The organism is Pacificibacter marinus, assembly GCF_900109555.1.
GTDB classification, from domain to species: domain Bacteria; phylum Pseudomonadota; class Alphaproteobacteria; order Rhodobacterales; family Rhodobacteraceae; genus Celeribacter; species Celeribacter marinus_C.
This window is the reverse complement of sequence record NZ_FNZV01000004.1, coordinates 169,779-227,449: the sequence shown is the minus strand read 5'-3', so window position 1 is coordinate 227,449 and position 57,671 is coordinate 169,779. Positions and strand designations below refer to the sequence as shown.

At 53.3% G+C, this 57,671-nt stretch carries 50 protein-coding genes (1 of these 50 only partly in view); 17 read left to right on the top strand and 33 right to left on the bottom strand.

What is annotated here, in order from left to right:
- The first annotated feature begins 147 nt into the window (after nucleotides 1-147).
- The gene (locus BM025_RS07620) at nucleotides 148-684 is read left to right on the top strand and encodes a DUF2244 domain-containing protein (RefSeq protein WP_085849002.1); all 537 of its coding nucleotides are present in this window, start codon (nucleotides 148-150) and stop codon (nucleotides 682-684) included.
- Nucleotides 685-703: 19 nt separating this feature from the next.
- Here BM025_RS07620 and BM025_RS07615 read toward each other — a convergent pair whose 3' ends face one another.
- The gene (locus BM025_RS07615) at nucleotides 704-925 is read right to left on the bottom strand and encodes a hypothetical protein (protein WP_085849003.1); all 222 of its coding nucleotides are present in this window, start codon (nucleotides 923-925) and stop codon (nucleotides 704-706) included.
- A gap of 190 nt (nucleotides 926-1,115) precedes the next feature.
- Nucleotides 1,116-1,574: a GatB/YqeY domain-containing protein gene (locus BM025_RS07610; RefSeq protein WP_085849004.1), complete on the bottom strand. Its 459-nt coding sequence runs from the start codon at nucleotides 1,572-1,574 to the stop codon at nucleotides 1,116-1,118.
- Between the two features lie 200 nt (nucleotides 1,575-1,774).
- Between BM025_RS07610 and carA the strand changes: the two genes are divergently transcribed.
- Both carA and BM025_RS07600 read left to right on the top strand, forming a co-directional pair.
- On the top strand, nucleotides 1,775-2,938 hold the full coding sequence (gene carA, locus BM025_RS07605) for a glutamine-hydrolyzing carbamoyl-phosphate synthase small subunit (RefSeq protein ID WP_085849005.1): 1,164 nt from the start codon (nucleotides 1,775-1,777) through the stop codon (nucleotides 2,936-2,938).
- Nucleotides 2,939-3,282: 344 nt separating this feature from the next.
- Entirely contained in the window at nucleotides 3,283-5,775 is a 2,493-nt protein-coding gene (locus tag BM025_RS07600; RefSeq protein ID WP_244515540.1) for a glycosyltransferase, read from the top strand.
- Here the strand turns inward: BM025_RS07600 and BM025_RS07595 are convergent.
- Nucleotides 5,772-6,452, bottom strand: a complete 681-nt coding sequence (locus BM025_RS07595) for a GntR family transcriptional regulator (RefSeq protein WP_085849006.1) — start codon at nucleotides 6,450-6,452, stop codon at nucleotides 5,772-5,774. The genes BM025_RS07600 and BM025_RS07595 overlap by 4 nt on opposite strands.
- 114 nt (nucleotides 6,453-6,566) lie before the next feature.
- Between BM025_RS07595 and BM025_RS07590 the strand changes: the two genes are divergently transcribed.
- The 5 genes from BM025_RS07590 (at nucleotide 6,567) to BM025_RS07570 (ending at nucleotide 11,181) form a co-directional block, all read left to right on the top strand.
- Complete coding sequence (locus BM025_RS07590) at nucleotides 6,567-7,220, top strand: pyrimidine 5'-nucleotidase (protein WP_085849205.1); 654 nt, start codon at nucleotides 6,567-6,569, stop codon at nucleotides 7,218-7,220.
- Between the two features lie 204 nt (nucleotides 7,221-7,424).
- Nucleotides 7,425-7,655, top strand: coding sequence for a hypothetical protein (locus BM025_RS07585; RefSeq protein ID WP_085849007.1), 231 nt, complete (start codon nucleotides 7,425-7,427; stop codon nucleotides 7,653-7,655).
- Nucleotides 7,656-7,769: 114 nt separating this feature from the next.
- Nucleotides 7,770-8,996, top strand: a complete 1,227-nt coding sequence (locus BM025_RS07580) for an FAD-dependent monooxygenase (RefSeq protein ID WP_280139342.1) — start codon at nucleotides 7,770-7,772, stop codon at nucleotides 8,994-8,996.
- 118 nt (nucleotides 8,997-9,114) lie between these two features.
- Nucleotides 9,115-10,629 (top strand): Asp-tRNA(Asn)/Glu-tRNA(Gln) amidotransferase subunit GatB, encoded by a 1,515-nt coding sequence (gene gatB, locus BM025_RS07575; protein ID WP_085849008.1) that lies wholly within the window; start codon nucleotides 9,115-9,117, stop codon nucleotides 10,627-10,629.
- A 174-nt stretch (nucleotides 10,630-10,803) separates the two neighbouring features.
- A complete protein-coding gene (locus tag BM025_RS07570; protein ID WP_085849009.1) occupies nucleotides 10,804-11,181 on the top strand; it encodes a DUF4177 domain-containing protein in 378 nt (125 codons plus the stop codon).
- A 15-nt stretch (nucleotides 11,182-11,196) separates the two neighbouring features.
- Here BM025_RS07570 and BM025_RS07565 read toward each other — a convergent pair whose 3' ends face one another.
- Complete coding sequence (locus BM025_RS07565; RefSeq protein ID WP_085849010.1) at nucleotides 11,197-11,454, bottom strand: BolA family protein; 258 nt, start codon at nucleotides 11,452-11,454, stop codon at nucleotides 11,197-11,199.
- 73 nt (nucleotides 11,455-11,527) lie between these two features.
- Between BM025_RS07565 and BM025_RS07560 the strand changes: the two genes are divergently transcribed.
- On the top strand, nucleotides 11,528-12,163 hold the full coding sequence (locus BM025_RS07560; protein ID WP_085849011.1) for a J domain-containing protein: 636 nt from the start codon (nucleotides 11,528-11,530) through the stop codon (nucleotides 12,161-12,163).
- A gap of 100 nt (nucleotides 12,164-12,263) precedes the next feature.
- Here BM025_RS07560 and BM025_RS07555 read toward each other — a convergent pair whose 3' ends face one another.
- Entirely contained in the window at nucleotides 12,264-13,241 is a 978-nt protein-coding gene (locus BM025_RS07555; protein ID WP_085849012.1) for a DUF808 domain-containing protein, read from the bottom strand.
- Between the two features lie 134 nt (nucleotides 13,242-13,375).
- Nucleotides 13,376-13,936 (bottom strand): fasciclin domain-containing protein, encoded by a 561-nt coding sequence (locus BM025_RS07550; protein WP_085849013.1) that lies wholly within the window; start codon nucleotides 13,934-13,936, stop codon nucleotides 13,376-13,378.
- A gap of 242 nt (nucleotides 13,937-14,178) precedes the next feature.
- Between BM025_RS07550 and cobS the strand changes: the two genes are divergently transcribed.
- The 4 genes from cobS to BM025_RS07520 all read left to right on the top strand — a co-directional run bounded on the left by cobS (nucleotide 14,179) and on the right by BM025_RS07520 (nucleotide 19,491).
- Complete coding sequence (cobS, locus tag BM025_RS07540; protein ID WP_085849015.1) at nucleotides 14,179-15,168, top strand: cobaltochelatase subunit CobS; 990 nt, start codon at nucleotides 14,179-14,181, stop codon at nucleotides 15,166-15,168.
- Between the two features lie 197 nt (nucleotides 15,169-15,365).
- Complete coding sequence (gene cobT, locus BM025_RS07530) at nucleotides 15,366-17,240, top strand: cobaltochelatase subunit CobT (protein WP_085849017.1); 1,875 nt, start codon at nucleotides 15,366-15,368, stop codon at nucleotides 17,238-17,240.
- Between the two features lie 64 nt (nucleotides 17,241-17,304).
- The gene (locus tag BM025_RS07525) at nucleotides 17,305-19,092 is read left to right on the top strand and encodes an aminopeptidase P family protein (protein WP_085849018.1); all 1,788 of its coding nucleotides are present in this window, start codon (nucleotides 17,305-17,307) and stop codon (nucleotides 19,090-19,092) included.
- A gap of 57 nt (nucleotides 19,093-19,149) precedes the next feature.
- Nucleotides 19,150-19,491 carry a DUF427 domain-containing protein gene (locus BM025_RS07520; protein WP_085849019.1) on the top strand — a complete coding sequence of 114 codons (342 nt, stop codon included), beginning with the start codon at nucleotides 19,150-19,152 and terminating at the stop codon, nucleotides 19,489-19,491.
- Nucleotides 19,492-19,588: 97 nt separating this feature from the next.
- Here the strand turns inward: BM025_RS07520 and BM025_RS07515 are convergent, their stop codons facing one another.
- Entirely contained in the window at nucleotides 19,589-21,274 is a 1,686-nt protein-coding gene (locus BM025_RS07515) for a chloride channel protein (protein WP_085849020.1), read from the bottom strand.
- A 99-nt stretch (nucleotides 21,275-21,373) separates the two neighbouring features.
- Here BM025_RS07515 and BM025_RS07510 point away from each other — a divergent pair, with 99 nt between their 5' ends.
- A complete protein-coding gene (locus BM025_RS07510; RefSeq protein WP_085849021.1) occupies nucleotides 21,374-22,744 on the top strand; it encodes an FAD-binding oxidoreductase in 1,371 nt (456 codons plus the stop codon).
- 70 nt (nucleotides 22,745-22,814) lie between these two features.
- Here the strand turns inward: BM025_RS07510 and recN are convergent, their stop codons facing one another.
- The 24 genes from recN to BM025_RS07390 all read right to left on the bottom strand — a co-directional run bounded on the left by recN (nucleotide 22,815) and on the right by BM025_RS07390 (nucleotide 50,125).
- Nucleotides 22,815-24,467 (bottom strand): DNA repair protein RecN, encoded by a 1,653-nt coding sequence (recN, locus tag BM025_RS07505; protein ID WP_085849022.1) that lies wholly within the window; start codon nucleotides 24,465-24,467, stop codon nucleotides 22,815-22,817.
- Between the two features lie 19 nt (nucleotides 24,468-24,486).
- The gene (locus BM025_RS07500) at nucleotides 24,487-25,323 is read right to left on the bottom strand and encodes an outer membrane protein assembly factor BamD (protein ID WP_085849207.1); all 837 of its coding nucleotides are present in this window, start codon (nucleotides 25,321-25,323) and stop codon (nucleotides 24,487-24,489) included.
- Nucleotides 25,324-25,461: 138 nt separating this feature from the next.
- Nucleotides 25,462-26,397, bottom strand: a complete 936-nt coding sequence (gene lpxC / locus BM025_RS07495; RefSeq protein ID WP_085849023.1) for a UDP-3-O-acyl-N-acetylglucosamine deacetylase — start codon at nucleotides 26,395-26,397, stop codon at nucleotides 25,462-25,464.
- Nucleotides 26,398-26,692: 295 nt separating this feature from the next.
- Nucleotides 26,693-28,345: a cell division protein FtsZ gene (gene ftsZ, locus BM025_RS07490; protein WP_085849024.1), complete on the bottom strand. Its 1,653-nt coding sequence runs from the start codon at nucleotides 28,343-28,345 to the stop codon at nucleotides 26,693-26,695.
- 470 nt (nucleotides 28,346-28,815) lie between these two features.
- A complete protein-coding gene (ftsA, locus tag BM025_RS07485) occupies nucleotides 28,816-30,147 on the bottom strand; it encodes a cell division protein FtsA (protein WP_085849025.1) in 1,332 nt (443 codons plus the stop codon).
- A gap of 16 nt (nucleotides 30,148-30,163) precedes the next feature.
- On the bottom strand, nucleotides 30,164-31,126 hold the full coding sequence (locus BM025_RS07480) for a cell division protein FtsQ/DivIB (protein ID WP_085849026.1): 963 nt from the start codon (nucleotides 31,124-31,126) through the stop codon (nucleotides 30,164-30,166).
- Nucleotides 31,114-32,025 (bottom strand): D-alanine--D-alanine ligase, encoded by a 912-nt coding sequence (locus tag BM025_RS07475; RefSeq protein ID WP_170842146.1) that lies wholly within the window; start codon nucleotides 32,023-32,025, stop codon nucleotides 31,114-31,116. Before BM025_RS07475 ends, BM025_RS07480 begins: the two co-directional genes overlap by 13 nt.
- 134 nt (nucleotides 32,026-32,159) lie before the next feature.
- A complete protein-coding gene (gene murB, locus BM025_RS07470) occupies nucleotides 32,160-33,110 on the bottom strand; it encodes a UDP-N-acetylmuramate dehydrogenase (RefSeq protein WP_085849028.1) in 951 nt (316 codons plus the stop codon).
- Nucleotides 33,111-33,161: 51 nt separating this feature from the next.
- The gene (locus BM025_RS07465) at nucleotides 33,162-33,419 is read right to left on the bottom strand and encodes a DUF2484 family protein (protein ID WP_085849029.1); all 258 of its coding nucleotides are present in this window, start codon (nucleotides 33,417-33,419) and stop codon (nucleotides 33,162-33,164) included.
- Between the two features lie 12 nt (nucleotides 33,420-33,431).
- Nucleotides 33,432-33,677, bottom strand: coding sequence for a DUF2484 family protein (locus BM025_RS07460; RefSeq protein ID WP_085849030.1), 246 nt, complete (start codon nucleotides 33,675-33,677; stop codon nucleotides 33,432-33,434).
- 45 nt (nucleotides 33,678-33,722) lie between these two features.
- Nucleotides 33,723-35,126 (bottom strand): UDP-N-acetylmuramate--L-alanine ligase, encoded by a 1,404-nt coding sequence (murC, locus tag BM025_RS07455; RefSeq protein WP_085849031.1) that lies wholly within the window; start codon nucleotides 35,124-35,126, stop codon nucleotides 33,723-33,725.
- A 46-nt stretch (nucleotides 35,127-35,172) separates the two neighbouring features.
- Nucleotides 35,173-36,267 carry an undecaprenyldiphospho-muramoylpentapeptide beta-N-acetylglucosaminyltransferase gene (gene murG, locus BM025_RS07450; RefSeq protein ID WP_085849208.1) on the bottom strand — a complete coding sequence of 365 codons (1,095 nt, stop codon included), beginning with the start codon at nucleotides 36,265-36,267 and terminating at the stop codon, nucleotides 35,173-35,175.
- A 26-nt stretch (nucleotides 36,268-36,293) separates the two neighbouring features.
- Nucleotides 36,294-37,460 carry a peptidoglycan glycosyltransferase FtsW gene (locus BM025_RS07445; protein ID WP_085849032.1) on the bottom strand — a complete coding sequence of 389 codons (1,167 nt, stop codon included), beginning with the start codon at nucleotides 37,458-37,460 and terminating at the stop codon, nucleotides 36,294-36,296.
- A gap of 189 nt (nucleotides 37,461-37,649) precedes the next feature.
- On the bottom strand, nucleotides 37,650-39,047 hold the full coding sequence (murD, locus tag BM025_RS07440; RefSeq protein WP_085849033.1) for a UDP-N-acetylmuramoyl-L-alanine--D-glutamate ligase: 1,398 nt from the start codon (nucleotides 39,045-39,047) through the stop codon (nucleotides 37,650-37,652).
- A 60-nt stretch (nucleotides 39,048-39,107) separates the two neighbouring features.
- Nucleotides 39,108-40,316, bottom strand: a complete 1,209-nt coding sequence (locus tag BM025_RS07435) for a tetratricopeptide repeat protein (RefSeq protein WP_085849034.1) — start codon at nucleotides 40,314-40,316, stop codon at nucleotides 39,108-39,110.
- Complete coding sequence (locus tag BM025_RS07430) at nucleotides 40,317-40,514, bottom strand: hypothetical protein (protein ID WP_085849035.1); 198 nt, start codon at nucleotides 40,512-40,514, stop codon at nucleotides 40,317-40,319.
- A gap of 101 nt (nucleotides 40,515-40,615) precedes the next feature.
- Nucleotides 40,616-41,698: a phospho-N-acetylmuramoyl-pentapeptide-transferase gene (mraY, locus tag BM025_RS07425; protein WP_085849036.1), complete on the bottom strand. Its 1,083-nt coding sequence runs from the start codon at nucleotides 41,696-41,698 to the stop codon at nucleotides 40,616-40,618.
- 50 nt (nucleotides 41,699-41,748) lie between these two features.
- Nucleotides 41,749-43,170, bottom strand: coding sequence for a UDP-N-acetylmuramoyl-tripeptide--D-alanyl-D-alanine ligase (locus BM025_RS07420; RefSeq protein ID WP_085849037.1), 1,422 nt, complete (start codon nucleotides 43,168-43,170; stop codon nucleotides 41,749-41,751).
- Complete coding sequence (locus BM025_RS07415) at nucleotides 43,167-44,639, bottom strand: UDP-N-acetylmuramoyl-L-alanyl-D-glutamate--2,6-diaminopimelate ligase (protein WP_085849038.1); 1,473 nt, start codon at nucleotides 44,637-44,639, stop codon at nucleotides 43,167-43,169. Before BM025_RS07415 ends, BM025_RS07420 begins: the two co-directional genes overlap by 4 nt.
- Before the next feature lie 42 nt (nucleotides 44,640-44,681).
- On the bottom strand, nucleotides 44,682-46,457 hold the full coding sequence (locus BM025_RS07410) for a peptidoglycan D,D-transpeptidase FtsI family protein (RefSeq protein ID WP_085849039.1): 1,776 nt from the start codon (nucleotides 46,455-46,457) through the stop codon (nucleotides 44,682-44,684).
- The gene (gene ftsL / locus BM025_RS07405) at nucleotides 46,454-46,810 is read right to left on the bottom strand and encodes a cell division protein FtsL (protein ID WP_085849040.1); all 357 of its coding nucleotides are present in this window, start codon (nucleotides 46,808-46,810) and stop codon (nucleotides 46,454-46,456) included. Before ftsL ends, BM025_RS07410 begins: the two co-directional genes overlap by 4 nt.
- Nucleotides 46,810-47,814: a 16S rRNA (cytosine(1402)-N(4))-methyltransferase RsmH gene (gene rsmH / locus BM025_RS07400; protein WP_085849041.1), complete on the bottom strand. Its 1,005-nt coding sequence runs from the start codon at nucleotides 47,812-47,814 to the stop codon at nucleotides 46,810-46,812. The genes ftsL and rsmH overlap by 1 nt, the downstream gene beginning before the upstream one ends.
- A gap of 3 nt (nucleotides 47,815-47,817) precedes the next feature.
- Nucleotides 47,818-48,309, bottom strand: coding sequence for a division/cell wall cluster transcriptional repressor MraZ (gene mraZ / locus BM025_RS07395; protein WP_244515549.1), 492 nt, complete (start codon nucleotides 48,307-48,309; stop codon nucleotides 47,818-47,820).
- 718 nt (nucleotides 48,310-49,027) lie between these two features.
- Nucleotides 49,028-50,125 carry an Mrp/NBP35 family ATP-binding protein gene (locus BM025_RS07390; protein WP_085849043.1) on the bottom strand — a complete coding sequence of 366 codons (1,098 nt, stop codon included), beginning with the start codon at nucleotides 50,123-50,125 and terminating at the stop codon, nucleotides 49,028-49,030.
- A gap of 284 nt (nucleotides 50,126-50,409) precedes the next feature.
- On the opposite strand from BM025_RS07390, the gene BM025_RS07385 reads away from it, so the two are divergent.
- Nucleotides 50,410-50,625, top strand: a complete 216-nt coding sequence (locus BM025_RS07385) for a DUF1127 domain-containing protein (RefSeq protein ID WP_085849044.1) — start codon at nucleotides 50,410-50,412, stop codon at nucleotides 50,623-50,625.
- A gap of 772 nt (nucleotides 50,626-51,397) precedes the next feature.
- Here BM025_RS07385 and BM025_RS07380 read toward each other — a convergent pair.
- Together BM025_RS07380 and BM025_RS07375 are read right to left on the bottom strand one after the other, a co-directional pair.
- Nucleotides 51,398-54,055, bottom strand: coding sequence for an ATP-dependent helicase (locus BM025_RS07380; protein WP_085849045.1), 2,658 nt, complete (start codon nucleotides 54,053-54,055; stop codon nucleotides 51,398-51,400).
- Between the two features lie 117 nt (nucleotides 54,056-54,172).
- Nucleotides 54,173-54,772 (bottom strand): MarR family winged helix-turn-helix transcriptional regulator, encoded by a 600-nt coding sequence (locus BM025_RS07375; protein ID WP_170842145.1) that lies wholly within the window; start codon nucleotides 54,770-54,772, stop codon nucleotides 54,173-54,175.
- 136 nt (nucleotides 54,773-54,908) lie between these two features.
- Here BM025_RS07375 and BM025_RS07370 point away from each other — a divergent pair, with 136 nt between their 5' ends.
- Together BM025_RS07370 and BM025_RS07365 are read left to right on the top strand one after the other, a co-directional pair.
- Nucleotides 54,909-56,447, top strand: a complete 1,539-nt coding sequence (locus BM025_RS07370; RefSeq protein WP_085849047.1) for an MDR family MFS transporter — start codon at nucleotides 54,909-54,911, stop codon at nucleotides 56,445-56,447.
- 194 nt (nucleotides 56,448-56,641) lie between these two features.
- On the top strand, nucleotides 56,642-57,671 hold the start of the coding sequence (locus tag BM025_RS07365) for a pyruvate carboxylase (RefSeq protein ID WP_085849048.1). Its footprint extends 2,411 nt past the window's final position; 1,030 of the gene's 3,441 nt are visible here — the first part of the coding sequence; the start codon lies at nucleotides 56,642-56,644; its stop codon lies off the right edge, out of view.

The window sequence follows — 57,671 nt, the reverse complement described above, 5'->3', positions numbered from 1 at the left end:
ATGACACAACTTCCAGCCAAGATCCCTGAACTTGCCATCTCAAATTGGCACACGCAAAATTGCCTGCGACCCTAAGCCTCTTTGACCAAAGCTCTGTGCAAGCTAGGCTCACTGAAACACCACTTCAAACGATTAAGCCCGCACCATATGCCTTATCAATGGTCCCCTGATCACCGCACACTTACGCGCCCTGTGTCACAAACCTCGGCTGAGCCAATCTTGCGCCTGGATGTTTGGCCGCACAGATCCATGCCCAACACAGGTTTTAAAACTGCAATCTGGGTGATGTTCATCGCAGGGTGTCTGCCCGTGGTTGCCTTTATCGGAACCGCTGCATTTTGGGTGCTCTTGGCGTGTCTCTTGCTTACACTGGCCGCTCTTTGGACCGCCCTGCGCCGCTCAGATCGGCCACATCTACGAGAACAAATCTTGATTTGGCCAAATCAAATGGCATTGTCCCACTGGACAGCCAAAGGAGAACTGAAAACATGGGAGGCCAACCCCTATTGGGTTAAAATCCACATGCGCGCAGGCGGCGGACCTGTGGAGCACTATTTGACACTGCAAAGCAGCGCCACGGACACCGGGCGTGCGGTGGAGCTTGGGCGTTTTTTATCTCCAGAGGAACGCCAAGCCTTGCGCAACGATCTTGCATTTGTATTGAGCCAGCTCAGAGCAGGGTGATTAACAGCCCGCCACCAAGCTAAGCCGCGTCAGATCGTAACGATGGTATCGATGGCATCAAAGCCATTTCTTGTAATTCTGCCTCGGTCAAATATTCAAACAATTGCTGTGAAAAGCTATCCAACCCATGCATATTTGCAGCGTTTTGTTTTGCCCAATAGGCCCGCTCAGCGGCACTGCGTCGTTCACCACTTTGCGGTGTGGCGCGTGATGTCGTGAAATGTGTCACGTGTTTTGTCATATAATCCTCCCTTTAAACAGCAGGCAGTTGTTTTGACCGCCTGCTGCGCAAGAGAGTGGCTCAGATGCCTTAACAAAACGCAAACTCCGCTTTTGGGCAACCTAGAAAGCCGGCAAACGAAAAGGCCACCGATTTCTCGGCAGCCTTTATAATTTGCGAAAAACCGCTAAAACGTCTGAAAATCGGTCAATTAAGCCAATTTTTCTTTCACGCGTGGACCAACAGCACCGAAATCAATCTGGCCTGTGTATTTGCTTTTCAACGCGCCCATAACTTTGCCCATATCGCGAATTGATTCTGCCCCAGAGGCCGAAATCGCATCATCGATGGCTTTGGAAACTTCATCGTCGTTCAATTGGCGCGGCAAAAAATCACCGATAACGATGATTTCAGCGCGTTCTTTTTCAGCCATTTCAAGGCGGCCACCTTCGTCAAAAGCACGGGCGCTTTCTTTGCGCTGCTTTACCATTTTTTCAAGAATACCAAGGACATCGGCGTCAGAAACCCCAGCATCATCGCCTTCACCACGCAGGGCAATATCGCGATCTTTAATCGCAGCGCTGATCAATCGAAGTGTCGACAAGCGCGGTGCATCTTTGTCTTTCATTGCCGCTTTCAACGCAGCACTGATACGTGTTCGAATATCCATTCGTGTCTCATCCCCTGAGCCATTGCAAGCCCCGACCCTACCCAAAAACACGGCATTTAACAACATCTTAACCCACCCGCTAACCTATTGAAAAACATACAAAACAGAAACTTATGCGAAAAACACAACACGCGCTTGACGCCCCTGCCCGCTTTCCCTAGTTTCCCGACAATTTTGGGCCTTTTATAGGGAGTCGAGTCATGTCCACTACTCAATCGACTGCGAAACCGACAGCTTGCCTTGTGCTTGCGGACGGCACAGTTTTCTACGGCAATGGTTTCGGGGCCACAGGCACCACCACCGCCGAACTGTGCTTCAACACGGCGATGACAGGCTACCAAGAAATTATGACTGACCCGTCCTACGCAGGTCAGGTTGTCACGTTCACCTTCCCTCATATCGGCAACACCGGTGTGAACGCAGAAGATGACGAAACAGCCGATCCCGTTGCGGCAGGTATGATCGTCAAATGGGACCCTACAGATCCCTCCAACTGGCGCACACAAGAAGAGCTAGGACCGTGGCTTGCCAAACGCGGACGCATTGGCATGGGGGGTATCGACACACGCCGCTTGACCCGCGCAATCCGCCAACAAGGCGCGCCGCATGTGGCCATTTCACATGACCCAGAAGGCAACTTTGACATCGAAGCTCTGGTCAAAATGGCTCGTGAGTTCCCCGGTCTTGAAGGCACAGATTTGGCCAAAGATGTTACCTGCGCGCAATCTTATGTTTGGAACGAAATGCGGTGGGCGTGGCCAGACGGTTACCCCAAACGCGACACCAAAGGTTTTAAAGTCGTTGCCATCGATTTCGGTGCGAAACGCAATATCTTGCGCTGCTTGGCCTCGGCTGGCTGCGACGTGACGGTTTTGCCCGCGTCAGCAACGGCAGAAGACGTGCTTGCACACAGCCCAGATGGCGTCTTTTTGTCAAACGGCCCCGGTGATCCTGCGGCAACAGGCGTATACGCCGTGCCGATGATCAAGGGCGTTTTGGCCGCTGATCTGCCTGTATTTGGTATCTGCCTTGGGCACCAAATGCTCGCCTTGGCGCTTGGCGCAAAAACGATCAAAATGAACCACGGGCACCACGGCGCCAACCACCCTGTGAAAGACAAAGACACGGGCAAAGTTGAAATTACGTCAATGAACCACGGGTTTGCTGTCGATGCGCAATCTTTGCCAGCAGGTGTTGTTGAAACGCATGTATCGCTATTTGACGGGTCAAACTGTGGGATCAAAGTGACTGGGAAACCAGTATTTTCAGTGCAATACCACCCAGAGGCCTCGCCTGGTCCGATGGACAGCTATTACCTGTTTGAACGCTTTGCCGAGGCCATGACCGCGCGCACCCCAGCCTAAGATTTCAAGACATTACAAAAAGCCGGCCGTGAATGGGTCGGCTTTTTTGTTAGAACTTTATCGATCCCCATAAATACCACGGCTTATTGCCACCAGCCCTCCCCAATTCTAGGGAGCAATTAACGCGCCATTAACCAACTCAGGTCATCATACTTTAGGGCAAAATCTGCCCCAAATGGGATCACGAGTGAACATGGCGCAGTTGCGGCACGGCATTTTTAAAACACCCGCGCTGGGACAGTTGAGCACCGTGGTGACTGAACCATCCAAGGCTGTCTATAAGCTGCGATCGTCAGAACAAATTCACAGCCCCCCCCCCATCCGATCTCAAAAAACTGCGCCATGTGCAAAGGCACAGAACGCCGATCGGCCAAATATTGGTCGACATCGGCGCGCTCGCGCCACAAGATTTGGTGCGCGCCACGGCAATGCGCCAGCGCCAAGACGCGCGAATTGGTGACATTTTACTGGCACATGGGATGGTTGAAGAAACCACCTTGTATGCTGCCTTGGCCAAGCAATACGAGGCCGAGGTTGCAGATTTCACGGCCCACCGTGCAGATGTACGTTTGATTGATGCTTTGGGGGCGGATGAATGTTTGCGCAAGGGGCTTTTGCCTTGGCGACGCGTGGGATCGACCGTGCTGATCGCATCATGTCGCCCCGAACAATTCGAAGAGTTGCGCCCGCATCTGACTGCGCTTTTTGGCCCTGTGCGCATGGCTGTGGTTTCTGAAACCACGCTCCATGATGCGTTATTGCGGTCACGCCAACGCAAGCTTGCACAGGCGGCAGAAACCCGTGTCGCAGCCCATGAAAGTTGCCGCGAACTTGATATCACACGTTTGATGCGCATCCTGTCTGCGATCGGATTCACAGCCATAGCTGCAACACTTGCTTTTCCGCGAGTGATGTTTTTGATCTTGGTGTGCTGGGCCATTATGATTTTAGTCGTCACATCGGCCCTAAAACTGGCTGCGGCTTTTGCCCAAGCCCGCGTGTCACAGCGCAGACAGTCAACATTTAGCACGGGGCGCAGTGCCCAAAGGTTGCCAACGGTGTCTGTCATGGTGCCGCTGTTTCATGAGCGTGAAATCGCGGGGCGTTTGGTCAAACGCTTGTCAAAACTTACCTATCCGCGTGAGCTTTTGGACATCTGTTTGGTCGTGGAAGAAGACGACACAATCACCCAAGAGGCAGTCACCCAAACGGATCTGCCGCGTTGGATGCGGATGATTGTGGTGCCGCGAGGCGGTGTGACAACAAAGCCGCGCGCGTTGAACTTTGCGCTCGATTTTTGTCGTGGCTCGATCATCGGCATCTATGACGCCGAAGATGCGCCGGAACCGCAACAAATTCATAAAGTCGCACACCATTTTGCTCAAGCCGCCCCAGATGTGGCCTGTGTGCAGGGCATTTTGGACTTTTACAACGCCCGCACCAATTGGTTGGCGCGGTGCTTTACTGTTGAATATGCGTCATGGTTTCGCATCATTTTACCGGGGTATGAACGCCTGGGTTTGGTGGTGCCTTTGGGTGGGACAACATTGTTCTTTCGCCGGCAAGCCATCGAAAAATTGGGTGGCTGGGATGCGCATAATGTCACTGAGGACGCGGATTTGGGCATCCGTCTGGCTCGCCACGGATACCGCACAGAATTGATCCGCACGGTGACAGACGAAGAGGCCAATTGTCGGTTTTGGCCATGGGTCAAACAGCGGTCTCGCTGGCTCAAAGGCTATGCAATGACGTGGGCCATGCACATGCGCAATCCACGCAAACTTTTGGCTGATCTGGGTTGGTGGAAGTTTTTTGGCGTGCAGGTTTTATTCTTTGGCACCCTATCAAATTTTGTCTTGGCCCCGCTTTTGTGGTCGTTTTGGGCCATGCCACTTGGCTTTCACCACCCGTTGCAAGATATTGTTCCCAATGGGACATTCATAGCATTGGGCAGCCTGTTTTTGATGTCCGAAGTGATCACAGTGGCCATCGGTATGTTGGCTACATCGACTCCAAAGCACAAAGGTATGTGGAAGTGGGTGCCAACGTTGCACTTTTACTACCCACTGGGCACGCTTGCTGCGATCAAAGGCCTGTGGGAAGTCGTGACGCGGCCCAATTATTGGGACAAAACTGCACATGGGTTGCATGATTTCGAGGCCGACACCGACACGCCGGTACAAATTGCCCTCGAAACCAAATCGTTGGATGATCTGTTAAATCCAAACGCAATAAAAAAAGCGCCCGCGCATGAGGTTAAGAATGCACCAACCGAAACATCACAGTCATTTTTCTCACCCAAAACGCCCAGCGCAAATGTGACAAACTTGGAGGATGCGATCCCCAAGATACCTTTATCTTTTGGAAAAAGTACGCGCGTGGCACGCCCTTATCAGTTAAGCGCAAACGACTGCGTACATGTGCCCGAATGCAAGCAAGCTGTGGGATTTGCAGAATCTCCAACGGTCTTTGAACACGCGCCCAATACACATGCCTTAATCGTCCAGCGTATAGGAAAGAGACGGGTGACGTTCGGATTGAATTTACCGGATCATGTCATAGAAAAAGAGCCGAAACCACGACTTTGTACCAATGCAAAACAGGACACATATCTCGACACGTCACGATTACAGCCCGCGCCAAAACCCGATGTAGATGCTGTCAAAGATGCGGGTATCGACATCAACGCGCACAGGTCCCAGATATCACCAGACATGACATTGACCGCAGCCTTTTCGACAGTCCCTGACTGGTTACCGCGTTCGTCACGTCACAAACACAGGCGCATCAAAAGTGTCGATACTTATGTGGCGCACCGCAGTGAGAACAAACCTTAACGGTCTGTTTCTGCGTCAATTTTAAGTCGTGTCACAAACGCTTTTGAGATATGGTTACTCAAGGCTTTATGCGCTGCATTCCCATCACCCGCTTCAATCGCAGTCACGATTTGATTGTGTTCATCGATGGCTTCTTCGCCACGCCCCTCTGCGGCCAAAGATGTTGTTGCCAACAGCGCCATAGAGCGATGAACCAAATCCAACTGCTTGACCAGATAGCGATTGTGCGATGCCAAATGAATTTGCTTGTGAAACCGTCTGTTAGCCCGCGACAAAGCATCTGGATCATCAATCAATGCGCGATCTTCGGTGACCATATCACGCAGCACACGGATTTCTTCGGGCGTGGCATGACGCGCTGCAAGACGCGCGGCAAGACCTTCGAGTTCGGTGCGCACCACATACAGATCGGCCATTTGGTTGTGATCCAAAGACGCGACAATCAAGGACCGCCCATCACGCGTCAGCATCGATTGAGTTTCCAACCGTTGAAGCGCTTCGCGAATGGGAGTGCGCGAAACACCGAACCGTTCGGCCAGCTCACTTTCAACCAAGCGATCACCCGGACGATAGATGCCTGTGTCGATGGCTTCCAAAATCAGGCTATAGGCATCTTTTTGTCCAGAGGTCTGCCCAGACAAGGGATTGCTGGTATGACTTATGCGTGCGTCTTTCATCGGTATCCCTCTTTCGTGCTGAGCGACCATAAACGGGCCTTTCCCCAACGTTCAAGCGTTAACACGCCCCGCACAAGGCTTGCACGTCGCAAAAGCGCGCCGTATCAAGACCTCATGGTGCAAAAACAGTTTTCTCACGTCAAATCGTGGATCTTTGATCTCGACAATACGCTTTATCCACCCGAAACCTCGCTGTTCCCTCAAATCGAGGTGCGGATGACGGATTGGGTTGCGGATGAATTGGGCGTTTCCAAAGATGATGCAAGCGCATTGCGCAACAAATATTGGCTTGAACATGGCACCACTTTGTCGGGCATGATGCGGCTGCATGGCACCGATCCTTTGCCATATTTGACCTATGTCCACGACATCGATTTTTCCGTGTTGGCCCCTGATCCTGCGCTGCGCGATGCGATTGGGGCGTTGGATGGACGCAAAATTGTCTTCACCAACGGCTCGGCCCCCTATGCGCAGCAAGTACTGATCGCGCGCGGACTCTCAGGTTTGTTTGATGCAGTCTACGGTATTGAACACGCTGGGTTTCACCCAAAACCAAGCGCGCAAGCCTATGCTGAAATTCTAACGCAAGACAACATGCACGCCCGTGAGGCTGCGATGTTTGAAGATGACCCACGCAACTTGGAAGTCCCGCATCAATTGGGAATGAAAACCGTCCATGTCGCCCCGCAAAAGGATGCCCACACCGCGCCCTATGTGCAGCATCATACAGACGACTTAACCGGATTTTTGCAAAAGCTGTCTAGGTAACGGCATAAGTTTGGCGTGCACTAATGCCCTTGCGCACATTAAATGCTACGTTTCATCTGCGCACGTATGACGCAATTCTTGCCTGCGTGCGTATGACGCAACTCTTGCCTGCGCGCGTATGACGCGCGACACCCCGTCATCCTGACCCACCCCCGTGCCAAGGCCTAGACAAATGCCAAAAGCACACCTCGTAAGGAACCGCACATGCACACTCCGACCCTCCAAGACAATACACATCTGCCTGACACCGATCATGACGAGACTGGCATCGCCACACCGCGGCAAGTTTTGATAACTCTTGTGGTCATCGTACTGTTTGCCGTGATCGTTGGTACAGGCGTGGCGTTTTTTGGATTAAAGGTGCTGGGCCTCACAGCGCTCGCGACCGTGCCCCTTGTGTATGTGATTTTGGTACTGCTCACTGTTGGTAAATAAACGCAGATTGTCCGCACCCTGAGACAGGCTGACGCTTGGACAAACTTGGGTTTTGCGCCTATCACTGCGGGAAATACACCGCGCTCTCAATCGCGGTAACAAAGGAGCTGCCACGTGACCCAACATGCCCCCACATCAGGCCGCACACACGTCGATATTCTCATCGTTGGTGGCGGCATTGCAGGTATGATTGCTGCGGCGGCCTTTGGGGCGTCTGGGTTTAAAACGCTGATGGTCGACCCCTATACGCCCGTGATTGAAGGCGACCAACTGGGGGCTGATTTGCGCTCCACCGCCTTTTTGCGCCCTGCCCGTGATTTGTTTCAAAAAATCGGTATTTGGGATGCTTTGGCCCCGCACGCAACACCACTTGATGGGCTGCGTATCGTCGATACTGTGGCAAGAAATGATGCACCGACTGTGCGCACGGAACGACAATTTGAAGGCCGAGAGACGGCGGATGAACCCTTTGGCTGGAATTTTCTCAACTGGCATATGCGTCGCGAATTGATGCGAATTTTGCCAAATGTTGCGCAAACAGAGACACGCTATGGCGTGGGATTTAAATCCATGCTGACCCGCACAAACTCTGCGATTGTCACACTGACGGATGGCACACAAGTTGAAGCCAAACTGGTGATCGGCGCAGATGGGCGCGCCTCAGCCGTGCGAGATGCGGCTGGGATCGGCACCTCGGTCACGCGCTATGGGCAAAAATCTTTGGCGTTCACAGCCAAGCACAGCCTGCCCCATGCCAATATTTCAACCGAAGTGTACCGCGAAGGCGGCCCTTTCACCATGGTGCCGCTGGCTGACATTGAGGGCCAACCGGCCTCTGCGATTGTTTGGATGAACAAAGGCCCCAAAGCGCTTGACCTTTTGCACATGGACACTGACGCCTTTAACGCAGAAATGACCGAACGCTCGGCGGGCCTATTGGGCAACATGCAACTGGCGTCTCAGCGTGGAATTTTCCCGATCATCACCCAAGTAGCAGACTGCCTAAGTGCCCAGCGCGTCGCATTGATTGCAGAAGCCGCCCATGTTTTGCCCCCCATCGGCGCACAGGGCCTGAATACATCGCTCAATGATTTGGCCGCACTTTTGGATCTGTGCGATGCCAATCCCGACGATCTGGGCAACACGCAAATGCTTGATGCCTATAGCCGTGCCCGCCACCGCGACATCACTGCACGCGCCAAAGTGGTCGATCTGTTCAACCGTGTTGTGCGCTCTGAAGATCATATTTTGCAATCCGTGCGTTTGCTGGGGCTGAAAGCAGTGCACGACATCAAACCAGTGCGCATGGGCGTGATGCGTGCTGGGCTAGGCCCGCTTTAGCGCGCGCCCAGACAGCAGATCGCCGGCGCTCAGAGCCAGTTAAGACCACGCATAGCCCTTGCCCCGCGCGCCATGCTATCTTAGAACGCGGATAAACCAGTTTTACCGGAGCCGCGTCATGCTTGATACCATCCAATACAAAAGCCCCAAGCCCAAAGTCATCGCAGGCGCGAAAGAAGACTGGGAATTGGTGATCGGACTTGAAATTCACGCCCAAGTGCAAAGCAACGCCAAGCTTTTCTCTGGCGCATCGACCAAGTTCGGCAACGAGCCAAATTCAAACGTAGCGTTCGTTGATGCCGCCATGCCCGGCATGCTACCAGTGATCAACGAATATTGCATTGAACAAGCCGTTCGTACGGGGCTTGGTCTGAAAGCTGAGATCAATCTGTTTTCCGCGTTTGACCGCAAGAACTATTTCTACCCAGATTTGCCACAAGGCTACCAAATTTCCCAGCTTTACCACCCCATCGTGGGCAACGGCGAAGTCTTGGTCGATATGGAACCGGGTGTGGCGCGCAATGTACGGATCGAGCGCATTCACTTAGAACAAGACGCAGGCAAATCCATTCACGATATGGACCCAACGATGTCTTTCGTTGACCTAAACCGCACTGGTGTGGCGCTGATGGAAATCGTGTCTTTCCCAGACATTCGTGGCCCTGAAGAAGCGGCAGCCTATGTGCTGAAACTGCGCCAAATCTTGCGCTACTTGGGCACCTGTGATGGCAACATGCAAAACGGTTCTATGCGGGCAGATGTGAACGTATCTGTCTGTCGCCCCGGTCAGTATGAGAAATTCCAAGCGACTGGTGATTTCGGCCACCTTGGCACGCGCTGCGAATTGAAAAACATGAACTCGACACGGTTTATCCAAATGGCGATTGACGTGGAAGCACGCCGTCAGATTGCGATCATCGAGGACGGTGGCGAAATCAAACAAGAGACACGCTTGTATGATGCGGATAAAAACGAAACCCGCTCTATGCGCTCAAAAGAAGAAGCCCACGATTACCGCTACTTCCCTGACCCTGATCTGTTGCCTTTGGAAATCGAACAAGCTTGGGTTGACGACATCGCAGCATCCCTGCCTGAACTTCCAGACGAGAAAAAAGCCCGCTTTGTGACCGAGTTTGGCCTGTCTGAATATGACGCCAATGTTTTGACCGCAGACACCGCCAACGCCGCTTATTTTGAGCGCGTGGCAGAGGGCACAGACGGCAAGCTCGCAGCAAACTGGGTGATCAACGAATTGTTTGGTCGCTTGAAAAAAGACGACAAAGACATCGTGGACAGTCCTGTGTCAGCCGAACAACTTGGCGGCGTGGTCAAGCTGATCAAATCAGGCGACATCTCTGGCAAGATCGCCAAAGACCTGTTCGAAATCGTCTACACCGAGGGTGGCGATCCTGCGACGATCGTGGAAGACCGAGGCATGAAACAAGTCACCGACATGGGCGCCATCGAGGCTGCCGTGGACGACGTGATTGCAGCCAATCCTGCGCAAGTTGAAAAAGCCAAACAGAACCCCAAACTCGTTGGGTTCTTTGTCGGCCAAGTGATGAAAGCCTCAGGCGGTAAAGCCAACCCTGCTGCGGTCAACGAATTGGTCGTGAAAAAGCTCGGCCTTTAAGACGACGACACTGACGTGTTGGAACTGGCGTATTTTCAAACGGGGCGGCGTAAAGCTGTCCCGTTTTTCATTTAAACCGCCTGCTCAGACAGTCATTAGCAAAAACGCAAACCTTTTCATCTACATTGGCCTTGCATAAAGTCGACCTAATGCCAGCCAAAATTGGAGCTACCCATGTCAGCCTATGAGTACCGCGTCATCCCCGCCCCGCGCAAAGGCGAAAAAGCCAAAGGGATTAAAACCCCTGACGCACGCATGGCACAGGCCATGGAAACCCGTTTGAATGCCTTTGCTGAAGAAGGTTGGGAATATGTCCGCTCGGATGTTGTACCTATGGAAGAACGCGCAGGATTGACGTCGAAAACCGTCAGCTACCATACAGTTTTGATTTTCCGCCGCGAAGCTGATTTTGGCATGTTCACGGATGAAAAAGTGGGCTTTGGCACCTTTGCTCAAGAAGATGCTGATGCGGCCATCGCCGCCGAAGCGGCAAAGGCCAAAAGCGATGCTGATGCCGCCAATACGACGAGTGCGCCAGACAAGCCCGCATAGTACGACAAGACGGGGTCAAACATCCAAATCAAGTGCCAGCGCATGAATGCGCGGCACGATATCTCCAAGCGCTTTGTGCACAGCACGATGACGCGCCACACGCGACATGCCTTCAAACAGTGGCGAGCGGATCATAACGTTAAAATGGGTTTCACCATCACCGCCAGGATTGCCCGAATGCCCCGCGTGAGAGGCCGAGTCATCGACCACTTCCAGCTGCTTTGGCGAAAAAGCGTCGTTCAAGCGTGATTTCATCTCATCTGTGATCGACATTTAGGCTTTATCCTCTTTCCAAATTCTCCATATCGTCTAGAGTATTTTGCCTGAGTCTAAAAGGTTAAGCCACATGCAAAAAGACGATCCCTTTGGTTTCGATATGTCCGCAGCAAAGGACAAACAGAAACGCCGCGGCGGCCGCCGCGGTATGTCTGGTGCGTTTGAAACGTCTCAGAGAGAATGCGAACACGACGGGTGCGTCGAGGCGGGCCAGTACCGCGCGCCCCGTTCCCCCGATCATTTGGACGAGTTCAAATGGTTCTGTAAGGACCATGTTCGCGCCTATAATTTAAAATGGAATTTCTTCGACAACGCGACGCCCGAAGAAATGGAAGAACAGATGAAAGCCGCCGAAACAGGCGAGCGCCCAACAAAGCCGTTTGGTAAGAAAACCAGCGAAGAACGGGCTTGGGCGCGTCTTGGTGTGGATGATCCGCATCAAGTGTTAGGGGAAAACGCCACACAAAATCCGGGCAAAAGCGATCCGGGTGCGTCTACGCGCAAATTGCCTGCTCCTGAACGTCAGGCGATTGAAATTTTGGAAGCCAAAGATCATTGGACCAAAGCCGAGATCAAAAAGCAGTACCGCAGCTTGATCAAAGTCTTGCACCCAGATGTGAATGGTGGCGATCGGTCACAAGAAGAACAATTGCAACAAGTTGTTTGGGCTTGGGACCAAGTGAAAGACAGCCGTTTTTTCCGCTAGTCTCTCGTGAACATCAAGCCATAAAACGCAAAAAGGCCGCCTCAACATAGGCGGCCTTTTTTATCACATATCGACTGAAAGCGCTCAGACGTTTCAACGCTTAATGCGCAGCATCGCCTTTTTTGCCTTTGACCGCGTGGATCAAAGGATCAATCACTTTACTAACCACCGGAATAAGAAACAGTCCCAAAACCAGCCCTAGAATGCCATCACACAGCGCCGTCATAAACCAAGTGACAAAACCAGCGGCTTTGGGCGCAGCCAGCGCGGCAACTTCGGCCAAGTGGTGAATTTCAACATAAGGATGGTGCAATCCAAGTTCGTGCATCCCATGAATAACAATTGATCCGCCCACCCAAATCATCGCGGCGGTGCCAATAATCATCAGCGCTTTCATCAAAAATGGCATAAATTTCACAATGCCACGCCCCAATGCACGCGTCACAGACCAGCGCCCGACCCGTGCCAACCACAGCCCGACATCATCCGCTTTCACGATCAACGCCACAGCGCCGTACACTGCAACAGTGATGAAAATACCAGCCAACGCTAAAGCGCCCGCTTTGAATAGGATCGACCCAGTAGGATCAATACCTGACAGAATGATGGTCATGATTTCAGCAGATAGAATGAAATCCGTTTTCACCGCCCCCGCGATTTTAGCCTCTTCAAGGCGCATGGGGTCGCCTTCGCTCGGGTCTTGACCATCCGCGTAAGGCGCGTGCGGCTTAAACAGGTGATAGACCTTTTCCGCCCCCTCAAAACACAAATAGCACCCGCCAATCATCAACAAAGGCATGATCAGCCACGGCGCAAAAGTGGACAGCAAAAGCGCTGCGGGCAGCAAGATGATCAACTTGTTCTTGATCGACCCCAACGCAATTTTCCCAACGATGGGCAATTCACGCGCAGGCTGGAAGCCTTGCACATATTTGGGCGTCACGGCGGCATCATCAATCACCGCCCCCGCCGCTTTGCTTGAGGCTTTTAACGCCTGTGTTGCAATGTCATCGACGTTGGCGGCAGCAACCTTAGCGATCCCTGCCACATCATCGAGTAAAGCCAGTAAACCGCTCATGTATTTGTCCTTACAGGTCTTGTTTGACCCATATGTAGTGGGGCTTTGGGTCTTAGGCAAATGCCACATAGCTTAAAATGCAAAAGGACGCCCCGAAAGGCGCCCAATCTTGCAACATTTTAATAAACGTCAACTTACATTGCTGGCAACATCACTGTGTTGATCACATGGATCACGCCGTTTGACTGGTCCACATCCGCGATAGTCACTGTCGCAACGTTGCCGTTTTCGTCTTCGAGCATCATTTTGCCGTCAACGTAGGACGCTTGCAGCGTGCAACCGCCGAGTGTTGGAACTGGGTGCTTGCCACCGTCGTCTTCGATCATGCCTTTAAGCGCGTCTGACATGACCTCTTTACCAACAACGTGGCAGGTCAGGATTTTGGTCAACTGATCTTTGTTTTCTGGCATCAACAGTGTTTCAACTGTGCCCTCAGGCAAAGCTGCAAAAGCATCATTCACAGGGGCAAAAACGGTAAACGGGCCATCTGATGCGAGCGTATCAACAAGACCTGCGGCTGTCACAGCAGCGACCAGTGTTGTGTGATCTGCAGAATTTACAGCATTTTCAACGATGTTTTTGTCTGCGAACATTTCTGCGCCACCCACCATCGGGTTTTCGCCGTGGTGATCAGCAAAGGCTGCACCAGAAATCAAAGTCGCTGCGAGTGTGGACAGAATAAAAGAGCGTTTCATGTTGTGTCTCCATCAGTTTGATGCCTCGACCATTTTGGCGAGGTTACAAGAGATACGCCCTGCAGACGGCTTTGGACCACCGCAGATCATCACAATGAAGACACGTTGATTTGAGATATAAAAGTGATCCAGAATTATGTTTGAAATCGTAGGTGCGCGCTCAGCCCCCTTGTAAAAGTTGCCACCCTGCCCCCCCTTGCACCCTTGGCGCGAAACGGGCATGAAGTCACAAAGTAACAGCGATGGATACGGGCTCAAACATGGATGCGACTGCAAAACCCACCGAAGATATCTCAGTCCGCGAGGTCTTTGGCATCGACACCGATATGACCGTCAAAGGGTTCGCCGACCGCACTGACCGCGTGCCAGAGATCGACACGACCTATAAATTTGACCCGGACACAACTCTGGCGATCCTTGCAGGGTTTTCACACAATCGTCGTGTGATGATCCAAGGGTACCACGGCACAGGCAAATCCACGCATATTGAACAAGTCGCAGCGCGCCTCAATTGGCCTTCTGTGCGCGTCAATCTTGACAGCCACATTTCGCGGATCGACTTGATCGGTAAAGACGCCATCAAACTCAAAGACGGCAAACAGGTCACCGAATTCCAAGAGGGTATCTTGCCTTGGGCATTGCGCAACCCTTGTGCGATTGTGTTCGATGAATACGATGCGGGCCGTGCGGATGTGATGTTTGTGATCCAACGCGTTTTGGAAGCTGACGGAAAATTGACCTTGATGGATCAAAACGAAGTCATCACGCCGAACCCCTATTTCCGTCTGTTTGCCACCGCCAACACTGTTGGTTTGGGCGACACCACGGGGCTGTACCACGGCACGCAACAAATCAACCAAGCCCAGATGGACCGTTGGTCTTTAGTCGCGACGCTCAACTACCTGAGCCACGATGCGGAAACCGCTATCGTTCTGTCCAAAAACCCCAACTACAACACCGAAAAAGGTCGCAAGCAGATCAGCCAGATGGTGACCGCTGCCGACCTGACACGCACAGCGTTTATGAACGGCGACCTGTCCACGGTGATGTCACCACGCACGGTGATCACATGGGCGCAAAACGCTGAGATTTTCCGCGATGTTGGCTATGCCTTCCGCCTTACATTCCTCAACAAATGTGATGAATTGGAACGTCAAACTGTTGCTGAAATTTACCAGCGTTGCTTTGATGAAGAACTGCCAGAATCTGCCGCAAGCATGACCTTGGGGTAATTATTGAAGCTGCTGTCACGCATCATATCGATGTCGGCGCGTATGTTTGCATACCTGAACCGACGTCAATATGATGGTGATGGCGCTTCAACCGTCAGACTGACACGTCGCGTGCTGCAACCGACTTTTGTGACATTGATCGCAGCACTTACGCCTTTGTGTGCGGACGTAATTCAACAAATGAAATGCGGAAATAGATGACAAAGCCAAGCGACAACCCAGCTGATCCGTTTAAAAAAGCCCTTGCTGAGGCCACCAAAGTACTGGCCAATGATCCCGAGCTGACGGTTACCTATTCGATGGACCCATCGGGGCTGACCCCAGACACGGTACGCTTGCCGCAAATTTCGCGTCGCATGACCCGCGACGAAGTGTTGATCGCGCGCGGTACGGCAGATGCTTTGGCCTTGCGTCACAAATATCACGACGATGGCACCTTTAATCGCTATGCGCCTCAAGGCCAAATGGCTTTTGACATCTATGATGCGCTTGAAACTGCGCGCGTTGAAGCCGTCGGCGCGCGGCACATGCCCGGCACCAGCAAAAACATTGACGCAAAAATCGGTAACGAGGCGATGCGGCGCGGCTATGACGGGGTCACATCTACCGAAGATGCCCCGCTGGCACAGGCCATGGGCTATTACATGCGCCACCTGACAACTGGGCGCGATCTGCCCGCAGGGGCGCAAAATGTGATGGAGATTTGGCGCGATTTCATCGAACAGCAAACCTCTGGCACGTTTGACGATCTTGACAGTTTCATCAGCGACCAAAAATCCTTTGCCCGTTTGGCCCGTCGTTTGATCGAAGATCTTGGCTATGGCGACCAGCTAGGCGATGATCCTGATGATTTGGATTCTGACGACGATCAAAATGCGGAATCAGACGAAGACCAAGAGGATCTCGAGTCTGAGAGTGAAGATCAAGAGCAAGACGACGAAAACGAAGCCTCGCCTGAAAATTCGCAAGAAGAACAACAAGATGCGTCAGAAGCCACCGTGTCTTCAGACGATATGGCGCAAGATGAATACACTGATGAGATGGACATGCCCAATGATGAGGCCGAAGCTGAAGCCCCTCAGCCCGCGCCCTTTTCAGATGCAGATCCAAATTATCAAGTTTTCACCAGCAAATACGATGAAGAAATCGCGGCCGAAGATTTGGCTGAAGCCGCCGAACTGGAACGTCTACGCGCCTATCTGGATCAACAGCTTGAGCCACTCAAAGGCGCGGTGTCACGCTTGGCAAACAAGCTACAGCGCCGCCTGCAAGCGCAGCAAAACCGGTCTTGGGAATTCGACTTGGAAGAGGGCACATTGGACGCAGGCCGCCTAGCGCGTGTTGTCGCCAACCCCACCACGCCTTTGTCGTTCAAGCGCGAGAAAGACACCGAATTCCGCGATACAGTCGTGACCATTTTGTTGGATAACTCTGGCTCTATGCGCGGTCGTCCAATTTCGATTGCCGCGATTTGTGCCGATGTTTTGTCGCGCACACTGGAGCGGTGTTCGGTCAAAGTTGAGGTGCTCGGCTTTACCACCCGCGCGTGGAAAGGTGGCCAAAGCCGTGAGGAATGGCTGGCCCAAGGACGTCCACAAATGCCGGGTCGCTTGAATGATCTGCGCCACATCATTTACAAAAACGCCGACGCGCCTATGCGCCGCACACGGTCCAATTTAGGACTGATGATGAAAGAAGGCCTGCTGAAAGAAAACATCGACGGAGAGGCGCTCGAATGGGCGCACCGCCGCATGCTTGCACGAAACGAAGCGCGTAAAATCTTGATGGTGATTTCTGATGGTGCGCCAGTGGATGACAGCACGCTGTCTGTAAACCCCGCAAACTATTTGGAAAAACACCTGCGCGATGTGATCGAATTGGTTGAAAAGCGCAAACAGGTTGAACTGATTGCTGTTGGCATTGGCCACGATGTGACGCGCTATTACGAGCGCGCGGTGACCATCACTGACGTTGAACAATTAGCAGGTGCGATGACCGAACAATTGGCCGCGCTGTTTGACACAGACCCAAGGGCGCGTGCCCGCATGTTCGGTATCCGCAAAGCGATGTAGCATCTCACTTAGGCAAGTTTTACCAAGTATAATTACGCAAAATCAATTACATAAGGCGAAATCTATGTTTCAATCCTTTGATGTGACCAGCCACCCTGACCAAGCTGCCCCCCGCGTGACTGCACTGCGTGTTGCCATGACTGACGCAGGGTTGGATGCGTTCATTGTGCCGCGTTCAGATGCACATCAGGGTGAATATGTTGCGGCTTGTGACGAACGGTTGGCATGGCTCACAGGGTTTACGGGCTCGGCAGGCTTTAGCATCGTCACCCGCAGCGCCGCCGCAATGTTTACAGATGGCCGCTACACCGTTCAGGTCAGAGCGCAATGTGATGACAGCGTGTTCGAATACATTGATTGGCCCGCGACATCTTTGGGCGCATGGCTATTGGGACGCGACGCACAAACAATCGGATTCGACCCTTGGCTGCATACAGAAAAAGACATTGGAATCCTGCGCAAAACGCTTGAAGGCAGTGGAAAAACCATCAGCGCATCACAGAATTTAATCGATAAAATCTGGACGGATCGCCCAGATCGCCCCAATGCCCCAGTTTTCGCCCAGCCCTTTGAATTAACGGGGCAGACTTCCGAAGAGAAATTCGAAATAGTCTGTGGCGCGCTGCGCAAACATGGCGCAGATACCGTGGTGTTCACTTTGCCTGACAGTCTTTCTTGGCTGCTGAACATTCGCGGTGCCGACATTGCGCACAATCCAGTTGTCCAAGCCTTTGCAACGCTAAGCACCGATGGGAAAATGCACTTGTTTGCAGAACCGTCCAAGTTTGATGCGCTCGACCCTGATCCACGGATTTCAATCGCACCGCGATCTGAATTCAATGCCCATCTGCAAAGCCTTGAAGGCACAGTTTTGATTGATCCGGCCACCGCGCCTTATGCTTTGCGCAGCTTGATTGAAGGTGCCGGTGCTCAAGTTGTCACAGGCGAAGATCCGTGCATTTTACCCAAAGCCTGTAAAACCGATGCTGAAATCGCAGGAGCGCGTGAAGCCCATTTGCGCGATGGCGCTGCGATGGTCGAATTTTTAGCGTGGCTAGATGCCCAAGTGCCAGACAGCCTGACCGAGATATCCGTGGCGCGCGCACTCGAAGGGTTTCGTGCCGCGACAAACCAGCTCAAAGACATTTCGTTTGATACGATCAGCGGCTCTGGCCCCAACGGCGCGATTGTGCATTACCGCGTCACGACAGAGACAGATCGCCCGCTGAGCGAAGGAGAATTGCTTTTGCTGGACAGCGGTGGGCAATATATTGATGGCACAACGGATATCACCCGCACCGTTTCTTTAGGTCATCCACGCGCCGAAGAACGCGAGTCCTTTACCGCAGTGCTGCAAGGTATGATCGCGATTTCCACAGCGCGATTTCCGCGTGGGGTTGCTGGTGCGCATTTGGACAGTTTGGCCCGCGCCCCTCTGTGGCGCATGGGCCGCGATTATGATCATGGCACGGGACACGGCGTTGGTGCATTTTTATCTGTGCACGAAGGCCCGCAACGCATTTCACGTGCCTCGGATTTGCCCCTGCGCGAGGGGATGATTTTGTCAAACGAACCAGGATATTACAAAGCTGGATCGTACGGGATTCGTATCGAAAACTTGATCGTCGTGCGCAGCGCACCTGATCTTTCCGGTGGCGATCCACGTGACATGCTTGATTTCGAAACCTTGACCTTTGTGCCAATTGATCGTGATTTAATCAACGCTGATGAGATGGCCCCATGGGAACGCGATTGGTTGGATGGGTACCACGCACAGGTTTGGAATGTGATTTCACCACGCGTCAGCGACAGTGCCAAAGAATGGCTGCGACACGCCACCACCGCAGTCTGACATATACCTGTTAAGAGTTGCCTGATAAGATACGCTAAATTTAAGAGGGGACATAAAATGGCTGACCATATTAAAATCCGTAAAGCACCCGGCAAATATGTCGTGCGTGCTGGCGGTGCAGTTCTGGGCGAAACGAGTGATGCATTGGAAGTGATTGAGGGCGATTACCCACCCGTGATCTATTTCCCGCGTGACGCACTTGCCATGGCCTTTTTGGATGCTTCAGACACCACGTCACATTGCCCGTTCAAAGGCGATGCATCTTATTATTCGATTCAAACCAAGTCGGTTCTGATCGAAGATGCCGCTTGGTCGTATGAAAATCCCTTGCAAGGGATGGAAAAGATCAAAGGGTATTTGGCTTTTTATCCACAAAAAGCCGCTGTTGAACTGCTGTAAGCAAAGATCATCGATACGCTTTTGCAGGAATATATCAGAGGGTGTAGGTCAAACTGCGCCCTTTTGCCTTTGCAAAATTTGCGTTCCGCTCACCTGTTTAACTGTGTTCCTCTGCCGCTGTGTCGGCCAGTGCTTTGCTAAAAACACGCAAAGCATCAACATGAAACAACGCCCCATGCAATTCTGGTCCTGTTTCTTCGCGCAAGGTGACAACAGGGATAAACACTAGGTTATGTGTCTCGAACATCGGGATCGCCTTTTCAAGCGTTTCATTGGGGGAAATATAAATCCCTTTTGAAATTAAGTCTTTGCAATCGCTTTCTTTGGCTGCGCGCGGCGCATCGGGTCCGCGATAGCACTGATGCACGCGCACAGTTGCCAAAAGGTACGCTTGTGGTCCTGCGGCCAAATGCACATCGCGCCGCTCAAGCAAAGTCAAAAAGAACGACCTGTCGACAAGCTTTGAAGCAATGGCCGTCGACAAAGACACAGCGACCATCACGGCCAGCCCTGTTTGCCAATCGCCTGTGAGTTCGAACACGATCAAGGTCGTCGAGATAGGCGCGCCCAGCACAGCCGCAGCCACAGCGCCCATACCCGCCAAAGCATATAGCGTCGCGGTGCCCGAGACATCTGGGAACACGGCTGTGGCAATCAACCCAAACGCCAACCCAACCATAGCGCCGACCATCAAAGCCGGTGAAAACACCCCGCCCCCCATGCGTCCAGCCATGGTGATGGCGACCGCGATCACTTTGACGACAGTGAACACAATCGCCTGCCAAATTAAAAGCTGCCCCGTCAAAGCCGCAGAGGTGGTTTCATAGCCAACCCCAATGATATGCGGGAAAACAATCGCCAAAAGCCCAAGCAGCAACCCCGCCAAAGCGGGTCGAAATACCGGAGGCAAATGAATACGGTCAACCACCCAAGTGCCAAAATCATCCGCCATAAAAATAGACCGCATCATCAAAACGGCGATCAAACCACAGACAGCGCCCAGTAAAACAAACGCAGGCAATTCAACATAAAACGACAATGCACCGTCCGCCGCGAGTGTAAACTCAGTCACATCGCCAAATTCCAATCGGTTGATCACCGTTCCTGCAACCGCAGCAATGGCAATCGGCGCAAAGGCATGTACTGCGAAATGGCGCAAGATAACTTCGAGCGCGAACAAAGCACCTGCAATCGGCGCATTGAATGACGCCGACACCGCGCCCGCCACAGCGCAGCCCAACAGGTCGCGCCCCGTGATGCCATTGGCATGCAACCTGTTCGACACCCAACTGGAAATCACGGCAGCCAAGTGGACAACGGGGCCCTCACGCCCAGTTGAGCCGCCCGTTGACAGCGTGATCAACGATGCCACAGCCGAGGCCAGACCTGCGCGTTTTTCAACCCGCCCGTTATTCAGGGCGGCACCTTCGATAACATCCGCGACCGAGCGCACGCGTCCATCTGGCGTGAACCAATTAAGCACAACCCCAACAGCCAAACCGCCCAAAACAGGCAAAGACAACACCCAAAACCATGGCAGTTCCCCCGCAGCACTGTGCAACAAATGCACGTCTTCTGCCCCGTAAAAGAACGATTGCAGGCCACTGATCCATTTGCGAAAAAACAAAGCAGCAAGGCCAGAAGCGATGCCAATCAAGAGCGCAATAAACCAAAACTGAATTTGGGACGGCCCGCGCAAACGCATCAAACGCAAGGCATCTAAAACGCCCGCGTGCACGTCTTGCAGCGCTTTTTTAGGATATGATATTTTGTCTTCGGCCATGCTGCGCCGATCCTATTTTCTACACGCATTGCGACTTGCGCTTTTCACACCAGCACGGCACTTTCCAGCCACACTGCATTTTCAAAGATCGAGCTTAGAATGATTAAAGATACCGTATTCGCCGAACTCACTTCCGTTCTAGAGGGTCGCGTGACCCGTTCCAAGTCTGATCTTGAAGTTCATGGCCGTTCAGAGACGTGGTTTGCTGACACTCCGCCCGATGCAGTCGCCTATCCGCAAACCACAGCCGAAGTTTCAGCTTTGGTTAAACTGTGCCACGCACATGACATTCCTGTGATTGGCTGGGGGGCAGGTACATCACTTGAGGGGCAAACCATGGCGATCCATGGTGGCCTTGTGGTTGATTTTTCTAAGATGAACCGCGTGCTACGGGTCAATGACGCAGATATGGATGCTATCGTGCAACCCGGCGTTTCGCGCGAGCAACTGAATACTGACCTGCGCGCCACGGGGCTGATGTTTCCTGTCGATCCCGGTGCAAATGCATCAATCGGCGGCATGGCCATGACCCGCGCTTCGGGCACGACTGCCGTGCGGTATGGCACCATGCGCGACAATGTGATCGGGCTGGAAGTGGTTTTGGCCGATGGCACGATCATGCACACAGGATCGCGCGCACGCAAATCATCGGCAGGCTATGACCTGACCGCACTGTTTGTAGGATCAGAGGGCACGCTTGGTCTTGTGACCGAACTGACACTGCGCCTGCATGGCCAACCTGAAGCAATCAACGCCGCCGTTTGTGCCTTTGATGATATGGACAGCGCTGTGAATGCCGTGATGATGACCATTCAAATGGGCATTCCTATGGCGCGGATCGAATTTTTGGACACCAAAAGCGTCGAAGCTGTCAACGCCTATGCAGGTGTTGATTTCCCTCTAAAACCACACCTTTTCGTAGAATTTAATGGCTCAGAGACAAGCGTGGCAGACCAAGTGTCGAGCTTTGGTGACATTGTGCAAGACTTCGGGGCATCCGGTTTTGATTGGGCCAGCAAGCTTGAAGATCGCAACGCGCTTTGGACCATGCGCCACAACGCGTTCTATGCCTGTTTGGCGCTTAAAAAGGGCTGTATTTCTGTCGTGACTGACATTTGTGTGCCAATTTCAAAGCTGGCCGAAGCGGTGCAAGAAACGGCAGACGATATTGCCGCATCCTCTATCGAAGGTCCGATTTTGGGCCATGTCGGCGACGGAAATTTTCACGCCATTCTTTTGGTCGAACCGGACAATGATGCGGAATTGGCCGAGGCCAAACGCCTAGCGCACCGCATGGCAGAGCGAGCCTTGAAACTTGGTGGCACGGTCACGGGAGAACACGGGATTGGTCTTGGCAAAAAAGGTTTCATGGAACAAGAACACGGTGCGCCCGCGTGGGCTGCCATGGGCGCGATTAAGCAGGCATTGGACCCGAAAAACATCATGAATCCCGGAAAGCTTGTCCCATAGGGGACAAACCAGACGCCCGTGCTTGAAATTAGTGGAGTGTGTGCAAAGCGCCAATCGGCTGATCGCAGAATTAGCCGTTCAATAGGGCTTTGGCCGCTTCGCGGGCGGGATCTGTGATCGAATCCCCCGACAACATACGCGCGATTTCATCAATACGGTCCTGTGCTACAAGCGGCACGACCTCTGACAACGTCATGTCTTTTTCGACCCTTTTGGCAACACGCCAATGATGCGCGCCCAATGCGGCCACTTGCGGCGAATGCGTCACCACAAGCACTTGACCGTCTGCTGCCAAAGCTTTCAAACGCCGCCCAACGGCATCCGCAGTGGCGCCGCCAACGCCGCGATCAATTTCGTCGAAAATCATCGTGACACCGGATTGGTCACGCGTCAGACATACTTTTAATGCCAAGAGAAACCGTGACAATTCACCACCCGAGGCAATTTTATTCAGGGGCCCCGCTGGCGCACCAGGGTTGGTCGCCACAGTGAAAGACACGGCGTCTTGCCCATCGGGGCCGCCGTCACACGGCGCGACAACCGTGACAAACACCGCGCGTTCCATTTTCAGGGGGGCCAACTCTGCGCCCATCAATGAATCAAGTTCTTTGGCTGCGGATTGGCGCGCACGGGTCAATGCATCGGCTGCGGTGCTGTAACGTGTTTCTGCATCTTTTAGGTCTTGTTCAAGACGGAACAAATCATCGGCACCACCATCCAGCGCCTTGAGTTTGCTGCGTAAATCATCAGCAAAGTCACCCAAATCATCTGCCAAGACATTGTGCTTGCGAGCGAGACCTCGAATGGCGAACAGGCGCTCTTCGATACCTTCCAGTTCGTGCGGGTTGAACCGCAGCGCGTCCATACATTCCTCAACGCCCGACTGGGCATCGGCCAATTCATTCAAGGTGCGGTTGAGCCCCTCAATCGGCGCATCAAGACGACCATCTGCCTTGTCTGCAGCGCCTTCCAACCAACGCAGCGCATCGGTCAACGCGCCTTCGGCGGCGTCATAGGACATGGCTTGGTGGGCTTTTGAAATATCGCCAGAAATCTTTTCAGCAGATTGCATCAGGCGGCGCTCTGCATCGAGTTTCGCCTCTTCGCCGGCTTCTGGTCGGATTTTATCCAGCTCGCCTACGGCATGGCGCAAAAACTCTTCTTCGGATTTCAAGGCAGCTTGTTCGGCTTGAGCGGCAGCCAAAGCTTTTCGCGTTGCCGCCAGTGTTTTCCACGCTGTGCGCGTTTTAGACAGCTTGCCGTCCAAGGTGCCAAAGGTGTCCAACAACACACGGTGCCCACGGGGATTGAGCAACCCACGATCATCGTGCTGCCCGTGCAATTCAATCAGCAATTCCGACAAACGCCGCAGCACATCACCAGAAACACGGCGGTCATTGACCCACGCAGTTTTGCGCCCATCGGCGGTGTTGATACGGCGTAAAATCAGTTCATTGTCGCTGACATCAATGCCAGCCTCAAGAATCAAAGCCTCAGCCACGGGGCCTTGAGGCACGTCGAACACGGCAATCACTTCGCCTTGTTTGGCCCCTGCCCGCACCAATTCGGCGCGTCCGCGCCAGCCCAAGACAAAGCCCAAACTGTCGAGCAAAATGGATTTACCTGCACCCGTTTCCCCAGTAAGCACGTTGAGACCCGGCTGAAACGATAGTTCCAGTCGGTCGATGATCAACATGTCCCGGATATCAAGGTGCCTTAACATAACCGCCTCGAAACGTTGGTCAGAGCCATTCGCCGCGAACCATTTGACGATACACTGCGCTGAGCCAGTTGTTCCCCAAAGATTTGGCCTCAAGCCCTTGGCCCGTCAGCAAAGCATAGCTGTCTTGATACCATTCGGTCGATTGGAAGTTGTGCCCCAAAATCGCCCCTGCGGTCTGCGCCTCATCTGTGAGACCAAGTGCTAAATAGGCCTCGACCAAACGGTGCAGTGCTTCTGCAGTGTGCTGTGTGGTTTGGAACTGTTCAATCACGACGCGGAACCTGTTCACGGATGACGCATAGTGTTTGCGTTTCAAATAGTAGCGTCCGATTTCCATCTCTTTGGCCGCAAGGTGGTCAAAGGCCAAATCGAATTTCAACACGGCAGAGCGCGCGTATTCTGTTTCAGGATACTGCTCAATCACAACACGCAACGCTTGCAGCGCTTGAAACGTCAGACCTTGATCGCGGCCCACGTCATCGATTTGGTCGTAATAGGACAATGCCAACAAGTAATGCGCATAGGCTGCATCTTCGTCAGCGGGGTAAAAGTCAATGAACCGCTGCGCGGCAAGGCGGGCTTGTTCATAGTCACGGCCCCTGTGAAAGGAAAAAGCTTCCATAATCAAGGCGCGTTTGGACCATGAAGAATAGGGGTAAAGGCGCTCGACCTCACCAAAGTAATGAGCCGCCGTGTCGAAATCTTTCGTGGTGATTTCATATTCGGCACGTTTGTAAATTTCTTCGGCTGAATAACCTTCAAGATCTCGCTCTGGGGCGTAATCACCGCAGGCCGTTACAAATGCCAAAGAAAAAGCTGCCGCCAATTTAAGGCTGCCGTACGATCCTGTGCGCATGAAAAATTCCACCTTCGTCAAACTTCGTGACCCGCGACCGCGCGCCATGGACCAACTCCTAGCACAGAAATTTTCGGTGCAAAACGTCTTTGCTGCGGAAAATAAAGATGTGAAGACTTAGAGGCAAGAACTGGCGAATTATGCGCAGTATGCCAAATCTGACACGCTCACGCCCGCACCGGGCAAAGTACGCGCTGTTGCGGCATCGACTGTCACAAAAGCCCATGCGCCAGGCGTTGCAAAAACTTCACGCAAAAGCGCATTTGTCATCGCATGTCCCGCGCGCACACCAGTGTAGCGTCCGAGAATCGGTGCGCCAGCCAAGGCCAAATCACCCAAAGCATCCAGCATCTTGTGGCGTACAGGCTCGTCCTCATGGCGCAAGCCACCAGGCGACAAAACATCTGCGCCATCCACAACAACTGCGTTTTCAAATGTCCCACCAAGCGCCAATCCATTGGCCTGCATCAGGTCCACATCGGATTTGCGGCAGAATGTACGACAGTTTGACAGCTCACGAATAAACGCACCATTGGCCATCACAAGACGTTTGTCTTGAACGCCAATCGCGGCATCTTCAAAATCAATATGAAAATCGATTTCTAATGTATGCGATGGTTCCAAACGGGCAGTCGCCGCGCCCACTTCGATTTGAACAGGTTTCAAAATTTTCAACGCCCGCATAGGACCTTTTTGACGTGTCAGCCCAACAGACAAGATCGCGGCCACGAAAGGCGCCGCTGATCCATCTTCGATTGGCACTTCGGGGCCACTCACAGACACGAGTGCATTGGTCACGCCACAGCCAGCAAGCGCAGCCATGATGTGTTCGATCGTTGAAACTTCAACACCATCCGTGTTGCGGATCAATGTGCACAACTTAGAAGGCACCACAACATCCCAGCGCGCTGCGATGAACGGGTTGCGCGTGTCGTTGATGTCAGCATCAATGTCGGAACGTTTGAACGAAATACCAGAATTTGCAGGCGCGGCTTCAACAGTCATACGCACAGCTTCGCCGGAGTGGAGCCCCACCCCATCGAATGTAATCGTTTTTGCGACTGTCTTTTGCACGGCGTGCCTCATGGTTGCTTTGTTTGCTTGGTGCCACGTCCAGCGGACAACACGATCAGCAAACTTTGTTAATAATGAGGTAGGCGCGTTTATGGGGGTACTCAACTCAATCTTTGTAACGAAATGAAACATGTACAGATCGCCACAAGCAACATTTCGCGCACATCCGCGCCGCATCGCAGCAAGTATATGATATGAAAGAAAAAAGGCTGGGAAATCCCAGCCTTTTTAAACTTAAATAAATTCAAACGTGATCACGGATTTGATCAAATCGTTACAAACGTCTGATAAACGATCAGTTTGCCTGACGACGCAAGAAGGCTGGAATTTCGATTTTTTCCTGCTCAGGGTTTGGATCCTGATCTTCGTCGTAAGACTGATGTACCTGTGGTTGACGGCTTGGTTGAGCCGCAAAACGCTGTGCAGGTGCCGCTTGACGTGGCTGTGGTTCAGCTGCCTCTTCGGCACCATTACCCGTCATGCGACCAATCAAAGAGTTGATCCCAAAGCGACCTTGTTTTGGTTGCTCAGGCGCACCGAAAGACCGTGGAGCCGCGTGTTGAGGTTGTTGTTGTGGCTGACGCTGCTGCATCGGCGCTTCTGGGCGCTTTGCGACAGCCGCTTGCAAACGAGAGACCGCTTCAGGTGACGGCGTGCCCGCAGTAGGTGCGCGTGGCGCAACGTATGAATCTGCTTCTGGCTCGTGCATCGCAGGCTGATATGTGTGCTCAGGGCGTGGCTGATATGCTGGCGCAGGAACATCATCTACAGCGTCATAAGTCTCTTCGGCTTGAGATGCTATTGATGATGAGTGCGGATCGAATACATCCAAAGAAGGCTGAACTGGCGCTTCATATGCGCTTGCAGCAGGCTGCTGATGTTGTGGTTGTTGCTGTGGGGCCGGCGCTGGTGCTTGCTCTGCGGCGGCAGGCGCCAAGGGCTCAGCCATACGGCGACGTGGTGTTGGCATTTCGGTCGAAACCGCTGCGTCAATACCAGTGGCCACAACAGACACGCGCATTTTGCCACCCAAAGATGGGTCCATAGTAGAACCAACGATGATGTTGGCTTCTGGGTCGACCTCTTCGCGAATACGGTTTGCCGCTTCGTCGAGTTCGAACAATGTCAAATCGTCGCCGCCTGTGATGTTGATAAGAACACCTTTGGCGCCTGCGAGAGACATTTCGTCGAGCAATGGGTTGGCGATGGCTTTTTCTGCAGCTTGGATCGCGCGATCTTCGCCCTCTGCCTCGCCTGTGCCCATCATAGCTTTGCCCATCTCGTCCATCACAGCGCGAACGTCTGCAAAGTCGAGGTTGATCAAGCCAGGGCGCACCATCAAGTCAGTGACGCCTTTCACACCTTGGTACAAAACATCATCCGCCATAGAGAAGGCGTCAGTGAATGTGGTTTTTTCATTGGCAAGGCGGAACAGGTTTTGGTTCGGAATAATGATCAGCGTGTCGACCATTTTCTGCAAAGCTTCGACACCTTCATCCGCCTGACGCATACGTTTTGCGCCCTCAAATTGGAATGGCTTAGTTACAACGCCAACAGTCAAAACACCTAGCTCACGTGCAGCTTGCGCGATGATTGGTGCAGCGCCTGTGCCGGTGCCGCCCCCCATGCCCGCTGTGATGAAACACATGTGTGCGCCAGCAAGATGATCAACAATGGCTTCGATGCTTTCTTCGGCAGCGGCAGCACCAACACTTGGTCGCGCACCAGCACCAAGGCCTTCAGTGACTTTAACACCTATTTGGATTTTTGAGGCAGCATTGGAGTGCTGCAAAGCTTGTGCGTCAGTGTTCGCAACAACGAACTCCACGCCTTCAAGCTCTTTTTCGATCATGTTATTGACCGCATTACCACCAGCGCCACCAACGCCAAACACTGTGATACGAGGTTTCAAATCTTCGCGCTCGGGCATTGTGAGGTTCAAAGCCATGATCTACCGCCTGTTTTTTCTGTTTACGGAGCGGCACGCTGTCCCACGAACTCGCCCTCAAACTGTCCCTGCTTGGCAACGCGCCAAACAAAACTTACCTATTCCCGTTCATCCTATGGGTTTTTATGAGCGGCGTCACCCAAAAAACACAATCGCGACACAAAATGTAGGGGAATACCGCATAAAATTAGGCGGTATTTTGCGCACCACCCCACATTTGGGGGCTAAGGCCGCAAAGAGACCTAGCGTCAAGCTGCGCTTGCGCCAAAATCGGGTCATAAAGCCCGAAAAGGTTAACAAATCCACCAAAACACTGCCCGTGCCTGACAGGACCCTTTGCCTCGTGATCCTTAGGATTCTTGAAAGGTGCGCTCTCGCGCTAGGGTCTTGCTAATATATTAAAGTGAAAGACGCCGCAGGGAAACCCGTTTGTGGCATAAAGCCCATCACAGATCCACGCGGCGCTCAGATCACCAATTTTCTTTAAACCACCGCACAGCACGCTTCAAAGACCGTGCAGGGTAGCGCTCGGCGGGAACTTCAAAATCCCACCATTCATCTTGCGGATTGGCTGCAAACAAACACAAACCAACGGCAGAGGCAAAAGCCGCCCCAGTTGCAGCTTGTGGCAAGCCCTGTACGCGCAAAGGTCGTCCGATGCGCACTTGTTGCCCCAAGATTTTCGGCGCAAGCCCATCAAGTCCTGGAATCTGGCTGGCCCCACCGGTCAAAACAATCTGTTGGCTTGGCAGGTGCTCAAATCCAGCGGCGTCCAAACAATCGCGCACACCTTCGAGAATTTCTTCAACACGGGGGCGAATGATACCGATCAGTTCAGCACGCGACACCGTACGGCGATCACGGTCCCAATCGCCACTGTCACCACCAATTTCAATCATCTCGCGATCATCCATTCCTGTGGCCACAACGCCACCATAGAATGTTTTGATCCGCTCGGCCGTGGCATTGGGAATTTGCAGACCCATCGCAATATCGGATGTGACCTGATCCCCGCCCATGCGCACGGAATCCGCATAGATCATGTGTTTTTTCATAAAGATCGACACGTCAGAGGCCCCGCCCCCAAGGTCGACACAGGCCGCGCCCAATTCTTGCTCGTCTTCAACCAAGGCCGACACGCCCGCCATATAAGCAGAGGATGCAAGGCCAGCGACTTCTAGATCGCAGCGTTTGATGCAATACAAAAGGTTTTGGATCGTGGCAGTGTCAACGGTGAGCATATGCATGTCGACGGCCAAATTGTTGCCAATCTGCCCACGCGGATCACCCAAACCAGACCGATGATCAAGCGCAAAGTTCACCGGCTGCGCGTGGATCACTTCGCGGTGCGCACCATAATCGGGCACATCGCTGGCGGCTAAAACGCGGGCGACATCTTGTTCTGTCACCGCTTCGCCTTCAAGTTCAACCTGCCCGGCCAAACCATACGAGCGTGGCGAACCACCGGAAAAACATGCGATCACATGATCAACACGCGTTTGCGCCATTTTTTGTGCGGCTTGAACGGCGGTCCGAATAGCGCGTTCGGTTTCTGCCATCGCATCGATTTCGCCGAATTTCACACCGCGTGAGCGGGTTGTGGCAGCGCCAATCACCCGAAAGCCAGACTGGCCTGCAAGTGACCCAACCCCATCGCCGCCCATGAATTTTTCGCCATCAAAGCGTAAAATCAGGCAGGCAATCTTAGAGGTGCCCACATCCAAAATAGCGATCACGCCACGCTGAATCGCAGCTTTTCTCATATTGCGCATTGCGCGCTGAGCAGCATAAAGATCGGTCATCGCAAGAACACTCCAGTTATAATCCCTTAAGGCGGCGGAATTCGTCACGTGCGGCGTCTGAAATCCGCAGCGTAGGCCGTTTCGGGTTGCGCATATCAACGGTGCGCACATCGCGCCCCAATAGGTCTTGGGCCTGATCCAATGTGATCACCTGTGCAAGCGCAGCAAATGGATTGGTTTCAGGCAATTTGATTTTTTGTCCCTTGTCTAAAACAAGATCCCAACGGCGCTCGCCCACACGGACAATGCCGCGCACGCGGTCCATCAACGGGTCTGCGGCTTTGAGCAATGCCAGTGCTTCGCCCACTTTGCGCTCGGCCCCTTCGCCCGCAATCAATGGTAGATCAAGACGGTCCAAACGTGATGCCAAAGCGGCCACGCGGTGACCTTCGGTGTCGAGCATTTCAAGCCCCTGAGGGCCACGCCACACAACAGCAGGCACCCGCTCAGTGATATCGATTTGCAAAATACCGCCAGCACGCACCCGCACACCCACATCCGCGACAGCGTCAAGGCTTTCGATCTGCGTCAACATGCCTTGCAAATCCAGATCGAAGGACGAAATTGGAAAATCAACAGGCGCGACTTCACGAATATCAGCGGCCAAATCAGGTGAGGCCCCATCAACAGCCATCAATTTGACCATAAACTCAGGGCGATTTTGCAACTCGGATTTCATCACCGTATATTGCTCGGTCACGAATTCCCGATTGTCTTCGTCGCCAATCCAAATCCCGACAGCCATCAAAACCACCGCCAACGGCACGATCCGACGCATCGCAAAGCGAAATGACGGGGTCAGCCAAAGACGGTTCATTTTATAAACGGCCCGCGACGGCGCAGGGTCACGCGGTTTGGGCGCTGCGCCTTCAGAGCCGCCAGTCCGCGCCCGCATCACACGTGCGACAGCTTCGGACACGCGGGCTGATCCGCCAGCAGAGGCAGGTTTCGCAAAGACCATAGGATCTATCGATTGCATGATGCGTCCTCGACCATCCATGCCACGAACTGACCGTATGTCAGACCGCTCACTTGAGCTTGCTCAGGGCTGAGCGACGTTGGCGTCATGCCAGGTTGGGTGTTGGTTTCAAGCAAAATCAACCCATCAATACCTTTGCTTTCATCCCAGCGAAAATCAGTGCGCGTTACACCGCGACAGCCCAATGCGTTGTGAGCACGCAGAGCGTAGTCTTGGCAGGCTTTGGTGATTTCGTCTGAAATTTCGGCGGGGCAAACATGGCGTGATCCGCCAGTTTTGTATTTGGCGTCGTAGTCATACCAACCATCGGTGAGGATATCGGTCACATCCAACACGCGGTCTCCCATGACAGTACAGGTCAATTCACGGCCCGGCACAAAGGCCTCGACCATCACAACCGGCGGCATGTCTTTTGACAGGCGTGGCGCGTTGCTACCGACCTGCACAAGATAGACCCCGACTGAGGATCCTTCATTATAGGGTTTCACCACATAAGGGGGCGCGATGACGTGATCGGCCTCGACCTCTTCGCGGGTTGCAAGACGGCTGGGGGCGATTGGCAGACCTGCGGCTTGATAAATCTCTTTGGTGCGGATTTTGTCCATGGCGGTGGCTGAGGCTAAAACACCGGAATGCGTATAAGGGATGCCCATCCATTCCAGAATGCCTTGCACGCACCCATCTTCGCCGTAGCGACCATGCAACGCGTTGAACACAACATCAGGGGCGGCTTTGGTCAATTGTTGACACAAATCATCGCCCGCGTCGATTTCAACGACATCGTATCCTTCGCCCTTAAGCGCGGCGGCGCATTCACGCCCAGACGACAGAGACACCTCGCGTTCAACCGAGGGGCCACCCATCAATACCGCCACTTTTCGGGGTGTCCTGCTCGACATACCCACAAGTGCCTCATGATCCGGAACCTTTGTGGTTCCTGTGTTTTTTTGAACCTTTTGCGGCTCAATTTGTAATTATATTAGAGGGACGTAGCCCAATACCGCCTCTTTTGAAAAGAGGTCTCGCGATTCGTTTAACCAGTGGGACAGCCGCTGACAACAGGTTTGCCCAAAAATTCTCCGATGCGCTTAATTTCCCACCTTAGCGTAAGGCCGGAATTTTGGAACACTTTTTTTCGCACATCTTCACCAAGACTTTCCAAGTCATGCGCTGTGGCTGTGCCTGTATTGATCATAAAATTGGAATGCATCGGGCTCATTTGAGCACCGCCGATCATGTGACCGCGCAAACCAGCATCATCGATCACCTTCCAAGCCTTCAGATCGTGCACATCATCCGCCTGTCCCGTTGATGAAAATCCTGCAGGATTACGAAATGTCGACCCAGCAGACCGATCTTTGGTCGGTTGCGTTTCATCACGCTTTTTCAACTGGGCATCCATGCGCGCCTCAAGAACGGCGGCATCATCACTGTCCGCTTTGAACGTGGCCTCTGTCAAAACCCAGCCCTCGGGCAGAGTTGAGCCGCGATATTCGAATTTCAAATCATCGGCAGTCAGCGTGACAATATCACCATCGCGCGTCACCGCTTTGGCAGACACAAAATGATCCGCAACATAAGACCCGTAACAGCCCGCGTTCATCCGCACAGCACCACCTATTGCGCCGGGGATCGTCCGCAAAAATGTCAGATCAAGACCTTGGGCCGCCGCTTTGCGCGCGACATGAGCCCCCAGCGCCGCGACCCCCGCAGTGATGAAATTGCCGTCAAACGAGATGCCGTTGAACCCGCGCCCCATGCGGATCACCACCGCACGAATGCCACCATCCCGCACGATTAGATTTGATCCTACACCCATGGGAAACACTGCGGCGGCAGGATCAAGAGCTTTCAGGAAGCTCTGCAAATCATCCACATCGGCAGGTTGAAACAACGCATCCGCTGGCCCACCCACACGCAGCCATGTCAAATCTGCCAAGGGGCGATTTTCAGTCAAAGTGCCACGCACATCGGGAAAACTCATTCTCTCACCTTATCTTATAGCTTAATATATCAAACGCCATTTAACCTATCGTCAGGTCAACTTGCCTTTGATCCAACGCCCCAAAAAGCCGCCCAGATACCGCACTGGCCAACGCAACATTGACGCGCCAGCGGCCAAAACAAGCAAGCCAATCCATGGCCCGTTTTCATAAGTGACGAAGCCCAAAAGGGGAACCCCCAAGCCAATCAGCACATAGGCTGCGGGCCAGTGTGATTTACGCGCGGGCAGAATTGCAATGACATTCGCCGAAATGGCCCAAAGACATGCGAGAATAAGAGAAAGCGTCATAAGTACCTCTGGTCAAGTGCGAGTGATCCAACGTCGTGCGCCTGAAACAAGGGCCCACAACGGCTTGCGAAACAAAGACACGGCAGCGAAAATACAAACAACAACAGGCAGCGCACCATAATCGTGCGCAAGCCACACCAAGAGCACGGGCAGAATGAGCAAAAATCCCAACCCAGGGAGAATTTGGTATTTTATAGGTAAAAGCGCAAGCCCCATTGTGGCAAGCACCCAAACACAAAAGGCAACAAGTGATGTCATTGTACCGGGGCCCTGCCTGTGTGCACTGGGCCCAAGCTTTTCACGTTAATCTTTCGCCAAACGCTCAGCCAAAGCATAGGCCCACGTTGAAATGGTCCCTGCCCCAAGGCACACAACCAAATCGCCTTCACGTGCTTGTTCGCGCACAAGACGTTCCAAATCGTCAATAGATGTGACTGCGCGCGCATGGCGGTGCCCGTGGCGGATCAGACCTGCGACCAAATCATCACGGCCTGCGCCCTCGATAGGGTCTTCGCCAGCGGCAAAAATATCAGAAATGCCAACCACATCGGCTTCGTTGAAGCAGGTACAAAAATCTTCGAACAAAGACGCCAAACGACTAAAGCGGTGCGGCTGATGCACTGCAATCACACGCCCTTCGGTGGCTTGACGCGCCGCTTTGAGCACGGCAGCGATTTCAACGGGGTGATGGCCATAATCATCGATAATGGTCACACCGTTGACTTCGCCCACGCGGGTAAAGCGGCGGTTCACACCAGCAAAATTCGCCAAAGCTTCACGGATCGCATCGGGCGTCATTCCCAAATGGCGCGCCACAGCCACAGCCGCCAAAGCATTGGATACGTTGTGATCACCGGGCATAGGCAAGGTGCAGTCTTTGATCACGATGTCATCTTGTTGCAAGGCGATATCAAAATGCGCCACGCCTTTTTTATAGGTCAAATTGATGGCGCGCACATCGGCTTGCGCGTTAAACCCAAAGGTCACAACGCGGCGATCGGTGATCTTGCCCACAAGCGTTTGCACTTCGGGGTGATCCGTACAGCACACAGCCAAGCCGTAAAACGGAATGTTGGACACAAAGTCATAAAAGCCTTTGCGCAGCGTATCGAAATCGCCCCAATGTTCCATGTGCTCAGGATCGATATTGGTCACAATCGCAATGGTCGCAGGCAGGCGGTTGAACGTGCCATCGCTTTCATCCGCTTCCACAACCATCCAGTCGCCCGTGCCAACGCGCGCGTTAGACCCATAGGCGTGAATGATCCCGCCATTGATGACAGTCGGGTCAATGCCGCCTTGGTCCAGCAATGTTGCAACCATCGTGGTGGTGGTGGTTTTGCCATGCGTTCCCGCCACTGCGATGTTAGATTTCAGGCGCATGAGTTCTGCAAGCATTTCAGCGCGGCGCACAACAGGCAGCCCAGCCAAACGCGCTGCATCCAATTCTGGATTACCCGGTTTGATCGCGCTTGAAATGACCACGACAGCCGCGCCTTCGAGGTTTTCGGCCTTTTGCCCGACAAAAACCCGCGCACCCAGCGTTTCAAGCCGGTCAGTGATTTTGGATGCTTTCAGGTCAGAACCTTGCACCGAATACCCGTGATTGAGCAGCACTTCTGCAATGCCGGACATGCCGATACCGCCAATGCCAACAAAGTGGATTGGCCCCATTTCGGTGGGAAGCTTGGTTGCGGATGCGTTCATGTCTTATCTCTTTCTTTCTCGGTGCGGCGCGTGTTTAGGCCGAAAATTAATGGGCGGCCAGTGCTTCGACCAATGCGGCGAGCTCTTGTGCGGCTTCAGGTTTGCCAACAGACAGCGCTGCGCGGCTCATGTGGCTGGCCCCATCAGGATTGCCCAAAACCAAAGCGATCTGTTCGCTTAGACTTTGCACCGTCAATTGACTTTCGGGGATCATAATCGCAGCGCCCGCATCCACCAAGCCGCGCGCATTGGCCGTTTGGTGGTCGCCCGTGGCGGCAGCAAAGGGGATTAAAATCGAAGGCCGACCGATGACAGAAATATCCGCCACCGTCGATGCGCCAGAACGTGCAATCACCAATTGCGCCTCTGACATGCGACTTGGCACATCATCGAAAAAGGTTTTGATGTCAGCGCCCATGCCGTGATCTGCGTAATGCTGTTCAACACGCGCCACATCCTCTGCGCGCGCTTGCTGACTGACACGCAGGTTTTGACGCAAATGTTCAGGCAAGGCTGTGATCGCGGCAGGCACCATATCAGATGTGATGCGCGCCCCTTGTGAGCCGCCCAAAACCAAGACTTCCATCGGATATTCACCGGGGGTAATATAGGGCGCTGCTGCACGCTCTAACACCGCACCGCGCACAGGATTTCCCACATGCACACCAACCGCGCCTTCAGGCAATTGTGTGGGCCAAACACCGCAAGCGACCTGTGCCACTTTGGGGGCAAAAACTTTGTTCACGCGCCCCAACACGCCGTTTTGTTCATGGATCATCCGTGGCAATTTCATCAGTGTCGCAGCCGCCACAGATGGAATGGCAGGGTAGCCGCCAAAGCCGATCACCACATTGGGGCGATCTTTGCGAAACTTGCGCATCGCAGACAAGACGCCGCCAACAATTTTAAACGGCACGCCCAGCTTGGCGACAATTCCACCACGCGCGAATGTGCCTGAGGTCAAAACCTCAATTTCAACAGCTTGAGGAAATCCACCAGCATAGCGTGCGCCGCGTGGATCAGTGGAAAGCTTGACGCGCCACCCCCGTGCCAAAAGCACTTCGGCCAAGGCTTGCGCGGGAAACATATGCCCGCCCGTGCCACCAGCAGCAATCACCACAAGAGGAGTTTGGCCAGACATCATATCACCTTTTCAAAATGCAAGTTTCAGCGACCGCGGCGGATCAACAAATCGCCGATCTCACCTTGGGGGCGTGTGCGGGTGAACGCCAAAAGCGCACCAACGGCAATGCCCGATGCGATCACCGATGAACCACCATAGGACACAAACGGCAACGTCATGCCTTTGGCTGGCAACAACCGCACAGCAACACCCATGTTGATAAACGCTTGAATGCCAAACGCACAAGCCAGCCCCGTGCCCGCCAAACGGATAAACGGATCGCGTTCACGCAACAAACGCCACAGCGAGCGCACAGTGATCGTGGCGTAGAGTGCGATGATGGTGAACACTAAAATCATCCCATATTCTTCGGCGGCCACCGCAATGATAAAATCGGTATGCGCATCAGGCAGGGACCACTTCACAGTCCCCTCGCCCACGCCCACGCCGAAAAATCCACCTTCGCGGATTGCGTTCGTGGCATAGCCAATCTGGGTGGTCGGATCGATATCAGGGTTCAAAAACCCATCAATACGCCGCGCAAAGTGTTCGGACCCATTGTAGGCCAGCGTGCCACCAAACACCACAAGCCCCGCAAGACAGATCAACAGCAAAAGCGGCGCACCGCCCACGAAATACATCACACCCCAACTGAACAGCACCAAGGACGCTTGGCCAAAATCAGGTTGTAAAGCCAACATCACAACAATCACTATGGTCAACATAAACGAATACAGCCGCCCGGGAGGACCGCCAATTTCAAGCGCCGCCGCAATCAACCAAGCACTGGTGATCACAAACGCGGGCTTTAAAAATTCTGACGGCTGAACAGAGGCAAACCCAAAAGAAAACCACCGCATCGCGCCTTTGCCAAAATCCGTTCCGAAAAATGGCAGTAAGGCCAAGGCGATAAAGGCGGCCAGAAAGCCCACAACGCCAAGGCGGCGCACTTTATGCGGGTCCATCATGGTGACCAACACCATGGTTGTCAGCGCGATACAGCCAAAGAAAACCTGTCGCTGAACGAAATAAAAATAGGGCAGATTGTTTTTTTCAGCCAAGGGCGGCGAAGCGGCCAAGCCCAGCAAAAGACCGATGCCAAACAACACAAAGACGCAAGACAGCGTCCATTTGTCAATCGTGCGCCACCAGCGCGAAAATATCGGTTCCCCTTCCCGTGCGGGAATCGAACCATAAACCATTTCTGTCATGGGACTGCCTACTGCCTCTGTATCATCGCCCGGTTTTCCGGATCTAAGGCTGAGCGTAGCGCGGTTTTCATGCGTTTACTACTATAGATTGCGCGCGGGTCAGCATGAAAGCGATGTTTTGCCCATCAAGGGATGCTGCGCGTTGGCCCACGCCCCGTGATCAGAGCGCAGGCACTTTGGCGACAGGACTTAAAGCAATGCTTCGACCTGCGCGATGAAATCATCACCACGTTTCTCAAAATTCGGATATTGGTCAAAAGACGCCGCTGCGGGGGCCAAAAGCACGGTGTCGCCATGTGTGGCCTCAGCCGCAGCTTTGGTTACAGCGACTTGCATCGTGTCACACAATTCATAGGGTGTATCCCCTAGTTGCAGCGCGAAATCTTTAGCTGAAAACCCGATGAGATACGCCTTTTGCACAGCGCCCAGATGATCAGACAATTCAGCGATACCGCCATCTTTGCCCATACCGCCCGCGATCCAACGAATGGATTTGAACGCTTGCAGCGCTTTGGCTGCGGCATCGACATTGGTGGCTTTGCTGTCATTCACAAAGCGCACGCCGTCTTTTTCACCCACAATTTGGCTGCGATGCGGCAGACCTTTGAAGCTGTGTAACGCTTCTGCAATCAGTTTTGGCGATGTGCCAATCGCGCGACAGGCGGCATAGGCAGCGCAAGCATTTTGATGGTTGTGCGCACCCGGCAAGCCCGCAATTTCACGCAGATCAATTGATCCCGCCTGACGTCCTTTACGCCATTCGGACAAGAACCCTTTGTGCGCATAAATATTCCAACCAGCCCCTTTCAGCTTTTGTCCACTGGAGATGCGGATCAGGCGACCATCGGCAAAACTATCGACCAGTTGATTGGCCATATATTGCCCCTCAACCTCATCCACACCAATGATGGCGCGATCAGGACCGCCCTCGGCAAACAAGCGACGCTTGGCAGCGAAATAACCGCCCATGCCCGCGTGACGATCCAAGTGATCGGGGGACAGGTTTGTGAACACGGCAATGTCTGGCGTGAGCGAGCGCGCGAGGTCCGTTTGGTAGGATGACAACTCAAGCACGATCACTTCGCCGTCCTCTGGCGCGTCCAAATCCAACACGCCACGCCCAATGTTGCCAGCCAATTGCGACGGTGTGCCTGTTGATGTGAGAATGTGATGGATCAGCGCCGATGTAGTGGATTTACCGTTCGATCCCGTGACCGCGATGATGCGCGGCGGGGTGTCGTGGTCCATCCAATCGCCCGACCCAAACGAGCGGAAAAACAAGCCGATGTCATTGTCCACAGGCACACCTGCCATCCACGCGGCTTGGATCACTTTGTTGGGTTCGGGGTAGAGATGCGGAATGCCGGGGGACGCAACCAGCACGGCAATGTCATCAAACGCGCCCGCTTTGGACAGATCGCGAATGGTATAGCCCTCGGCCTCGGCCGCGGCACGCGCTTCGACGCTGTCGTCCCAACAAATCGGCTCGCCACCGCCAGCAACAACAGCTTTTGCCGTCGCCATACCAGACCGCCCAAGCCCTAAAATGGCCACGTTCTGCTCTTCGTATCCCAATACAGGTATCATATTCGCCCCTAAATTCGCTTAGCCGTAGTATCTGCGCAAAGTTGAGGGATGGAAAGGGGATTAGAGCTTGGAATTGGCTATGAGGATTTCGAGGTTTTTGCGTCCTTGAATTGTACTAGGATGCTCAGCCCCCAAAGCCGCCTCAGCAATCTTAATCGCCTGACGACTGAGCGTTTCAGCGTCTTCATATAGCCCCTGCGCAAAAAGCACGCCCCCAAGGTTATTCAAGCTGCGGGCATAATCAGGATGTGCCAAACCTATCGTCTTTTCTTCAATCGCAAGCGCCTCGCGGTACAGCGTTTCTGCCTCTCCAAATTGCCCCTGTACTTCAAGAACACGCGCGAGGTTATTCAAGTGGGTGGCATAGTCAGGATGATCGACACCTATCGTCTTTGCATCAATCGCAAGCGCCTTGCGGTACAGCGTCTCTGCTTCGCCAAATTGCCTCTGCTCTTTGAGAACGCCCGCGAGGTTATTCAGGCGTGCGGCATAAGCAGGATGTTCCACACCTAACGTCTTTTCAGCAATCGCAATCGCCTCTCGGAACAGCGTCTCAGCCTCGCCTAATTGCCCCTGCGCTTTGAGAACGATCGCGAGGTTATTGAGTTGTGTCGCGTATTCATTACTATTTTCGCCAAATTCTTTTGCGGTGAGATCACGAATCTTAACATGAGCATCCACAGCTTCCTGCCCTTTGGCCAAGCGCCACGTCATTCGCGCATAGGCATTTAGGTTGCCTAGGGTTTCATGCAATCCGACAGCACGTTTGTAATGGGCGCAGGCATCGTGCCAGAGAATTTTTCGTTCTGCGATTTTTCCAAGCTCAAATTCAAGCTCTGCCTCTTCTTGTTCAGCATCTTCGCGGCGATTGCGAACCGTTTCCAAAACTTCCTTAAACAATGCCTCCGCAAGCGTGTCGTCGCCACGATCCAAGGCCTTTTGCGCTGCGTCCAATTTGTCTTTTTCAATTTGATTGGAAAAACGCTCAAGTTTTTGCTTGTACTCAAACAATTCCTCAACGCGTTCTGAATAATCTTTTTCTTTGTTGTCTAGCCTTGATTGAAGCTCAGCCATGTCCCGCTGAATACGTTCCAACTCGGCACCGTGAGCTAGCTTAAGGTGGCCGCGCTCCCGTTCAAGTGTTCGTTCTAAAGCGGCTTCGTGTTGTTCAATCGTGTAACCAATAGTGATCGTACCAGAGTTATGCCCCACTTGCGCGTTGCCATCGCCACCCTCAATCAAGTTATCGGTTTTAGGACCAAGAGCCATTTATCCGCCCAGTGTATTGTTATTGCCATCTTCAACGGTATTGGATGTCGTGCCATCGCCGCCTGTCAGCGAATTGCCATCACCGCGTTTAACCACATTCGTGGTTTTCTTGGGGCGACGCATAAAGGCAACCAAAACGGCAAGCCCAGCGAATATTGCAGAAATCACAACAACCCAATCCATGAAATCAACCGGCATGTTTTAAATCCTCAAACAAAATACGCCCCAACTCTAGGAGCGGGGCGTAGAATTAACAACTTTATTTAGGTCGTGCAAAATCGTAGCTGCCGCCCTGCGGCTTAGCGCAGCTTCAAGGTCGCCAGACCAATCAAAGCCAACACCAAAGAGATGATCCAAAAGCGGATCACGATGGTGGATTCTGCCCAGCCTTTTTTCTCGTAATGGTGATGTATCGGCGCCATCAGGAACACGCGTTTTCCGGTGCGTTTAAAGTAGAGGACTTGGATGATCACGGATAGAGCTTCGACCACGAACAAACCGCCAACGATGGCCAAAACGATCTCGTGTTTGGTGGCCACAGCGATGGCACCCAGAGCGCCCCCAAGTGCAAGCGACCCAGTGTCGCCCATGAAAACAGCCGCGGGCGGGGCGTTGTACCAAAGAAAGCCAAGCCCTCCACCGATTAAGGCAGCGGTAAAGATCAAAATCTCGCCCGTGCCCGGAACATAATGCAGGCCAAGGTATTCAGTGTAATCCACACGCCCCACCACATAGGCAATCACGCCCAAGGTGCCAGCAGCGATCATCACGGGCATAATGGCCAGCCCATCAAGCCCATCGGTGAGGTTCACAGCATTGGCAGAGCCCACGATGACGATCACAGCGAAAGGCACGAAAGCGAACGAAAGATTGACCAGAACGTCCTTGAAGACAGGCAAAGCGAGTTGATTGGTCAAAGCATCGGGGTGCAAGATAGACGCCCAAATGCCAGCTATAATGGCGATCACAAGACCGAGAAGCAGACGGATTTTAGACGACACGCCTTTGGTATTGGCCTTGGACACTTTGGCAAAATCATCAGCAAATCCGATGGCACCGTAAGCGAAGGTCACGAAAAGCACCAACCAGACATAACCATTGTCCAATCGCGCCCACAAAAGCGTAGAGGTCAAAAGCGCGGTGAGGATCAAAAGCCCGCCCATGGTCGGCGTGCCCGCTTTTGCGAAATGGCTTTCAGGGCCATCCTCGCGAATAGGTTGGCCTTTGCCTTGGCGACGACGCAGCATGTCGATCAAGGGACGGCCAAAGATAAAGCCAAAAATCAAAGCGGTGAAAAACGCCCCGCCTGCTCGCATTGTGATGTAGCGAAACAAGTTGAAAAAATCACCGCCGTCTGACAGTTCGGCCAACCAATATAACATATCTCTTCGTACCCTTGAATTCGGCGCGCATAGCCCTGCGCCCCTGCCTATTATTCTTGCAGCGGATGCCCCAACCTGCGGATGCCGTCAACCAGTTGATTGACACGCGACCCTTTCGAGCCTTTGACCAAAATCACATCGCCCGCATCGACCAAGTGGTGCAATTCTGGCAAAGCATCTTGTGCAGTTTCAAACAAACGGCCCCGTTTTTGTGGTGGCAAAGCAGTGTAAAGCGCGCTCATCAGTGGACCGACGCAGTGCACCACGTCAATCTGAGCGACCCACGAAACATCGGCCAAAGCGGCATGATCGGCCACTTGCGTTGGGCCAAGTTCAAGCATATCGCCCAAAAATGCTACGCGCCGCCCAAGACGCACGCGCCCAACGTCATAGGTAACCTTGGCAGCGGCTAAAACTTCCAGACTGGCACGCATTGAAGTCGGGTTGGCGTTAAACGCATCATCCAGCAACTCAAGCGTTTGATCCACTTCCACAGGATCAAGCAAAATAGTCTCACGCGCGCCGCGTCCTTCGGGCGGGGCCCAAAGCGACAGGTCTCGCGCGGCCAAAGTGACATCCGCGTCAAGCGCGTGCACCACAGCCAAACAGCCAACCGCATTGGTAGCAAAGTGCCGCCCAGAGGTACCCAGACGGAACAGGTGGCGGGTGTTGTCAATCTGCGCCTCGGCCACCGTCACGGTATCGACCAAAGATACGGACGTGAGCTGCGCGTCGTTGCCAACTGTTTCGCCAAAGCTGATTGTCTTGCCGTCCCAAGCGGCCTGCAAAATCGGGGTCACTGCCAGATCGCCGTTGAGAACAGCGATACCATCTGGCGCAAGCCCTTCAAAAATTGCTGCTTTCTCGCGGGCGATGCCGTCTATATTTTCAAACGCGACCAAATGTGCTGCGGCAACGGTCGTGATCATCGCCACGTCTGGGCACGTCATTTTGGCCAGCGGTGCAATTTCGCCAGGGTGATTCATGCCAATTTCTAGGATAGCAAAATCTGTATCTTGCGGCATACGCGCCAAGGTCAACGGCACACCCCAATGGTTGTTATAACTTGCTTCAGCGGCGTGGACTTTGCCCTGCCCACTTAAGATCGCCCGCAACATTTCTTTGGTCGATGTTTTACCAACAGACCCAGTGACGCCAATCACTTTACCCGTCACCCGCGCCCGCGCAGCGACACCAAGCCGTTCCAAACCGCCAAGCACATCGTCCACAATCAACAGTGGCGCATCTGCACTGACATCTTTGGGCACATGGCTGACCAAAGCGGCAGCGGCCCCTTTTGCCAAAGCTTGTGCCACGAAATCATGCCCATCCCGCTCGGCTTTGAGCGCCACAAACAGATCGCCTTTTTGGATCGTGCGCGTGTCGATGGACACGCCGGATATTTCAAAATCACACGTCGCCACGCCGCCTGTAGCCTGCGCCGCCTCAATTGAGGTCCAAAGTGCGCTCATAATGTGCCATCCAAAGCCGCAACGCTGATCGACGCCTGCTCCACATCGTCAAACGGATACACAACATCGCCCACAATCTGGCCCGTTTCATGGCCTTTTCCGCACAGCAACAATGCATCGCCGGGTTGCAGTGCATCAACTGCGCGCAAGATGGCTTCGGATCGGTCCGCAACCTCAATCGCATCTGGCGCGCCTTGCAAAACGGCAGCGCGAATATCTGCGGGGTCTTCAGATCTTGGATTGTCATCGGTCACAAAAACCACATCTGCGGCTTCAGCTGCGGCTTGGCCCATCAAAGGACGTTTGGTTGTATCGCGGTCCCCGCCGGCCCCAATCACCGCCACGACACGCCCCATCACATGGGGACGCAAAGCTTTGATTGCTGTCGCTACCGCGTCTGGTGTGTGGGCATAATCAACAAAAACAGCCGCGCCGTTTTTACGCATCGCGGCGCGTTGCATACGCCCACGCACGCCTGTCAATTCGGGCAAGCACGAAAACACTTCTTCTGGATCACCACCGCAGGCCATCACCAGCCCAGCAGCGACCATCACGTTTTCGGCCTGAAATCCGCCAATCAACTCAAGACGCACTTGATATATATTACCAACAAAATCGATGCGTAAATCTTGGCCTGTCGCGTCAAAGCGTTGCCCCAAAATCCGCAAATCGGCCGCATCCGAGCGCCCGACCCGCATCACATCAATGCCGCGTTCAGCGCAAAGTGTTTCGATTTCCATACCTTTGCTGTCATCAATATTGACCACAGCCACGCCATCCTCAGACAGCACCCGTGTGAACAGCCCAGCTTTGGCGGCGAAATATGCTTCGAATGTTTCGTGATAATCTAGATGATCCTGGGTGAAGTTCGTGAACCCCGCCGCAAGCAATCGCACCCCATCCATACGCCGCTGTTCAAGCCCGTGACTTGAGGCTTCCATCGCGGCATGCGTCACACCATTCACGGATCCATCATAAAGCATTTTATGCAGAGTGATCGGTTCCGGCGTGGTGTTCGGGCTTGATGTTTCCCAATCGCCCTCGACACCCGTTGTGCCCAGATTGATGGCGCGGTGCCCCATGAGTTGCCAAATTTGGCGGGTGAAATTAGCGACAGATGTTTTGCCATTGGTGCCCGTGACAGCGACCATCGCGTCAGGCTGACGACCAAACCAAAGCGCCGCAGCATAGGCCAAAGCCTGACGCGGGTCTTCGACAATCACCATGACGGGATCGTGTTCTGCAATCTCAACGGCTGCGATGCGCGCGCCCTCACGGTCGGTCAAAATCGCCGTGGCCCCCATACGCAAAGCGTATTGAATGAACTCACCGCCATGCACATTTACACCGGGAAGTGCTGCAAACAACATGTCTGCGCGCACCTCGCGACTGTCCACAGCAAGACCGCTGATCGTCGCCTCGCGCGCGCCTTTTGCGGTCAATCCCAGTTCGGAAAGCGTTTTTGCCATGCTCGCGCGTGCCTTTAATTATAGAACCTGTTGCGCCTAGTGTTACTGCCCCAGCGCGAGGGTTTCAATATCAGGTCTCAGACCTAGAATCGGAGCAACGCGGCGAATGACTTCAGCAGCGACAGGCACGGATGTCCAACCCGCTGTGCGGCGCGGCTTAGCCCCCGATGTTTCAACCGCCTCATCCAGCGTCACGACAAGCACATATTTAGGCACATCCGCAGGAAACACGGATGCAAATGTCGTGATGGTTTTATCTTTGTAATAGCCCTTGCCGTTTTCGCGTGGCTTATCTGCCGTACCGGTTTTACCGCCCACTTTATAGCCGCGCACATCACCGAAAGACGCTGTGCCTTCACCCACAACCGCGCGCAACATTGAGCGCGCAGCAGCAGACACTTCTGGGCGCACGACACGCGGCCCCACAAGAATTGGGCCGTTGTGTTTGATCAACGTGGGGGTCACCCGTGTGCCGCCGTTCAGCAGCGACGAATACGCGGTGGCCAAATGCAAAGGAGACGCAGAAAGCCCATGCCCATAACCGATGGTGATCGTGGACAACTCAGACCAATTGGGTGGCAAAAGTGGTTTGGCACCGGAGGCTTCGGTCAACTCAACAGGCGTGGCATCAAAAAATCCCAAGGATTGCAAAAACGCTTTTTGCCGCGCAACGCCGATTTCTTGCGCCACATGCGCAGTCGCAACGTTGGACGACTTTACGATCATATCGGTCAAAGACAAAGAAGGGCCGTAGTTGTGACCTTCGAATTCACCAATTCGGTGCTTGCCCCAGCGAAATGGCGGGGTGGCGGGGATCATGGTGTCTGGGGTCATAATCCCAAGCTCCATCGCCTGCGCCGCGGCAAAGATTTTAAACGTAGATCCAAGTTCGTAAACGCCCTGCACCGCACGGTTGAACCGTGGATTGTCAGCCGCATTTTGGCCCGCAAATGTAGGGCGCCCGTTGGGATCAAAGTCAGGCAAAGACACCATCGACACAATCTCGCCAGTGTACACATCCATCAAAACAGCGGCCGCGCCTTTGGCGTTCAGCAGGTGCATCCCGCCAAACAGCACTTCGCGCATGGTCGATTGCACCGACAAATCCAATGACAATTGCAAAGGTTTGTCACCATTGGCTGGATCACGCAGGTACTCATCGCGGTAGCGCTCGATACCAGATTGCCCAACAATTTCAGCACTCATCACGCCTTCGCGACCAAATTTGGTACCACCCAAAATATGCGCTGCCAATTTGCCATTGGGGTACAGCCGCGATTCGCGCGGGCCAAACAAAAGCCCCGGATCACCGATGTCATGCACAGCTTGTTGTTGTTCAGGGGCAATTTGCTTTTTGATCCACAAAAATTTGCGACTGCCAGTGAAATCACGCAGCAAACGTTCTTCGCTCAGATCGGGAAAGATTTTTGCCAGTTCTTTGGCGGCAAACAGCGGGTCGATCAATTCTTGCGGCTGAGCGTACAGGCTGTGCGTGGTGCGATTGGTCGCCAAAATGCGCCCATTGCGGTCCACAATATCAGAGCGTTGCGCCAAGATCGACGTGCCTGTCGTTACCGCGCGCGGCTCTTCTGGGTTGCTTGCGGCCACTTGACCCATGCGCAACCCAACGACGACAAAAGCAGATACAAAACACAAGCCCAGCACCAAAAGACGCCCTTCGGCGCGCAAACGCGTGGTGTCGCGCATTTCTTCGTGACGCAGCCGCAGGTTCTCGCGCTCGATTGCATCAGGGTTTTCGCCCGATGACCGTGCTTTCAAGATACGCGCCAAAGGGCGCAGCGGCGTGCGCATGCTCATTGGATAATGGCCTGTAAACTGCCGACAACAGCAATCGGGGTGTCCAATTCCATCAAAAGATCTTCAACAATGGGGAATGCCACATATTGGACTGCGCCAAATTGTTCGGGCAACAAGGGCAAAAGCCCCAAGCTGTCAAAGTTCAACTCTGCTAAATCGCGCAAACGACCGGGGCGATTTAAGTACGCCCATTCGGCGCGCAGTACGGCCAATTCTTCGCGTTGGTGACCGATATCGCGCTGAATTTGGCTGACTTCGCGCAGCACCTCTTGGGTGGCGTAGTTTTCTTTATAGGCCCAAACAGCGAGTCCCATAACGAACAAAGCGGCTAAAATGATACAAACAGAGCGCATTAACGATCACCTCGCGACTGTACAGGTTTTGGCAATCCAAGGCCGGCGCGCTCAACCTGAGCGGCTGGGGCAGATGTGCGATGCGCAACCCGCAAACGCGCGGAACGTGCGCGTGGGTTGGCTTGCAATTCGTCCTCATCGGGGCCGATTGCTTTGGATAATTTTTCAAATGCAGGCGTTTTTTCAGCCATAACAGGTGCATAACGCGATCCGCCGCCCCCTGTGGATGACCGTTCTGCCAAGAACCGTTTGACCACGCGGTCCTCAAGCGAATGAAAGGTCACAACGGCCAATTGCCCGCCAGGCGCAAGTGCCCGTTCTGCCGCTTCAAGCCCTTCAATCAATTGACCAAATTCGTCATTTATGGCGATACGAATGGCTTGAAACGTGCGTGTCGCCGGATGGCTTTGCCCCGGTTTCTTGCGTGGCAAAATGCGCTCAATCAGGCCAGCCAATTGCAACGTCGTGGTGAACGGCGCTTTTTCAACACGGTCCATCACGATGGCTTTGGCAATTTTGCGCGATTGCTTTTCTTCACCGTAGTGAAACAAAACCGCAGCAATTTCAGTTTCATCCGCAGAGTTAACAAAATCAGCGGCCGTTTGACCGTCTTGTGACATGCGCATATCCAGAGGACCGTCTTTCATGAATGAAAAACCGCGTTCAGCCAAATCAAGCTGCATAGATGACACACCAAGGTCCAGCACAACGCCGTCCAAATCCTGTGCGTATTCATCCATTTGGCCAAATGTGCCCAAAACCAATTCGATTTTTCCGTCGTAATCGCCGATCCACTTTGACGCCAGTTCATGCGCCAAAGGATCACGATCTACGCCGTAAACCAAATCAGCACCTTCGGCGATCAAGCCCTTGGTGTAACCGCCAGCGCCAAATGTGCCATCCAACCAACGACCAGAAATAGGCGCGCATTGGCGCAACAAAGGGCGCAACAAAACGGGGACATGCGGCGCGGCGGGAATGTTGGTGTCTTGGGGAGAGGTCATACCTCAGCCCTCCATTTCACTGAGCAAGCTCAAAGGATCAAATCCTTCGCCCTGCTCTTCAATCAGCTTGCTTGTCACTGACGCGTTTTGCGCCTCAAAGACTTCAGGCTTCCAAATTTCAAATGTCTCACCCATGCCACCAAAATACGCCGTGCCTTCTAGGCCGATTTTGTCACGCAATGCTTGTGGCAAAACCAACCGCCCATCACTGTCAACTTCGGTGGGGCGGGCTTTGTTCAGGATAAGACTTTGCATGATTTTGCGTCGATCAGACCCACGCGGAAGCGCCGAAATTTCAGCCGCCAACGCGCGGTAGTCATTATATGTGTAAACCTGCAATTGTTTTTGCGCGTCATGTCCGTAGACGATGACCATGCGCGGGCGCCCTGATTGACTGGCAAGAGGATCGCCCTCTTCAAGTTCACGACGAAAATCGGCAGGGATCGACACGCGTCCCTTTCCGTCCACCTTAAAGGTGTGTTCGCCAATGAACATGCCGGCCAAAGCGGCGCTCCTTATACTTTTGCCCACATCGGGCGGTCTTGTTTTGCCTCGAACCTGAGGCGCTTTACGGAAAACGGCGAACCGAGCTGCTGCCACTGCTCAATCCGCCGCTATCTTCCCGTTACCGGGCCCCGATGCGTCGGGGGCTGTCCTGCTGCGCACGCCATCTGGGGGGATGTCTGCTCGCTCGCGCGCTGGATCTTTTTATACCGATGAAAGCGAGTGCCTGTATGAAGCCTGACTTTATTTTTTTATTTTGTTCGCGGTTCTTGATGTGCCGCTCATTCTCGTCTCATCCGATGCAGTCAAGATGCCACGGGATTTCATGGTAATCAATGGTTTTATTTGGGACGAAACGAAACCCAATCGCAAGACCCTGCACCTGAGCCTGAGACAAAAGCAGAACATTACACAATACTCACCACAAATTGATGGTATTTAGAAAAAAACACTACATATAGATATTCAAGCACAGTGTAATTTTCACGAAAAAAGTTCTGAACCTCACAGCGAAACCCGTCACTCATGAATCATTTATGAGAATTTGCATAAAAACCCCCAAAATACCAACCGAGTACCATGAGCTCCCAAAGATGGATTTCTCGAAGAAATCACGAGATCAGCAGTGATGCAGCAGGCAAAATAAAACGCGCGCAGCCCAAGGCCACGCGCGTCATTTTAAAATCACAAGCTCCCAAAAGCGGTGAACTTATGCAATTCCACCCTGCACCAAGCGATCAGCAAGGCGCATATAAGGCTCGCCCAATGCATCATCAGTGGCAACAATCGGCGTTCCGCTATCCCCCGCAAGGCGCGTTTCCAGCGACAAAGGCAAAGAGGCAAGGAAAGGCACGCCAATCTTTTTGGCTTCGTCAGCGACCCCCCCGTGACCAAAGATATGCGCTTCGTGTCCGCACTCAGGGCAAATGTACGTCGACATATTTTCAATCAGACCCAACACAGGCACGCCGAGCTTTTCGAACATCGAAATTCCACGGCGCGCATCCAGCAAAGCCACATCTTGCGGCGTCGACACCACGATAGCCCCCGTCAGCGCGGTCTTTTGGCTGAGCGTCAATTGCACGTCGCCTGTCCCTGGAGGAAGGTCGATCAACAGAACATCCAACTCACCCCATTGCACCTGCCCCAGCATCTGCTGCATCGCGCCCATCAACATTGGACCGCGCCAGACAATCGCTTCCCCCTCTTCCACCATCAAACCAATCGACATCATCGTGACGCCGTGCGCGTGCAACGGTTCAATGGTTTCGCCATCAGGGCTGGCGGGTTTTTTAGACACCCCCATCATGCGCGGCTGAGAGGGGCCATATATATCGGCGTCCAGCAATCCGACTTTGCGGCCAAGTTTGGCCAAAGCGACAGCCAAATTGGACGACACAGTGGATTTGCCCACGCCGCCCTTGCCTGACGCAATCGCGATGATGTTTTTCACCCCAGGCACACCTTGCTTGCCTTGCTGTGGCGTTGGGTGACGTCCGATTTTAAGACTGGGTGCCGCCCCTGCTGCAGGCGCTGGTTTCGCGGGTGCAGATGGTGTGGCACTGTGCGCGGTCATCACAATAGAAACCGAAGACACCCCATCGAGCGCCTTCACAAGTGCTTCAGCGTCAGATCTGGCTGATTCCCATGCGCGTGCTGAAACGGCATCTGGCGCTTCAATCACAAAAGACACCGCCCCGTCAGTCACCGATAGCGCCTTTACCACATCGCCTTGCCCCAACGAGCCGCCACCGGGAAGCGCGACTGCGCTGAGCGCCTTCATAATTGTGTCATGATCTATCGGCATACCTATACCCTTTGTGTCAAACTTACCCCTGAAATAGGGCCAAATCGCTGGCAACACCACCACGACAATCGGCTTTTCCCCAAGAAGTTTCCAAAGCGCTTAAAAATAGGTCAGTACTTGCTATGCATTTTCTGCATAGCGGCAATGATCATTGGATGGATTGTGCATCTGCAGCAATCGTCTAAATTCAGTATCAAGCAAGGCAGACAGCGACACACCAAACAGTCGCAAACGCCAAGACATAAAATTCGGGCCAAAGCCCACGCACTTAAGGTTTACATACGATGGCATACGCTAACGCAACACAAACAGCTGAATTCGGCTTTACTGCCCGCTTCACTGCTTTCAAAAATTCTGTCGCTCAGCGCATGGCGCGCTACCGCGTTTACCGCGAAACACTTGTTGAGCTGGAAAGCCTGACAGATCGCGACCTCAATGACCTAGGCCTCAGCCGCGCCGGCATCAAAGCCGTTGCTCTTGAAGCAGCCTACGGCAACTAAGTTTCACAAATCGGGCCCCTTCTCCTCCCTTGGGTCCTGGTACGACGGCAGCGTTTTCCTCCTCCCTAACGCTGCCGACATATTGGAATTCTTGGCTTTTTCCTCCTCCCTAAAGCCTTGAAGACCACGCGGTGAAGCTTCCTCCTCCCTGCTTCATCGCAAGAATTCGGGCTTAACGCCCACACGCTCTTTGGTCCTTCCTCCTCCTCCCTGAGGGACTTAAAGCAAGGCGGTGATGTCTCCTCCTCCCTGACGTCACCGCAGAAATTCGGGCCAAACGCCCACGCTCATTTGGATCCTTCCTCCTCCTCCCTGAGGGATCTAAAGCAAGGCGGTGATGTCTCCTCCTCCCTGACATCACCGCAAAAAATTCGGGTTCAACACCCACACCTTCTTTGGTCTCTTCTCCTCCTCCCTGAGGGACCTTAGCCAAGGCGGCAGCGTCTCCTTCCTCCCTGACACTGCCGCATTCAGTTTCCGAACCCGATCCTCCCTCGTGGTTCGACAAAAGACACCCGCGCCTCCTCCTCCCTGGCGCGGGTGTTTTTATGTGCAATGGCCACAGCACGCAGCCCGATCCAACAGCGTATCCGCCGCAGGTCTTTCGATAAAAGGTGAAACGGGGATTATGCCTATCGGAATGCCGTGCATTCAAATGGCGGACAAAGCGACACCTCAGACAGGCTCGCTCATACACGACACTCCAGACATCGCGTTTGCACGCACCGCAACAATGCCGGGCGCGACCAGATAAAGCACAAGGCTTTCATCCTTAAAAAGGGGCGTCACTGGCCTCGGATGCAGGTTTGACGAAACTCGCCACAAGCTTTTTTGACCCAGCATGATCAAATTCAATCGTCAGCTTATCGCCGTCGATATCCATAACTTCACCATAGCCAAATTTGATATGAAACACCCGTTCGCCCGTCGTGAAAGATGTTGTGGCTTTTACATTCAGCGTCACGGGTTTGGCCGCAGGACTGCGCTGCGCACGGCTTTTCAGTCGCTTCCAACCAGGAGAATTATAGACATCAGCGTCGGACACACGGTCATCGAAAGATGCAGACCCGCCGCCAAACCCATCGCCACTGCGCGGCGAACCAAACCCACTGCCCATACTGGCGGGGCTCAACACATCGACATGCTCTTCGGGGATTTCATCGATAAAGCGCGACGGCAATTGCGACTGCCATTGGCCAAATACAGGACGATTCGACGCAAAGGAAATCGTGCACAGCTCTTCGGCGCGGGTGATTCCCACATAGGCCAAGCGCCGCTCTTCCTCGAGGCCACTCAAGCCACTTTCATCCATAGACCGCTGCGATGGGAAAAGGCCTTCTTCCCAACCGGGCAAAAACACCACGGGAAACTCAAGCCCCTTGGCCCCGTGCAGCGTCATGATGGTGACTTTTGGATCGTATTCGTTGGCATCATTGTCGACACTCAACGCCACATTCTCCAAAAATCCGCTGAGGTTGTCGTGCTCATCCAAGCCTTTGACCAGCTCTTTGAGGTTCTCCAAACGCCCGGGAGAATCAGGGTTTTTATCGTTCTGCCACATCGTCGTGTAGCCGCTCTCATCCAAAATGCGCTCGGCCAATTCAACATGGGTAATCTCAGCGGGCACGTAATCGACTGATTCGACCACAGCATCTTCGTCATCAAGGCCAGGATAGCGGATTTGTTGCTCGGCCAGCGACGACCATGTATCAAGTTGAGTGACCAATTCCGCCACAGCGCCCTTAGCTTTGCCTTTAAGCAGCCCCTCTTGAACGGCCAAACGCGCGCCTTCTTTCAAAGACACACCATTGGAACGGGCCATTGATTGAATATCAAGCAAGGCTTTTGGGCCGACACCACGTTTGGGCGTGTTGATAATGCGCTCGAACGCTAAATCGTCTTCGGGCTGCATCACCACACGGAAATAGGCGATGGCATCACGACATTCCAAACGCTCGTAAAATTTTGGCCCGCCAATGACGCGGTAAGCCAAACCGATCTTGAGAAAGCGATCCTCAAAGGCACGCATTTGATGTGAGGCACGCACCAAAATGGCCATTTCATCAGGAGAGAAGCGGTCTACAGGACTTGCGAGTACCGACTTCAGCATGTTCTCTGCATTTGGTTTGTCACGCAACAATGCCAAAACGGTATTTTGAATTTTTAAGTCAGTATAAACGGCTCCGGTTGTAAATACTCGTGTCAGGTATTCGTCTTCGCTTTCGGGCGGCAATCCCTTTTTGATGAGGCGCTCCAATTCCGCAGCAAAACTCGTTGATCGAGGATTGTACCGCTTCCTAGCCTCAAGTGCTTTTCCATCGCGGAGATCTTCAATCTTCTCGCCAATTGAGCGCGCCTCATCCTCATAATCCCAATGACCGATCAAGCGCACCAATTCGCCATCGGTTTCTGCCGTCCATAACTCTTTACCCAGACGGTTCGAATTGCCCGCAATCACCCCCGAAGCGGCGGCAAGAATATGCGGCGTAGAGCGGTAGTTTTGTTCCAGCCGCACGACTTTCGCGCCCGGAAAATCTTTTTCAAAGCGCAAGATATTGCCAACTTCGGCCCCGCGCCAACCGTAAATCGATTGATCATCATCGCCAACACAGCAGACGTTTTTATGCGCAGCCCCAAGCAAACGCAGCCATAAATATTGCGCGACGTTGGTATCTTGGTACTCGTCCACCAAAATGTATTTATACCAGCGTTGATACTGATCCAGCAGATCGGGGTGGGTCTGAAATATCGTCACCATGTGCAGCAAAAGATCGCCAAAATCACAGGCATTCAACGCCTTGAGACGGTCTTGATATTGGCGGTAAAGTTTTACGCCATAGCCGTTAAATGCCTCATCATCAGACGCGGACACTTTGGCAGGCGTCAGCGCACGGTTTTTCCATGCGTCGATCACACCGGCAAGTTGACGCGCTGGCCAGCGTTTTTCGTCAATGCCTTCGGCTTTGATCAGCTGTTTGAGCAAGCGCACCACATCATCTGTGTCCAAAATCGTGAAATTGGATTTCAGACCCACAAGTTCGGCGTGACGGCGCAATTGTTTGACACAGACCGAGTGGAACGTCCCCAAGCACGGCATGCCCGCGACAGGATTTCCCATCAAATCAGACACGCGGCTTTTCATTTCACGCGCGGCTTTATTGGTAAAAGTCACGGCCAGAATTTCGTTCTGGCGCGCCCGCCCCGTGTTGAGCAGATGCGCGATGCGGCAAGTCAAAGCTTTGGTTTTACCAGTACCAGCCCCCGCCAGCATCAAAACGGGACCATCCAAGGTCTCGACAGCTTCGCGTTGCGCGGGATTAAGCCCATCCAAATAAGGCATGGGCCGCGCCGCCATAGCGCGTTGCGTCAAAGAACCCCCACTGGGGGCAACGGCGGCCTCAAAGGCGTCTTCTTCATCAAATCTACTCATAACTGCAACGTTAATGCAGACATGCGGCGAGGAAAAGGGTGTTCTGCAATTGTTCGCGGTTCAATTTGGCAAAATCGCGCATCGCGCACCTGTCCAAGCCAGATTCAGCAAGTCCGCTTAGGGCTGCTGCACAACGTGTTCAAGAGAGCTGGCAAAGCGCTGGAACAACTTTGAAAACATCATGATATCGTCATCCCCCCAACCGTCAAAGGTCTGGATCAACAAAAGCCATTTAGATTGCATGAATTCATCCAGAAGTCCGTAACCTTTTGGCATTACAATCAGGACTGATTTGCGGGCGTCATCCTGAGCCACGCTGCGCTCAACATAACCACGCGAGACCAGATCTGCGACAATTCGCGAAGCGCGCGAGGGATCGACCTGCATCATTTCGGCCACCAAACCAACAGTCGGCGCCATAGGTTCGGGCCGACCAATGCCATCTTGAATACGCGCCACTGAAATAAGCCCCTGCAACAAAGCGGCTTCCAACGTGTCACTCAGACCTTTTAAAACTTTACCGCGAAATTCCTCGCGTTCCCACATCCGCCGCCACTGAAAATTGGCAACATCAAACTGTAACAACGCTTCGATTGCTTCAGGCGAAAACCCTTTTTGATCCAGCAGTTCTGGAATGCGGCTGAGCACGCGGGGGTCGCATGGACGCGGTGAATTTTGCGATGAGACGATCGAAGATGGTGTTGTTTTTTGCGACATGCGCATTGGGTGCCATTTTTATATGCGCACGTCAAGTGTGTGCGAATGTCATATATGTGTCATTGACACATATATAGTGAAACGTTACATCACAGGCCAAGCCACAGCCCCAAACGGACTGGCAATAGGATCGCACATGACGAATACATCTCCCCCCATCGAATCACCCCCGCCCCACAACGCACAAACGGAACACAGCGCCCCAACCACATCGGTTAGATTGGTGATCGCATCAGTCGCAGTTTTATTGCTTTTGGCGGCGTTGGATCAAACCATTGTCTCAACTGCATTGCCCACAATCGTCGCCGACCTTGGCGGACTCAATCATCTGTCATGGGTGGTGACATCCTATATTTTGGCGTCGACCATCGCAGCACCACTGTATGGTAAATTTGGCGACCTATATGGTCGACGTAATGTGGTATTCATCTCAGTTTCCATCTTTTTGGTCGGATCCGTTTTATGTGGTCTGGCATCTTCAATGGTGTTCTTGATTTTGGCACGAGCTGTCCAAGGGCTCGGCGGCGGCGGGCTTTTTGTACTGGCGCTGTCAATCATCGGTGACGTTTTGCCCCCCAAAGATCGCGGCAAAATCCAAGGTGTGTTCGCTGGCGTTTTTGGTCTGTCTTCCGTCATCGGCCCTCTTTTGGGCGGCTGGTTTGTTGATGCACTCAGCTGGCACTGGATTTTCTTTATCAATCTACCGATTGGCGCTTTGGCGTTGGTTGGCTTTTTGGTGAGTTTCAAACCAACGGGCGTACGCAAATCACCTGCGATTGACTTTGCAGGGGCCATATCCCTAACGCTCGCGTTGGCGTCTTTGGTGCTGGTCACGGCACTTGGCGGCAAAGAAATCGCATGGTCTAGCTTGGAAGCGATTGGTTTGATGACGCTGTTTGTCGCCTCAACAACTGCATTTATCGTCTCAGAACTACGGGCCGCAGAACCTATTTTGCCCCTGTCCCTCTTTAAGATGAACGTGTTCACCGTCACCACACTTTTGGCCCTGCTCACAGGTGCGGCGATGTTGGGGTCAATCACCTTTTTACCAGTCTTTTTGCAAATGGCAAAAGGCGCGAGCGCGACAAGTTCTGGTCTGCAACTTATCCCGCTGACCGTTGGTATCCTGACAGGTTCAACAATTGCAGGGCGTTACATGGGCAGAACAGGGCGCTACCGCATTTTGCCAATCATCGGCACCTTTTTGGCCACCTTTGGCGCACTTGGGCTCACGCAAATCTCACCTGAGATGGCCAACCCACTCTTTTACGGCGCTTTGATATTGTTTGGCTCCGGTCTTGGGATGAACTTTCCCGTCATCACAACCGCGGTACAAAACACTGTGCCACGCGCGCAATTGGGGACAGCCACCGCCGCTGGCGTTTTGTTTCGCCAAATTGGTGGCTCTGTCGCCGTTGCCCTGTTTGGCGCGATCTTTGCCTCGGGCGTGGCCAACGCCATGGGCGGTGTGCATGTCGAAGGTATGAGCTCTGTTGCTGAATTGGGGCCACAACTTTTAGCCAAACTGCCGATTGAGATCAAAAGCCAGATTGCAGTGTCTGTCACCGACGCGGTCACTCCAATTTACTGGATCGTCGCGAGTCTTTTGGCCATCGCGTTTGTCATATCTTTGTTCTTGAAAGAAGAAATGCTTCAGGGACACGCCCCCAAATAATGATTTCAAGACAAATACTGACCTTGTTCAGAGCCTATGTGGCACGCTTTGGCTCTGAACCCTTCCCTTTTGTTTGCGCTAACATTACAAGACGCCAAACGCAGATAATGACATCGATACAAATAGTGTTTGCTGCAATGCAGAAAAAATCTTAGCGTATTGATGCTATAATAGCTTTAGGGGAAGATAGAACTATGGCCGATTTCAAAAAAATTCTCATCGCCAACCGTGGCGAAATTGCGATCCGCGTAATGCGTGCCGCAAACGAGATGGGGAAACGCACGGTCGCGGTCTACGCCGAAGAAGATAAGCTGTCCTTGCACCGTTTCAAAGCGGACGAAGCTTATAAAGTAGGTGAAGGCATGGGGCCTGTTGCGGCCTATCTGTCGATCGAAGAAATCATTCGTGTTGCCAAACTGTCTGGCGCCGATGCCATTCACCCCGGTTACGGCCTTTTGTCCGAAAACCCCGAATTCGTTGATGCCTGCGTTGAGGCTGGCATCGCCTTTATTGGCCCAAAAGCCAAAACCATGCGCGAACTTGGCGACAAAGCCTCGGCCCGCAAAGTCGCGATGCAAGCTGGTGTTCCTGTCATTCCAGCCACCGAAGTTTTGGGTGACGATTTTGACGCAATCCGCAAAGAGGCCGCAGAGGTGGGTTTTCCACTGATGCTCAAAGCCTCTTGGGGCGGCGGCGGACGCGGCATGCGTCCTGTGTTCAATGAAGAAGAGCTAGAAGAAAAAGTCAAAGAAGGTCGCCGCGAAGCCGAAGCCGCATTCGGCAATGGCGAAGGCTACTTAGAGAAAATGATCGTACGGGCGCGCCACGTCGAAGTCCAAATCTTGGGCGACAGCCATGGCAACATCTATCACCTGTATGAGCGCGATTGTTCGGTTCAACGCCGCAATCAAAAAGTCGTTGAACGCGCCCCTGCCCCCTATCTGTCAGAAACCCAGCGCGAAGAAATCTGCGCTTTGGGCAAAAAAATCTGTGAACACGTTCATTATGAATGTGCCGGTACTGTTGAATTTTTGATGGATATGGACAGCGGCAAGTTTTACTTCATCGAAGTGAACCCCCGCGTTCAGGTGGAACACACCATCACCGAAGAAGTCACGGGCATCGACATCGTGCGGGCGCAGATTTTGATCGCTGAAGGCAAATCTTTGACGGCGGCGACAGGCGTTGCCAGCCAATACGATGTGAAACTCGACGGCCACGCGA

Bases quoted from the DNA above. Each gene is read 5' to 3' on its own strand.
- BM025_RS07515 (WP_085849020.1), bottom strand. From the start codon at position 21,274: ATGGCCGAAGACAAAATATCATATCCTAAAAAAGCGCTGCAAGACGTG.
- BM025_RS07520 (WP_085849019.1), top strand. From the start codon at position 19,150: ATGGCTGACCATATTAAAATCCGTAAAGCACCCGGCAAATATGTCGTG.
- ftsL (WP_085849040.1), bottom strand. From the start codon at position 46,810: ATGCGCTCTGTTTGTATCATTTTAGCCGCTTTGTTCGTTATGGGACTC.
- BM025_RS07460 (WP_085849030.1), bottom strand. From the start codon at position 33,677: ATGACATCACTTGTTGCCTTTTGTGTTTGGGTGCTTGCCACAATGGGG.
- BM025_RS07525 (WP_085849018.1), top strand. From the start codon at position 17,305: ATGTTTCAATCCTTTGATGTGACCAGCCACCCTGACCAAGCTGCCCCC.
- BM025_RS07480 (WP_085849026.1), bottom strand. From the start codon at position 31,126: ATGCAATCGATAGATCCTATGGTCTTTGCGAAACCTGCCTCTGCTGGC.
- murB (WP_085849028.1), bottom strand. From the start codon at position 33,110: ATGAGTTTTCCCGATGTGCGTGGCACTTTGACTGAAAATCGCCCCTTG.
- BM025_RS07415 (WP_085849038.1), bottom strand. From the start codon at position 44,639: ATGGCAAAAACGCTTTCCGAACTGGGATTGACCGCAAAAGGCGCGCGC.
- BM025_RS07410 (WP_085849039.1), bottom strand. From the start codon at position 46,457: ATGAGCATGCGCACGCCGCTGCGCCCTTTGGCGCGTATCTTGAAAGCA.
- cobT (WP_085849017.1), top strand. From the start codon at position 15,366: ATGACAAAGCCAAGCGACAACCCAGCTGATCCGTTTAAAAAAGCCCTT.
- BM025_RS07560 (WP_085849011.1), top strand. From the start codon at position 11,528: ATGCAAAAAGACGATCCCTTTGGTTTCGATATGTCCGCAGCAAAGGAC.
- BM025_RS07385 (WP_085849044.1), top strand. From the start codon at position 50,410: ATGGCATACGCTAACGCAACACAAACAGCTGAATTCGGCTTTACTGCC.
- BM025_RS07430 (WP_085849035.1), bottom strand. From the start codon at position 40,514: ATGCCGGTTGATTTCATGGATTGGGTTGTTGTGATTTCTGCAATATTC.
- murG (WP_085849208.1), bottom strand. From the start codon at position 36,267: ATGTCTGGCCAAACTCCTCTTGTGGTGATTGCTGCTGGTGGCACGGGC.
- BM025_RS07475 (WP_170842146.1), bottom strand. From the start codon at position 32,025: ATGTCGAGCAGGACACCCCGAAAAGTGGCGGTATTGATGGGTGGCCCC.
- BM025_RS07565 (WP_085849010.1), bottom strand. From the start codon at position 11,454: ATGTCGATCACAGATGAGATGAAATCACGCTTGAACGACGCTTTTTCG.
- carA (WP_085849005.1), top strand. From the start codon at position 1,775: ATGTCCACTACTCAATCGACTGCGAAACCGACAGCTTGCCTTGTGCTT.
- recN (WP_085849022.1), bottom strand. From the start codon at position 24,467: ATGTTAAGGCACCTTGATATCCGGGACATGTTGATCATCGACCGACTG.
- BM025_RS07595 (WP_085849006.1), bottom strand. From the start codon at position 6,452: ATGAAAGACGCACGCATAAGTCATACCAGCAATCCCTTGTCTGGGCAG.
- BM025_RS07615 (WP_085849003.1), bottom strand. From the start codon at position 925: ATGACAAAACACGTGACACATTTCACGACATCACGCGCCACACCGCAA.
- BM025_RS07555 (WP_085849012.1), bottom strand. From the start codon at position 13,241: ATGAGCGGTTTACTGGCTTTACTCGATGATGTGGCAGGGATCGCTAAG.
- BM025_RS07510 (WP_085849021.1), top strand. From the start codon at position 21,374: ATGATTAAAGATACCGTATTCGCCGAACTCACTTCCGTTCTAGAGGGT.
- BM025_RS07570 (WP_085849009.1), top strand. From the start codon at position 10,804: ATGTCAGCCTATGAGTACCGCGTCATCCCCGCCCCGCGCAAAGGCGAA.
- mraZ (WP_244515549.1), bottom strand. From the start codon at position 48,309: ATGTTCATTGGCGAACACACCTTTAAGGTGGACGGAAAGGGACGCGTG.
- BM025_RS07620 (WP_085849002.1), top strand. From the start codon at position 148: ATGCCTTATCAATGGTCCCCTGATCACCGCACACTTACGCGCCCTGTG.
- cobS (WP_085849015.1), top strand. From the start codon at position 14,179: ATGGATACGGGCTCAAACATGGATGCGACTGCAAAACCCACCGAAGAT.
- BM025_RS07380 (WP_085849045.1), bottom strand. From the start codon at position 54,055: ATGAGTAGATTTGATGAAGAAGACGCCTTTGAGGCCGCCGTTGCCCCC.
- mraY (WP_085849036.1), bottom strand. From the start codon at position 41,698: ATGTTATATTGGTTGGCCGAACTGTCAGACGGCGGTGATTTTTTCAAC.
- BM025_RS07375 (WP_170842145.1), bottom strand. From the start codon at position 54,772: ATGTCGCAAAAAACAACACCATCTTCGATCGTCTCATCGCAAAATTCA.
- BM025_RS07590 (WP_085849205.1), top strand. From the start codon at position 6,567: ATGGTGCAAAAACAGTTTTCTCACGTCAAATCGTGGATCTTTGATCTC.
- rsmH (WP_085849041.1), bottom strand. From the start codon at position 47,814: ATGACCTCTCCCCAAGACACCAACATTCCCGCCGCGCCGCATGTCCCC.
- BM025_RS07445 (WP_085849032.1), bottom strand. From the start codon at position 37,460: ATGACAGAAATGGTTTATGGTTCGATTCCCGCACGGGAAGGGGAACCG.
- murC (WP_085849031.1), bottom strand. From the start codon at position 35,126: ATGAACGCATCCGCAACCAAGCTTCCCACCGAAATGGGGCCAATCCAC.
- BM025_RS07370 (WP_085849047.1), top strand. From the start codon at position 54,909: ATGACGAATACATCTCCCCCCATCGAATCACCCCCGCCCCACAACGCA.
- ftsZ (WP_085849024.1), bottom strand. From the start codon at position 28,345: ATGGCTTTGAACCTCACAATGCCCGAGCGCGAAGATTTGAAACCTCGT.
- murD (WP_085849033.1), bottom strand. From the start codon at position 39,047: ATGATACCTGTATTGGGATACGAAGAGCAGAACGTGGCCATTTTAGGG.
- BM025_RS07585 (WP_085849007.1), top strand. From the start codon at position 7,425: ATGCACACTCCGACCCTCCAAGACAATACACATCTGCCTGACACCGAT.
- BM025_RS07420 (WP_085849037.1), bottom strand. From the start codon at position 43,170: ATGAGCGCACTTTGGACCTCAATTGAGGCGGCGCAGGCTACAGGCGGC.
- BM025_RS07550 (WP_085849013.1), bottom strand. From the start codon at position 13,936: ATGAAACGCTCTTTTATTCTGTCCACACTCGCAGCGACTTTGATTTCT.
- BM025_RS07435 (WP_085849034.1), bottom strand. From the start codon at position 40,316: ATGGCTCTTGGTCCTAAAACCGATAACTTGATTGAGGGTGGCGATGGC.
- ftsA (WP_085849025.1), bottom strand. From the start codon at position 30,147: ATGACCGATCTTTATGCTGCTCAGCGCGCAATGCGCAATATGAGAAAA.
- BM025_RS07390 (WP_085849043.1), bottom strand. From the start codon at position 50,125: ATGCCGATAGATCATGACACAATTATGAAGGCGCTCAGCGCAGTCGCG.
- BM025_RS07610 (WP_085849004.1), bottom strand. From the start codon at position 1,574: ATGGATATTCGAACACGTATCAGTGCTGCGTTGAAAGCGGCAATGAAA.
- gatB (WP_085849008.1), top strand. From the start codon at position 9,115: ATGCTTGATACCATCCAATACAAAAGCCCCAAGCCCAAAGTCATCGCA.
- BM025_RS07465 (WP_085849029.1), bottom strand. From the start codon at position 33,419: ATGACGCTTTCTCTTATTCTCGCATGTCTTTGGGCCATTTCGGCGAAT.
- BM025_RS07500 (WP_085849207.1), bottom strand. From the start codon at position 25,323: ATGCGCACAGGATCGTACGGCAGCCTTAAATTGGCGGCAGCTTTTTCT.